Consider the following 57,671-nt stretch of genomic DNA (forward strand, 5'->3'; position numbering starts at 1 on the left):
GAAACAGTGTTATCTCGCTCCATCCGCCTGATGTTCGCTAGTGGACTGGTGCTCGGCAGCATGCAGGTTGCGTCGGCACAGGAAGCAGCGCCAATGCAACGGGTTGAAGTTACCGGTTCCCGTATTCCAACGCTGAATACGGAAGGCGCAAGCCCAGTAACCACCTTGAGCGCCAAGGACATCAAGATTGATGGCGTCCGTAACGTCGAAGACATGCTGAACAACCTGCCACAGGTGTTCGCTGCCCAAGGTTCCTCCATCTCGAACGGCGCGACCGGTACCGCAACGATCAGCCTGCGCGGCCTCGGTTCGGACCGCACGCTGATTCTGGTCAACGGCAAGCGCCTGCCATCCGGTAGCGTCAATAGCACTGCAGCCGACGTCAACCAGGTTCCAGCAGCACTGATCAAGCGCGTTGAAGTACTGACCGGCGGCGCCGGTGCAGTCTACGGCGCGGGCGCGGTGGCTGGCGTGGTCAACTTCATCCTGCGCGACAACTTCGAAGGCGTCGAGCTTCAGTTGAACGGCAGCGGCTACAACCACAGCCAGGGCAACGACGTCAGCGCACTGGTGTCGAAGGCTGGCTACCCAGTACCTGACGACAAGAGCTTCGACGGCAAGTCGCGTGACGCCAGCCTGCTGGTCGGCGGCAATTTCGCGGACAACCGCGGTAACGCCACCCTGTTCGTATCGTACAAAGAAACCGACGCACTGCTGCAGAGCGAGCGCGACTTCTCCGCTTGCGCACTGGGTTCTTCCGTGTCGACCGGCTTCGGCTGCGTCGGTTCGGGCACCAACCCGCGCGGCCGCGTCATCAACAACGACACCGGCGTGAGCTACACCAACGGCGACGCCGGCGTTGTTCGCCGCTACACCTCGGCTGACTCGTACAACTATGGCCCAGTGAACTTCCTGCAGCGTCCATCGAAGGTCGCCGGCGTGAACGCGCGCGCGCACTTCGACATCAACGAAAAAGTTCGCCTGTACCAGGAATTCAACTTCCACAACTACACCACCGACGCGCAAGTCGCTCCAGGCGGTATCTTCCTGGGCGCCCAGGCAACCCTGCGCAACGACAACCCACTGCTGTCGCAGGCATGGAAAGAAGCGCTGGGCATCACCGCACCAGGCAGCTCGGTCGACGTCACCCTCGGCAAGCGTAACGTCGAAGGCGGCCCGCGCGTTGCTGACATCCAGGATACTTCCTACCGTCAGCTGGTCGGCCTCAAAGGCGAAGTCAACAACTGGACCTATGACGTATTCGGCCAGTTCGCCCGCGTGAACCACGCAGAAACCAACTCCGGCTACTTCTCGAGCAAGCGCATTGCGCTGGCAACGGACGTGGTGCCTGATCCAGTCACCGGCGCGGCAGCTTGCCGTTCGGCAGTTGACGGCAGCGACCCTGCTTGCGTGCCGTACAACATGTTTACCCTGGGCGGCGTTACCCAGGCACAGCTGGACTACCTGAACGCATCCGGCCACTCGATGGGCTACACCCAGCAGATCATCGCTGGCTTCAACATCGGTTCGGACCTGGGCACCTACGGCATCAAGTCGCCATGGGCAACCAGCGGCGTGGGCGTGTCGTTCGGCTTCGAGCGCCGTTCGGAAAAGCTGAAATTCGAACCTGATGAGGCATCGCTGAGCGGTGACCTGGCAGGTTCGGGCGGTGCATCGCCACCACTGGTCGACGGTTTCTCGGTCAAGGAAGCGTTCGGCGAGTTCCGCGTGCCGCTGCTCGAAGACAAGGCCTTCGCCAAGAACCTGGACCTGTCGGGCTCGTTCCGCCGCTCGGACTACAGCGCCGGCTACACGGCTGACACCTGGGGCGTAGGTGTTGACTGGGCGCCAGTCGATATGGTTCGCGTTCGCGGTTCGTACCAGAAGGCAGTTCGCGCACCAACCATCCGCGACCTGTTCAATCCTCAGTCGATCGGCAACAACGGCCCAACCAACGATCCATGCGAAGGCGCGATCGGCAGCGAAACCCTGACCGCGACCGCGGAACAGTGCGCACGCACCGGCCTGCCAGCCAACCTGTACGGCAAAGTTCCGTACAACTCGGCTAACCAGCACTCGGACCTGAACGGTGGTAACCCAGGCGTCCTGCCGGAAGAAGGCACGACCAAGACGTTTGGCCTGGTCATCACCCCGACCAAGAACCTGACCGTCACCCTGGACTACTTCGACATCGCGATCGAAGACACCATCAGCTCGGTCGATCCATCGGTCGCACTGGACCAGTGCCTGAGCACCGGCGCAGCAGTCTTCTGCAACCTGATCAAGCGTGATGCACTCGGTTCGCTGTGGCTGTCGCCTAACGGTCCTGCTGGTTTCGTGGTTAACACCACGACCAACATCGGTTCGATCGGCACCAAGGGCCTGGACGTTGGTGCGAGCTATCGCCAGCGCCTCGGCGCGATGGGCGGCCTGGACCTGACGATGAACGGCACCTGGGTCAAAGAGTACACGGTTGAGAACGTTCCTGGCCTTGGCACCTACGATTGCAAGGGCCTGTTCGGTCAGACCTGCGGTACCTCGACCCCAGAATGGCGTCACAAGCTGCGCGCAACCTGGACCACCCCATGGGACCTGGCTGTGTCGGCAACCTGGCGTCACTTTGACTCCGTCGCGCAGGAACGCCTGAGCGGCCAGGAACTGCTGGGCACCTCGGCTGTTGCCGCGGTTGAACAGCAGCTGGGTGCACGTGACTACCTGGACCTGAACGCAGCGTACAACCTGACCAAGAAGATGACCCTGTCGTTCGGCGTCAACAACGTGCTGGATCGTGATCCACCACTGGCTTCCGGCAATGCAATTCCTGCCGCAGGCAGCGCCAACGCGAACACCTTCCCACAGGTGTACGACTCGATGGGCCGCTTCGTCTACATGAACCTGACCGCGCGCTTCTAATCTGATTAGATAGCACGACAAAAACGGCGAGCTGCAGAGCTCGCCGTTTTTTTTCGTCGACGGGAAACTGACGCACAAAAAAAGACCCGGCAGCGCCGGGTCTTGTCATTGGCGGCAGGCGAAGGCGTCAGGCCGCCATCGACAGCGCCACCGCTTCGGCCACCTTGATGCCGTCCACCGCGGCCGACAGGATGCCGCCCGCGTAGCCGGCGCCTTCGCCGGCCGGGAACAGGCCGCGCGTATTCAGGCTCTGCAGGTCGCCGTCGTTGCGCTTGATGCGGATCGGCGACGAGGTGCGGGTTTCGACCCCGGTCAGCACCGCGTCTTCCTTGTAGTAGCCCTTGATCTGCTTGTCGAAGGCGGGGAAAGCTTCGCGCATGGCCTGGATCGCGTACTCAGGCAGGGCGGTGCCCAGGTCGGTCAGGTGCACCGCCGGCTTGAACGACGGCACCACCGAGCCGAATGCGGTCGAGGCCACCCCGCGCACGAAGTCGCCCATCAGCTGGCCCGGCGCGTCATAGGTGCCGCCGCCGAGGGCGAAGGCGCCTTCCTCGAGCTTGCGCTGGAAGGCGATGCCGGCCAGCGGATGGCCCGGATAGTCGTCCGGCGTGATGCCCACCACGATCGCGCTGTTGGCGTTGCGCTCGTTGCGCGAGTACTGGCTCATGCCATTGGTGACAACCCGGCCTTCTTCGGACGAGGCCGCCACCACGGTGCCGCCCGGGCACATGCAGAAGCTGTAGACCGACCGGCCGTTGGTGGCGTGGTGCACAAGCTTGTAGTCGGCGGCGCCGAGGATCTTGTTGCCGGCGTTCGGGCCGAAGCGGCACACGTCGATCAGCGACTGCGGATGCTCGACCCGGAAGCCGATCGAGAACGGCTTGGCTTCGATGTACACGCCGCGCTCGTACAGCATCTCGAAGGTGTCGCGCGCGCTGTGGCCGATCGCCATCACCAGGTGGTCGGTGGCGATATGCTCGCCGCTGGCCAGCACCACGCCGCGCACCTGGCGCACCCCATTCTTTTCCTCGACGTCGATGTCGGTGACCTTGCTCTCGAAGCGGTACTCGCCGCCCAGCGCGATGATGTTCTCGCGCATCTGCTCGACCATCTTGACCAGGCGGAAGGTGCCGATGTGCGGCTTGGACACATACATGATTTCTTCCGGGGCGCCGGCCTTGACGAACTCGGTCAGCACCTTGCGCCCGTAATGCTTGGGATCCTTGATCTGGCTGTACAGCTTGCCGTCGGAGAAGGTGCCGGCGCCGCCTTCGCCGAACTGCACGTTGGACTCGGTATTGAGCTTGCGCTTGCGCCAGAAGCCGAAGGTGTCGACGGTGCGCTCGCGCACCACCTTGCCGCGTTCGAGGATCAGCGGGCGCAGGCCCATCTGGGCCAGCACCAGCGCCACGAACAGGCCGCAGGGCCCGGTGCCGACCACCACCGGGCGCTTGTTGCTGTCATGCCCCTGCAACTGCTCGCCGCCGGCCACGAACTTGTAGCTGGTGTCGGGCGAGGGCAGCACATGAATGTCGTGCTTCAGGCGCGCCAGGATCGCCTCCTGCTCGGGCGTGTCGACGTCCAGCGAATAGATCAGCAGGATGGCGGCGCGCTTGCGCGCGTCGTAACTGCGCTTGAAGACCGAATAATGCCGCAGCGAATCTTTGCCGATTCCCAGGCGCGCCAGCACGGCAGCCTCAAGCTCTTCCTCGGTATGATCAAGCGGCAGTTTTAACTCATTAATTCGCAACATATTACGGCTTCCGTCCGGCTTAAATGATGGGTTTTTCGAACTATAACCCGCTATTTTACCCGCGATAGATGGCCACGAACATGTCTAAGCGCGGCGCACAGGCGCAAGCGCCAAATTGGTGGTTCTGTTGCGGTGCCGCAAATACGGTATATGCACCATTTTCTTGATGCTCTGCGCCAACGTCGGGCAATGCCGGTATATGCATGCACAACACACGCGCAAAGTGCTGAGGCGGGCGGGCCTTTGTGTGGCATCGCACCATGTTCTTCATGTATTTATGCACGATCTGCCGGCAATTCACGATGTGTTGTTTATCTGCATAGGTTCACGCAGATCGTTGACATGTAATGTTTTGCTATGGTTCTATGCTTAACCATGCACATTTGATCAATGGCAAAAGTGTAAAGCGCCCTGATGGGCGGAGAAATAAAAATAGTGGTGAACAAGAAGTAAACGTGATTTGCAGTACGACAACTTACCCGAGCTGATCTGTATAAAAGACAGTTTAAAAACAATTAGGAAATCACAATGTTGAGAAAAACCGTTTTAGTGCATGCCCTGTCCGTCGCGTTCAGCGCCACGGCGCTGAGCCTTGCAGTCACCGCGCCAGCGATGGCCCAGTCGAACGCTACCGGTAGCATCTACGGTACCGTTACGCCAGGCGCAGATGTCAAGGTCGTGATCGAGAACCCGGCAACCGGCCTGCGCCGTACGCTGACCCCGGATGCATCCGGCCGCTTCCAGGCCACGTCGCTGCCGACCGGTACCTACCGCGTCACCCAGATGAAGGGCGACACCGTCACCGGCACCACCGAAGTCACCGCCAGTATCGGCCAAGGAGCCCAGGCTGTCTTCGAACCTGCCGCTACCGGCGTTCAAACGGTCCAGATTACCGGTCAGCGCCGCACCATCGACGTGACCAGCACCAACAATGGCGCCACGTTCAACTCGCGTCAACTGGCCGCACTGCCAATCGCGCGCAACGTTGAAGCAATCATCCAGCTGGCGCCGAACACCACCCGCGCCGACTCGCGTTTCGCCGGCGGTGCTTCCTTCGGCGGCGGCGCTGCTTCGGAAAACTCGTACTACATCAACGGTTTCCCTGTCGTCAACCCACTGACCGGCCTGGGCGCATCCCAGCTGCCATTCGGCGCGATTGCTGAAGCACAGGTCCTGACCGGCGGCTTCGGCGCCGAGTTCGGTCGTTCGATCGGCGGCGTGGTCAACATCATTACCAAAAGCGGTACCAATAACTGGGAAGCTGGCGGCATCGTCACCATCGAGCCAAAATCGTGGCGCGCGAAGTCGAAAGACATCTACTACGCCAACACTGGCGCATCGTACAACTCGCCAACCGACGGCACCCTGCGCCTGGCCCGTGAAGAAAACACCCAGGAACGCAAGGTCTACGGCGTGTACGTCGGCGGTCCGATCATCGAAGACAAGCTGTTCTTCTTCGCTGCTGCTGAAAAGACCGACATTGACCAGGGCCTGGTCAATGGCTTCCGCGTGAGCACCTCGAATGCCCGCAATGGCTGGCGCGATCGCGGCACCGAGATCGAACGCTACATGGCCAAGGTCGACTGGAACATCACCGACGACCACCGCCTCGAGTTCACCGCACTGGGCGATACCCCGACCGTGGAGATCCAGGACAGCGGCTTCGACTACGCGACCCGCCAGCGCGTCGGCACCGTCACCTCGACCCAGACCCTGGTCAACGTGAACGATAACGGCGGCAAGACCAAGATGGCGAAGTACACCGGTAACCTCACCCAGGACCTGACCCTGACCGCGCTGTACGGCCAGACGGATTCGGAGCATACCAACGACTTCCCAGGCTACAACCCGACCCTGTTCCAGGTGTCGTCGGCACCAGCGGACCGCGTGCCTGGCCTGACCTACAACAACCCGCAGGGCATCACCGGCGTGATCCTCGCGCCGGGCTCGAAGGATGTGGTCAAAGCTGCCCGTATCGACCTCGAATACCGTCTCGGCCAGCACACCCTGCGTGGTGGTGTTGACCAGAACAAGATCGCCTCGCTGAAAGCCGGTGACATCCGCGCCGGTGGCGGCGTCTGGACCTACTTCCGTACCGATACCCCGAACGAGCCGCTCGATGGCCCGGCCGGCGTGCTGATTCCTTCGCCGGCAAGCGGCGGCGGCTACGGTACCCAGGGTTACTACGTCACCAAGAACCTGTTCTCGACCGTGACCGATTCCTACGGCGAGCAGAGCGCGGTGTACCTGGAAGACAAGTACCAGGCTACCCCGAACCTGATGCTGACCCTGGGCGTGCGCAGCGAGTCGTTCAAGAACCAGAACGACACCAAGACGACCTTCCTGGAAATGAAGAACCAGATCATGCCGCGTTTCGCAGCAGCATGGGACGTCAACGGCGATTCGAGCCTGAAGGTATTCGGTACCGCTGGCCGTTACTCGGTGCCAATTCCAACCCACATCTCGGTACGTGGCGCAGGCCGCTCGACCTTCACCGCCCAGTACTTCACGTACAGCGGTGTTGATGCAAACGGCGCACCAACCGGCCTGGTCCAGCTGAGCGAGCCACTGTCGAACAACAACGAGTACGGCCAGGACAAAGTCGTGGCAACCCTCGCTGCCCTCGACATGAAGCCAGCCTTCCAGGATGAGCTGACGATCGGTTTCGAGAAGGCATTCTCGCCTAGCCTGAACTTCGGCGCCAAGGCAACCTACCGTACCCTGCAGTCGACCATCGATGACTTCTGCGACGTGCGTCCGTTCGAGCGCTATGCAGAAGCGAACAACATCGACATCACCAATCCGCTGTGGGGCAATACGTGCCAGACCTTCAACCCAGGTCAGGACAACACCTTCATGGTCGACTACACCGGCGACGCATCGAAGCTGACCAAGGTGTTCCTGACTGCTGAAGACCAGGGCTTCGGCAAGCCAAAGCGTACCTACGCTGCAATCGACCTGTTCGCCGAGCACCCACTGCGCAACGGCTGGTACGGCAAGCTGATGTACACCTGGTCGAAGAACAAGGGCAATACCGAAGGCCAGGTCCGTTCGGACAACGGCCAGGCTGACGTTGCCGTGACCTCGACCTGGGACTACCCAGAGCTGATGATCGGCGCCGATGGCTTGCTGCCAAACGACCGCGAACACCAGGTCAAGGCTTACGGTTTCTACCAGGTCATGCCGGAAGTGACCGTTGGCGCCAACGTGCTGCTCGCATCGGGCCGTCCACGCAGCTGCATCGGCTCGGCCGCTGCGCCTGGCGATTCGCCTAACTACAGCAATCAGACCTTCTATTGCGGTGGTGCGACCCGTGCGGAAAACGTCATCACCCCACGCGGTACCCTTGGCCGCCTGCCATGGGACAACCGCCTGGACCTGAACGTCGCCTACAAGCCAGCAATGCTTCCTGGCCTGCAACTGCGTCTTGACGTGTTCAACGTGACCAACCGCCAGGTTGTCCAGAACGTGACCGAAGCGTACAACAACGGTACCCGTATCAGCTCGCTGTACCAGACCCCGTTGTCGCTGACCGCACCACGTTCGGGCCGCTTCTCGGTCTCCTACGACCACAAGTTCTGATGCCTGCCTGGTCGGTTCCTGGGCCCGTCCGGGTCTAGAAACCGCCAGGTTGTCTGCAACAAGCTGCAAAAGCCGTTCAGTTAATCGCTGAACGGCTTTTTTTCGTCCAGCCCCCGAAACGGCGGGTTGCACCGCGACACCACCTCCCAATATCCCACTTGTTGTAAATCCACCATACAGCGTCGGGCGGATTTCCCAATTTCCTGCCGTACCGACATAATGTCGCGCGCGCGGCCTTATTTCAGCTAGGAAAGTCGTTTAGACGACAACGAGATCGTCTTCCTCGCCGAACGGCTCGCGTCTCATCGCAACTATAACTAGGACCTACAATGTTCTTTAAAGAGAAAACTGGCGTGCGTTCGGTACGCATGGCCATCGGCCTGCTGGCAGGCTTGGTTGGCGCGAATGCGCTGGCCCAAGAGCAAGTCATCCAGCGCGTGGAGATCACCGGCTCGGCAATCAAGCGCATCCAGCGCGAAGGCGCCCTGCCAGTGCAAGTCATTTCGAAGGAAACCATCGCCCGCACCGGCGCGACGACGGTATCCGACCTGGTTCAGAAACTGCCTGCCATGCAGGGTTTCACCATTGAAGCCATCGCTGCGGGCACCAACTCGGGCGGCCGCACCACCGCGTCGATCCACGACCTGGGCGGCAGCTACACCCTGGTACTGCTGAACGGCCGCCGCCTGGCGCCCCTGCAGGACAGCGGCAGCTCGGTCAACCTGAACTCGATCCCGCTGTCGGCGGTCGAGCGCGTTGAAGTGCTGACCGACGGCGCTTCGGCACTGTACGGCGCCGACGCCATCGCCGGCGTCATCAACTTCATCCTGAAGAAAAACTACCAGGGCCTGTCGGTCGACGCCGGTTACGTGCATCCGGAACATGAAGGCGGCAAGAGCGCCAACGCCAGCATCACCGGCGGCTTCGGCGACCTCGACAGCGACGGCTACAACGTCCTGATGACCTACCGCCACGACGAGCAGCGCCAGCTGAAGGCGCCGCAGCGCCGCTTCGCCGCGACCGCGTACATCCCGTTCTCGCACGAAGGCGCGAACTACATCTACGACCGCACCTCGACCTCGACCGTTCCGGCGAACGCCACCGTGTCGTTCACCAACCCGGCCGTCAACAAGGCGATCGGCTTCAACCCGTTCCAGAAGGCCACCGGTGCTTGCGCCGATCTGAACGTGCCTTACCTGTCGAACGACGCGCTGACCAACTTCTGCTCGTTTGACTTCGCCGCCACCGTCGAGATCATCCCTGAATCGAAGCGCGACACCTTCTTCTCCAGTGGCCGCATCAAGCTGGGCGAGGACGCAGTTGCGTTCGCCGACCTGTCGCTGGGCCGTTTCGACCTGACCGCGCGTATCGCGGCCAACCCGGTCAACGTCAGCATCCCTAAAGGTACGCCGCTGTACAACCAGTACATCCAGCCATACCTGACCCCGGCCCAGCAAGAGCTGGCGACCGGCGCAGTCGCGCAGTTCCGCGCAGTTGACTGGGGCACCCGCGACAGCCAGACCATCACCGACGTGCGCCACCTGGTGGCCGGCGTGGAAGCCAATGCATTCGGCTGGGACCTGAACAGCGCCGTGACCCTGTCGAAGTACAAGATCGACGAGAAGTACACCGGCGGCTACATGCTCAACACCGAGTTCCGCTCGATGCTGACCAACCGTACCTTCGACCCGTTCGCAGCATCGGGCTCGCAGTCGGCAGCGACCAAGACCCTGATCGAAAACTCGCTGTTCAAGGGTTCGATCCGCGAAGCGTATTCGGACATGAAGGGCTTCGACGTACGTGGCTCGCGTGAAGTGTTCGCACTGCCAGGCGGCGCGGCAAGCGTTGCAGTCGGCGCCGACTACCGTGAACTGCAGCAAGTGCAGACCGCCAGCGCCGCAGCCAAGAACGGCAGCATCTACGCGTTCAGCGCACCGGCCGAAAACGACTACACCCGTGATTCGACCGGCGCCTTCGCCGAACTGGCGCTGCCAGTGCTGAAGAACGTCGAAATGACCGCGGCTGTCCGTTGGGACAAGTACTCGGCAGTCGAAGACGCGCTGATCAACAAGGAAGTGGGCGAATCGCAAGACGCCAGCACCTACAAGGTCACCGCACGCTGGTCGCCAGTACAGCAAGTGCTGGTGCGCGCATCCTACGGCACCGGCTTCCGCGTTGCTGACCAGGACTCGATCGCCGGCAAGGTCGTCTCGGCAGGCTTCACCGCCGGTTCGTACAATTGCCCACCATCGCTGGAAGCGGAAAACGCCGGCTTCTGCCGTCCGGGCCGCGCACAGTATGACGTCAAGCGCGGCGGCAACTCGCAGCTGAGCCCAGAGGAATCGAAGCAGTACACCCTCGGCTTCCGCATCGAGCCGTCGAACAACGTCACCTTCGGCGCCGACCTGTGGGATGTCCGCATGACCAACCAGGTCTCGGCGGTCAGCGAGATCCAGGCATTTGCCGATCCAGTCAAGTTCCGCGAACTGTTCTCGTCGTTCACCAACCCGGCAACCGGCGAACAGAAGTGGTCGTTCCTGCAGGCGCCGATCAACATCGGCAAATCGCACTACCGCGGTATCGACTGGGACTTCACGGTCGGTGAGAAGTACTCGTTCGGCAAGTTCTCGCTGAACGCGAACGGCACCCACATGCTGAAGGCCGACTACACCACGCCAGGTACGGACAATGTCTGGACCAACAGCATGGACCGTTACGGCATCAACAACGCAGTCACCTTCCGCAACATCGCCCGCTTCACCGCAGCGCTGGAAATGGGCAAGATGGTGAACTCGTTCACGCTGAACTACCGCAACGGCTACACCGATGCAGCGGCAACGCCGTACAACGTCGCGACCAAGGCGAACATCACCCAGCCGATCCGCCTGCAAGTCCCGTCGTACTCGACGATCGACTACCAGGGCAAGTACTTCATCAGCAAGCAGTGGGATGTGCGCGTTGGCGTGAAGAACCTGCTGGACAAGGAACCACCTCTGTCGCTGCGTACTTCGTCGGGCCACCAGGTTGGCTACGACCCACGTTACGCAGACACCATGGGCCGTACCCTGTACCTGAACACCAGCTACACCTTCTAAGCTTTAGTGCTTAGCAAAACGCCCCGCAAGGTAACTTGCGGGGCGTTTTTTTTGGCTATGTCACCGTTAGGTATGGAATTGAGCACGTCGTGCCCGCCACTGGCGGACCCGACTTCCCGCGTGCGCGGGAACGACGAGGGTGTAGCGCTTCCACACTTAACGGTGAGTGGCCCGCACGCGGAGGCGGCCTTCGGCCTTGTCCGCCCTACAGTAGCTGGTACGCTGGTTTTTATTGCATGCGAACTAGGTGCGGTAGGGCGGACAAGCCCGGAGGGCGCCTCCGCGTGGATTTGTGACGGCGGTGGCGTACCGCCTTACATCCCGCCCCAGGCGGCATTGATGGCCGCCAGCGCAGCCAGCCCCGCTGTCTCGGTACGCAAGATGCGCGGTCCCATCGACAGCGCAGTGGCGCCCCTGGCAATCGCTGCATCCTCCTCCTGCTGCGTATAGCCGCCCTCCGGCCCGATCATCAGGCTGACTGCCTGGGCCGGCCTGGCGCGCGTCCATTCCGCCAGCGACTGCGTGGCCCGCGGCGTCAGCAAGATGCAGTTTGACATGTCCGCGCTGCCGATCCAGCGGTCGAAGTCGGTCAGCTCCCCCAGCTTCGCCAGCCGGTTGCGCCCGCTTTGCTCGGACGCCGCCACGATCACCGCCTGCCAATGGTCCTGCTTCTTGCCAGCGCGCTCGGCCGACAGCCTGACCACGCAGCGCCTGGCCGCCAGCGGCTGGATTGCCGACACGCCCAGTTCCACCGCCTTTTCGATAATCCAGTCCATCTTCGTGCCTTCCGGCAGCGCCTGCGCCAGGGTCACCTGGTAGGGGAGTTCGACCTCGCGCGGGTCGTGGCTGACGATGGTGGCCGTCGCCCGGCGCTTCTCGACGCTGGCCAGCAGCGCCTGGTACTCGCCGCCGCCCCCGTCGAACAGGCACAGCGCGTCGCCGGGCTGCAGGCGCACTACGTGCACATGGTGGGCGACTGCCTCGGGCAGGGCGATGGTGGCGCCGACGACCAGCGGCTCGGAACAGTAGAAACGCGGCATGAAAATCCTGCAACTTATCGGTGGAAATGAAGGCATTTTAATTCGGGGCCACCCCGCTCTGGTAAAATACTTGGTTAAGCAAGCAGCCGCATTCCCAATCCTAGACCTCACTGATTCTTTCCATGAAACCTACCCTCCCTACGACCCTGATGGCCAACGCGATCCGCGCACTGGCAATGGACGCTGTTCAAAAAGCCAATTCCGGCCACCCCGGCATGCCAATGGGCATGGCTGAAATCGCTGTTGCGCTGTGGGCAGGACATTACAAGCACAACCCGGCCAATCCGAAGTGGGTCAACCGCGACCGCTTCCTGCTGTCGAACGGCCACGGCTCGATGCTGCACTATTCGCTGCTGCACCTGGCCGGCTACGACCTGTCGATGGACGACCTGCGCAACTTCCGCCAGCTGCATTCGAAGACCCCGGGCCACCCGGAAGTCGACATCACCCCGGGCGTGGAAACCACCACCGGCCCGCTCGGCCAGGGTATCGCCAACGCGGTCGGCATGGCGCTGTCGGAGTGGCTGCTCGCTGCCGAGTTCAACAAGCCTGGCTACGACGTGGTCGACCACTACACCTATGCATTCCTCGGCGACGGCTGCCTGATGGAAGGCATCTCGCACGAAGTATGCTCGCTGGCCGGCACCCTGGGCCTGAAAAAACTGATCTTCCTGTACGACGACAACGGCATCTCGATCGACGGCAAGGTCGAAGGCTGGTTCACCGACGACACGCCGAAGCGCTTCGAATCCTACAACTGGAACGTGATCCCGAACGTCGACGGCCATGACGTGGCGGCGGTCGACGCGGCCATCGCGCAGGCAAAGCTGTCGGACAAGCCGACCCTGATCTGCTGCAAGACCATCATCGGCAAGGGCTCGCCAAACCTGCAGGGCGGCGACAAGGTCCACGGCGCGGCGCTGGGCGACGCCGAATGCGCGGCAGTGCGCGAGCACCTGGTATGGGATGCAGTGCCATTCGATATTCCGGCGCCGATCTACGAAGCATGGGACGCAAAAGAGCAGGGCGCCGCGTTCGAAGGCGACTGGAACGCCAAGTTCGAAGGCTACCGCGCGCAATTCCCTGAGCTGGCTGCCGAACTCGAGCGCCGCATGAAGGGCGACCTGCCGGCCAACTTCCAGCAGGTGCTGGACCAGGCGATCGCGGCAACCGTCGACAAGAAAGAAACCATCGCCACCCGCAAGGCGAGCCAGAACGCGATCCAGGCGCTGGCCCCTGCGCTGCCGGAATTCCTGGGCGGCTCGGCCGACCTGACCGGCTCGAACCTGACCAACTGGAAAGAGATCGTCGCCGTCCGTTCCGGCCAGCCAGGCAACCACATCAACTACGGCGTGCGCGAGTTCGGCATGGCCGCGATCATGAACGGCGTGGCCCTGCACGGCGGCTACATCCCGTTCGGCGCGACCTTCCTGACCTTCTCGGACTACAGCCGCAACGCGCTGCGCATGGCTGCCCTGATGAAGCTGCGTTCGGTGTTCGTGTTCACCCACGACTCGATCGGCCTGGGCGAAGACGGCCCGACCCACCAGTCGGTCGAGCACGTTTCGTCGCTGCGCCTGATTCCTAACCTGGACAACTGGCGTCCATGCGACACCACCGAATCGATGGTGGCATGGGGCGCGGCAGTCCAGCGCAAGGACGGCCCGGCAACCCTGATCTTCTCGCGCCAGAACCTGCCGTTCGTCGAACGCAGCGCCGAGCAGGTCGCCAACATCGCGCGCGGCGGCTACGTGCTGCGCGACGCCGCCAACGCCAAAGTGATCCTGATCGCCACCGGTTCGGAAATCGAACTGGCGCTCAAGGCCGCCGCCGTGCTGGAAGCCGAAGGCACCGGCGTGCGCGTGGTGTCGATGCCGTCGACCGACGTGTTCGACCGCCAGGACGCCGCCTACAAGGCCAGCGTTTTGACGCGCGGCATCCCGCGTGTGGCCATTGAAGCCGGCGTCACCGATTTTTGGTATAAATACGTGGGCCTCGAAGGCGCCGTGGTGGGTATCGACACTTTCGGCGAATCGGCTCCGGCGCCGGTGCTGTTCAAGCACTTCGGGTTCACCGTCGACAACGTGGTTGCCAAGGCCAAGCTGGTACTGGCCGCCTAAGTCTGCCTGTAGTGCGCGGGCGCCATGAGGCGCCCGCACCTCGCCCTTCTTTTCTTTTCATCAGGAGTAGAGTATGACGATCAAAGTAGCAATCAACGGTTATGGCCGCATCGGCCGCAATGTGCTGCGCGCGTTCTATGAAGGCGGCAAAAAGCAGGACATCCAGATCGTGGCGATCAACGACCTGGGCGACGCCAAGTCGAACGCCCACCTGACCCGCTACGACACCGCGCACGGCAAGTTCCCAGGCACCGTGACCGTCGAAGGCGACAACATGATCGTCAACGGCGATCCGATCCGCGTATTCGCGCAGCGCAACCCGGCTGAAATCCCATGGGGCGAGCTGGGCGTTGACGTCGTGCTCGAGTGCACCGGCTTTTTCACCACCAAGGAAAAGGCTTCGGCCCACCTGAAGGGCGGCGCCAAGAAAGTCATCATCTCGGCGCCAGGCGGCAAGGATGTCGACGCGACCATCGTGTTCGGCGTCAACCAGGACGTGCTGAAGTCGACCGACACCGTGATCTCGAACGCATCGTGCACCACCAACTGCCTGGCCCCGCTGGTCAAGCCGCTCAACGACGCGATCGGCATCGAAACCGGCCTGATGACCACCGTGCACGCCTACACCAACGACCAGGTGCTGTCGGACGTGATGCATGAAGACCTGCGCCGCGCCCGTTCGGCGACCCAGAGCATGATCCCGACCAAGACCGGCGCCGCCGCCGCGGTTGGCCTGGTGCTGCCTGAGCTGAACGGCAAGCTGGACGGTTTCGCGATCCGCGTACCGACCATCAACGTGTCGCTGGTCGACCTGACCTTCATCGCCAAGCGCGATACGACGGTCGAAGAAGTCAATGAGCTGATGAAGGCCGCCGCTGCCAAGGGCGCGCTGGAAGGCATCCTGACTTACCAGACCGAGCCGCTGGTATCGATCGACTTCAACCACAACCCGGCATCGTCGAACTTCGACTCGACCCTGACCAAGGTGTCGGGCCGCCTGGTCAAGGTATCGTCGTGGTACGACAACGAATGGGGCTTCTCGAACCGCATGCTCGACACCACCGTGGCGCTGATGAACGCGAAGTAATCGCTTCACCGTGCAGCTGTCCAGGAACCGGCGCTTGCGCCGGTTTTTTTTGGCTATGTCACCGTTAAGTGTGGAAGCGCTGCACCCTCGTCGTTCCCGCGCACGCGGGAACCCATACTGAAGACGATCAGTAGTAAAGCGATTCGACCTCTAGCGCATACATAGTATGGGTTCCCGCTTTCGCGGGAAGTCGGGTCCGCCAGTGGCGGGCACGACGTGCTCAATTCCATACCTAACCGTGACAGAGCTTTTTTTTCGCCTTCTCACAGCGGCCTGCGCGCATCCGCCCGACAGCACGAGGGCGTTCAAACGCCGAATACCTGCCGCCACAGCTGCTGCGCCTTGGCCGCATGCGGCGCCACGCGCGCCTGCTCGACCCTGGCGTTGTCGCGGCCCTGCAAGCGCTGCTGGTGCTGCAGCTTGCGCATCAGCCGGTACGCATCGCCGACTTCCCCGGCCAGCACCGGTTCGATCAACCCCAGCTCGCCGCACAGCCGCAGCAGCGCGATGTTGCCGGTGTTGAGCGTCAGTCCCGGATGCGCCGCCGCATACCGCAGCACCAGGTACTGCACCATGAACTCGATATCGATCATGCCGCCCGCATCGTGCTTCAGGTCGAACAGGGTGGTGCGGTTCGGGTGCGCGTCGCGCATTCGCTTGCGCATCTTGAGCACTTCGTCCCTCAGCTCGTCGAGTTTGGCGCTGCGGTCGATCCGCAGCACGCTGTCGCGGATCGCTTCGAAGCGCGCGCCGAGCGCCGCGTCGCCGGCGCAGAAGCGCGCCCGGGTCAGCGCCTGGTGCTCCCAGAGCCAGGCCGAATTGCGCTGGTAGCGCTCGAACGAGGCAACCGATGACACCAGCATGCCGCTTGCCCCGTCGGGACGCAGCGCCGTGTCGATGTCGAACAGGATCCCGGCCGGCGTGGTCGCCGTCATCCAGGTGATGAAGCGCTGCGCCAGCTTGGCGTAGTTGAACGGGGCCTCCTGGTCGTCGTCCTCGAACAGGAAGATCACGTCGAGGTCCGAGACGTAGCCCAGTTCCTTGCCGCCCAGCTTGCCGTAGGCGATGACGGCGAATTTCGGCACCTCGATGTGGCGCGTGGCGATCGTCTCCCACACCGCCGGGATGGTCGCGGCGACGATGGTGTCGGCCAGCGCGGACAGGAAGTCGGCCAGCCGTTCGACGGTGAGCAGCCCGGCCAGGTCCTGCGCCAGCAGGCGGAACATGTAGGCGTGGTGCGCTTCGCGCAGCAGGTCCATCTGGCGCTCGGTGTCGCCGGCGGCCGTGCCGAGCTGCTCGCGCAGTTCCGCTGCGAGCGCCTGGTAGTCGGGCACCGCTTCGCGCGCATGGTCGTCCAGCAGTTCGTCGAGCAGTACCGGGTGGCTGGTCAGGAAGGTCGCCGCCCAGCCGCTGGCGTGCATCATGTCGACCACCCGCTTGAGGGTGTGCGGGTACTCCGTCAGCAGCGACAGGTAGGCCGAGCGGCGCGCGATGGCGTCGAAGAAGTCGAGCAGGCGCCCGAGCGTGGCGCCGGCGCTGCCGCTGCCCGCTTCGATGGCGGCGTTGGCCACCAGCGGCAGGGCCGCCGTCACCAGGGCCAGCATGCGGGTGCGGCTGCTGTCGGCCATCGCCTGCACGCGCGGGCTTTTCCAGGTGTTGACCAGCCGGCGGGCGTCCTGCGCCGGGTCGTCGAAGCCCAGCGTGGCCAGGCGCGCTTCGACCGATTCGAGGCTTTCGAGGTCGATCGGCTCGTGTGCCGGCTCGGCCGCATCGTCGCTCTTGTCGCTGAAGATGGCGTCGAACTGGCTGGCCACGAAGGCGCGGTGTTCGTCGAGCCGCTCGAGCAGGGTGGCGACGTCGGGCAGGCGCATCATGCGCGCCACCGCCGCCCGGTCTTCGTCGCGCGCGGGCAGGGTGTGGGTCTGGGCGTCGTCGAGGTACTGCAGGCGGTGTTCGAGGTTGCGCAGGAAGTTGTAGGAGCCGAGCAGGCGCGCGGCCGTGTCGGCCGCCATCAGCTCCTTATCGGCCAGCATGCGCAAGGTGGCGCGGGTGGAACGGTCGCGCAGGGTGGCGTCGCGCCCGCCGCGGATCAGCTGGAACACCTGCGCCAGGAATTCGATCTCGCGGATGCCGCCGCGCCCCAGCTTGACGTTGTTGCTGCGGTCGGGGTGGAGGCGTTCCTGGCGGTTCACCTCGGCGCGGATCTGGGCGTGCATGTTGCGGATCGCGTCGATCACGCCGAAGTCGAGGTAGCGCCTGTAGACAAACGGGCGCACCACGGCGTCGAGCGCGTCGATGTCTTCCTGCGCGCCGGTCACCGCGCGCGCCTTCACCCAGGCGTAGCGTTCCCATTCGCGGCCCTGCACGATCAGGTATTCCTCGACCATGTTCAGGCTGGCTACCAGCGCCCCCGACGCGCCGTTCGGGCGCAGCGCCATGTCGACCCTGAAGGTGTAGCCGTCCTCGATGATTTCCGAGATCGCCGCGATCAGCTTCTTGCCCAGCCGGTTGAAAAACTCATGGTTCGACAGCTGGCGCTGGTCGGGCAGGGTGAGCGCGGTTTCGCCGTCCTCCGGATAGACGAAGATCAGGTCGATGTCCGACGACACATTCAGCTCGCCCCCGCCTTGCTTGCCCATCGCCAACACCATCATCTGCTGCGGCCGCCCGGATTCATGGCCGACCGGTTGCCCGTGGCTGGCAACCATTTCTTGCATGATGGCGTCCAAGTGGGTGCGAATGGCGAAATCGGCCAGCGCGGTCATGGTCTCGACCACCTCGGCCAGGTCGGCCTGGCCTTCCAGGTCGCGCTGGATCAGGCCGCAGACCAGCAGGTTGCGCAAGCGCCGCATGGCGCGCGGCAGGGGGATGCCGGCGGCCAGTTCGATGGCCAGCTGCTGGTCCAGGTCGAGCCGGCACAGGGGCTGGCCGATGATTTCCCCGATCCTGGCGCTGCGTCCCGGATCGGCGGCGATCCAGCGTTGATAGAAGCGCGATTCGGACACCAGGGAAGGGTTGCTCATAGGAATGTAAGGAAGAGTTAAAGTGCGGCTATGGAGGGGCCTCTATAAGGTAGAATTGGGCCGCGCACCTGTACAGGACAGGTCGATGGTAAGGTAGGCAACGGCATTGATGCAAGCGCTCTCTTATTTCCCAGACAAAACACGGCGAGCCCTTTTATTAGCTTATTGATGCAGAACCGCGAACACGACAACGCTCCAGCGCACGTACCAATCGCGGAACGCTGGCGCCGCCTCCGTGCGGCTTATCGCGTCTGCAACCAGGCCAGCCACCATGTGCTGGGGTTCACCATCAAGCTGGTGTTGCTGGTCTACTTCGCGTTTACCATCGTCTTCCTGTTCCTGCGCTACGCGATCCTGCCGAACATCGATTACTACAAGGACGACATCGAACGGGCCGCCAGCCGCGCGCTGGGCAACCAGGTGTCGATCGCGCGCATCTACGCGTCGTGGCGCGGGCTGCGCCCCAACTTCTTCCTCGGCGACGTCACGCTGCGCGACGCGCAAGGGCGCCAGGTGCTGGCGCTGCCGAGCGTCTCGGCCACGGTATCGTGGTGGAGCGTGCCGGCCGCCGACCTGCGCTTCCAGTCGCTTGAAATCATCCGCCCCGAGCTGGACGTGCGCCGCACCGCCGACGGCAAGCTGTATGTGGCCGGGGTGCTGCTGGCCGAAGGGCCGGGCGACACCGACAGCGGCGACTGGGCCTTCAAGCAGCGCGAGATCGTGATCCGCGAGGGCAAGGTCAACTGGACCGACGAGAAGCGCGGCGCGCCCACGCTGGCGCTGTCTAACGTTAGCATGCTGCTGGCGAACCGCTGGACCGAGCACCGCTTCGGCCTGCGCGCGACGCCGCCGGCCAGCCTGGCGCAGCCGATCGACATCCGCGCCGCGTTCTCGCACCCGCGCTTTGCGCGCCGCATCGCCGACCCGCGACAGTGGACCGGCGAACTGTATGCGGACGTGCGCCAGACCGACCTGGCGGGCTGGAAGCCGTACGTCGATTACCCGTTCGAAGTCAGCGGCGGCAAGGGATCCGTGCGCGCCTGGCTGACCCTGGACCACGCGCGCCTGGCCGGCTTTACCGCCGACGTCGGGCTGGTCGATGTCGATGCGCGCCTGCGCAAGACCTTGCCGCCGCTGGCGCTCAAGCGGGTCAGCGGGCGCATTTCCGCGAGCGAGACCATCCCGCGCGGCGCGGCGACCGGCAAGCCGACCTTCGGCGCGCATGGCCACACCGCCAGCCTGACCGGCTTTTCGGTCGAAACCGCCGACGGCCTGACCCTGCCGGCCACCAGCATCAGCGAAACCTTCGTCCCTGCAAAAAAGGGCAAGCCGGAAACCATCACTGTCAGTGCCCGCACGCTCGACCTGGCCACCCTGGCCGCGGTGGGCACGCAACTGCCGCTGACCGATACCCAGCGCGCGATGCTGTCCGACTTCGGCCCGCGCGGCCGGGTCGAGAACCTGTCGGCGCAGTGGCAGGGCCAGTACCCCGACATCAGCAGCTACCGCATCAAGGCGCGCATGGTCAACCTGGGCCTGAAGCCGCAGGCCGCGCGGCTGGCCCGGCCAAAGACGGCGGCCTCGCCTGGCGTGGCGGCGGCCCCTGCGATCCCGGGCTTTGACAAGCTGACCGGGACCATTGACGCCAGCGACAAGGGCGGCACCATCAACCTCGATTCGCAAGGCACCGTGCTGCACCTGCCGGCATGGTTTGCCAAACCGGAAATGCGCTTCGACCAGCTGGACATGAAAGCGCGCTGGTCGTTCGAAGGCCAGGACCGCCTGCGGGTTGAAGTCGACAAGATGGACTTCGTGCAGGGATCGCTGACAGGCTCGCTGTCGGGCACCCACCTGCGCCCGCTGGCCGGCGTGCCGGGCAAGGCGCTGGGCACGGTCGACTTCAAGGGCAAGCTCGATGGATTCGAACTGAACCGGATTGGCGACTACCTGCCGCTGCAAACACCTCCGCACCTGCGCGACTGGCTGGTCGGCGCGCTCGAAGGCGGCACCGCCCACGATGTCGCGCTGACCTTGCGCGGCGAGCTGTCGCAGTTCCCGTTCCGCGCCCGTAACGCGGCCGAACGCGCGCGCGGCGAGTTCCGCGTGGCCGGCCGCATCGCCGACGGCAAGCTCAATTACTCGCCCAGCCTGCACGCGCCCGATGGCGTGGCGCCCCTGTGGCCGCAGGCCGAACGCATCGACGGCAGCTTCGTGTTCGAGCGCGCGCGCATGGAAATTCGCGCAGAACGCGCCGCCACGCTGGGCGTGGGCCTGGCCAACGTCAAGGCAGTGATCGCCGACCTCGCAGCGCCTGACAAGCTGCTGGAGATCGACGGCAGCGCCGCAGGCCCGATGCAGGAGTTCTTGCGTTACGTGGCGGCGAGCCCTGTGGCCGGATGGATCGGCCACTTTACCGACGACACGCGCGCCACCGGCAATGCGAAACTGGGCCTGAAACTGCTGCTGCCGCTGTCCCACCTGCCTGACGCCAAGGTGCAGGGCAGCCTGCAGCTGATGAACAACGATGTGGTCCTGTTCGACGACATGCCGCCGGTGCGGGCGGCGATCGGCAAGATCGAGTTCTGGGAGCGCGGGGTCAACCTGTCGGGCGTGGGCGGCAGCTTTGTCGGCGGCCCCCTGTCCCTGACCGGGGGCACCCAGCGCGACGGCGCGATCGTGATCAAGCTGGGCGGCGCCTTGTCCGCCGAGGGCGTGCGCAAGACCTTCCCGTCGGCGGCGATGCAGCGCCTGGCCGGCTACCTGTCGGGCAGCACGCGCTACAGCGGCGCGGTCGAGGTGCGCGACCGCAAGGTACAGGTGACGGTTGACTCGACCCTGGCGGGACTGGGACTCGATTTCCCTTCGCCGCTGCGCAAGGCGGAAGCCGATCCGCTGCCGCTGCGTTTTGTGATGAACGGCGCGCCCGGCGCCGACGGCGGCATTTCGCGCGACGACATCCGCCTGTCGCTGGGTACGGCGATTGCCGCGCGCTACGAGCGCCAGCGGCAGGGCAGGGAACCGTGGCGGGTGCTGCGTGGCGGCATCGGCGTCAACACACCCGCCCCCGAACCCGACAGCGGGGTAATGATCAATGTCAGCATGAAGTCGCTGAACGTGGACCAGTGGATCGCCATCAGCAGGAGCATCGGCGGGCCGAAACCGGAACGCGCCGACCCGGCGGCAAGCGGCGGGCTTAACCTGTCGAGCTACATCATTCCTGACGTGATGGCGGCGCGCGCCAATGAACTGATCATTGGCGACCGCAAGCTGGCCGAAGTGGTGGTCGGCGCCTCGCACCAGAACGATACCTGGCAAGCCAGCATCGACTCGCGCCAGGTGTCCGGCCACGTCACCTGGGCCGAGTCGGCGACCGGCCAGGGCCTGGGCAAGGTCACCGCGCGGCTGGCCTCGCTGGTGATTCCGGAATCGGCCGCCGAGGAAGTCAAGAGCCTGCTGGAGGCCGACCGCGGCGCCGCGGCCAGCATTCCGGGCCTGGATATCGTCGCCGAGCGCTTCGAACTGTTCAACAAACAACTGGGCAGGCTGGAACTGCTGGCCAGCAACGCGCAGGCGCTGGCCGGGCGCGAGTGGCGGGTCAATAAACTGACCTTGACCAATCCTGACGGCAGGCTGAGCGGCACGGGCAAGTGGCTGACCAAGGACGGCAAGAGCAGCACCAGCCTGAACTTCGTCATCGACATCGCCGATGCCGGCAAGCTGCTCGACCGGTTCGGCTTCCCCGAAACGCTACGCCGCGGCAAGGGCAAACTGAGCGGCGATATCGCCTGGAACGGGCTGCCTTATGCGCTCGACATCCCGACGCTGTCGGGCCAGGTCAACCTCGATGTCGAGTCGGGCCAGTTTTTGAAGCAGGACCCGGGTGCGGCCAAGCTGCTCGGCGTGCTCAGCCTGCAAGCGCTGCCGCGCCTGCTCAAGCTCGATTTCAAGGATGTGTTTTCGGAAGGCCTCGCATTTGACGGCATCAGCGCCGACGCCATCATCAGCAAGGGCTTGCTGCGGACCGATAACCTGAAAATGTGGGGCGTCGCCGCCACGGTGTTGATGGACGGCACTGCCGATATTGCAAACGAGTCGACCAATCTCCATGTGGTCGTTATCCCTGAGTTTAACCTGGGTACCGGGCCGCTGGTGTATGCGCTGGCGGTCAATCCCGTGGTCGGGATCGGCAGTTTCCTGGCCCAGCTTTTCCTGCGCGCACCCGTGATGAAGGCGCTGACCTACGAGATGCAGATTACCGGTCCGTGGAAATCGCCCGTCATCAAGCGGCTGGGCGCGCCGAAGCCGGCGGTCCCGGCGGCCCCACCGAAGGCGGAGAAAAAATGAGCAAGGTTGCTGCAGTACAGATGGTATCCACGCCCAGCGTTCCAGAGAACATCGCCACCGCGCGCCGGCTCGTTGCCGAGGCGGCCGCCGGCGGCGCCGAGCTGGTGACCTTGCCGGAATACTGGCCGATCATGGGCATGTCGGACGCCGACAAGGTGTCGCACGCCGAACAGCCTGGCAATGGGCCGATCCAGGATTTCATGGCGGAAACGGCCAAGGAACATGGGATCTGGCTGATCGGCGGCACCTTGCCGCTGGTGTCGCCGGACGCCACCAGGGTGATGAATACCACCCTGGTGTACGGTCCGGACGGCAAACCGGTGAGCCGTTACGACAAGATCCACCTATTCGGCTTTACCAAGGGCAAGGAATCCTATGACGAAGCGCGCACCATCGTGCCTGGCGGATCGGTCGGCACCTTCGAAGCGCCGTTTGGCCGGGTCGGCCTGTCGGTCTGCTACGACCTGCGCTTCCCCGAGCTCTACCGCGCGATGGGCGACTGCGTGCTGATCGTGGTCCCGGCCGCGTTCACCCACACCACCGGTATGGCGCACTGGGAAGTCCTGCTGCGCGCCCGCGCCATCGAAAACCAGTGCTACGTGCTGGCCTCGGCCCAGGGCGGCACCCACGCCAATGGCCGCCGCACCTTCGGCCACAGCATGCTGGTCGATCCCTGGGGCGAAGTCAAAGCCGTGCTGAACGAGGGCGAAGGCGTGATCGAAGGCGATATCGACCTGGCTTACCTCGCCAGCGTCCGCGAAAGCTTGCCAGCGCTCAAGCATCGCAAGATGTGAGGCAATGTAAAAAATCTGCTTGTGGCACAATGGCCGCTACTTAAGCGAAAGACCCGCACAATGAAACCATTCGAACCCAATCTCTCCTCCCTGGCAGTCGCGCGCGATGTGCTGCTGACGCCGTTCGGCCTGGACGAAGGCAAGATCCTCACGACCCTGGGCACGATGTTCACGCACAAGGTCGACTACGCCGACTTGTACTTCCAGTTCACCAAGAGCGAAGGCTGGAGCCTGGAAGAAGGCATCGTCAAGACCGGCAGCTTCTCGATCGACCAGGGCGTCGGCGTGCGCGCGATCTCGGGCGACAAGACGGCGTTCTCGTACTCGGATGAAATCTCGGAAAGCGCGTTGCTGGACGCGGCCGCCGCGACGCGCACGATCGCGCGCGCAGGTTCGGGCAAGATCAAGGTGGCAGGCGGCATGACCCAGCAGGGCGGCCGCTCGCTGTACCTGCCCAACGACCCGCTGGCATCGCTGGATGCGACCGCCAAGGTCAAGCTGCTCGAACGGGTTGAAAAAATGGCGCGCGCCAAAGATCCGCGCGTCGTGCAGGTGATGGCGGGCCTGGCCGGCGAATACGACGTGGTGCTCGTTGCGCGCAGCGACGGCGTGCTGGCGGCAGACATTCGTCCGCTGGTGCGTGTGTCGGTGACGGTGATCGTCGAACAGAACGGCCGCCGCGAAACCGGTTCCTCGGGTGGCGGCGGGCGCTACGACTACGGCTACTTTACCGATGCCGTGCTCGACACCTACGCCACCGAAGCGGTCAAGTCGGCGGTCGTCAACCTCGACGCGCGTCCGGCGCCGGCCGGCCCGATGACCATCGTGCTCGGCCCGGGCTGGCCTGGCGTGCTGCTGCACGAAGCGATCGGCCACGGCCTCGAAGGCGACTTCAACCGCAAGGGCTCGTCGACGTTCTCCGGACGTATCGGTGAACGTGTGGCGGCCAAGGGCGTGACGGTGGTGGACGATGGCACGCTGGCGGACCGCCGCGGCTCGCTGAACATGGACGACGAAGGCAATCCGACCCAGTGCACCACCCTGATCGAAGACGGCATTTTGCGCGGCTACATCCAGGACACGATGAACGCGCGCCTGATGAAAATGCCGATCACCGGCAACGCGCGGCGCGAATCGTTCGCGCACCTGCCGATGCCGCGCATGACCAATACCTACATGCTCGGCGGCGACAAGGACCCTGAGGAGATCCTGGCGTCGGTCAAGAATGGCCTGTACGCCGTCAACTTCGGCGGCGGCCAGGTGGATATCACCAACGGCAAGTTCGTGTTCTCGGCCAGCGAAGCGTACATGATCGAGAATGGCAAGGTCACCTATCCGGTCAAGGGCGCGACCCTGATCGGCAATGGCCCGGACGTGCTCAACCGCGTATCGATGATCGGCAACGACATGCGCCTTGATTCAGGCGTTGGCGTGTGCGGCAAAGAAGGGCAGAGCGTGCCGGTGGGCGTGGGCCAGCCGACCTTGCGCATTGAAGAAGTGACGGTAGGCGGCACGGCCTGAATCACCGTCGTTCCCGCGGAGGCGGGAACCCATGCCGACGCGGCTCTGGCATCGCTGTATGGGTTCCCGCTTTCGCGGGAACGACGAGCGTGGCCTGGCGCCGCATCAGAACCTGTACCTCACCCCCACGTTAAAGAACCGGCCGATCGCCCCCTGCGTGTCCAGCGGGTTGAACGCCTGCGCGCCGTACGTCAGCGGGTCGAGCGGCGCGATCTCGTCGAACAGGTTCTGCACCGATCCGAACACCTCCAGCTTCGGCATCGCCATCCAGCGCAAGGTCAGGTCCACAGTGGTAAAGGACGGCAGCTCGCAACCCGTCGGCGCGTCTTCACCGTTGGCAAAATGGCTGGCGCATCCTTCCGGATCATTTTCAAAGAAGGTGTTCTTCAGGTTGCCGCGGAAGTTGAGGTTGGCCGATACCTTCCATACATCACGCTCCCACGACAGCCGGAAGTTGACCCGGTCGTCCGGCGTACCAATGCAGTTGGTGACGTCGCAGTTGCCGTGCGTGCCGGCGAAGTCGCGCGACGTGCCGTCCTGCTCGGTGCGCAGCCACCTGAACAGGTGCGTCCACTTGGTATCGAGCACGAAGCCGCTGACCCTGCCCACGCTGAAGCCCTGGCGGAATTCCACGTCCACGCCACGCACCTCGCTCTGCGCGGAATTGACGTAGCTGGCAAGTACCGCGGTGATCTGGCCCGGGTCGCCCGGAATGCCAGGATCGGCAGTGGTCGGGTCGCGCGCCACCCGGCCGCCGGCAATCGCCGCGTCGATCTGCTCCTGGTTGATCTCGTTCTTGCGCTTGATCTCCCAGACGTCAACGGCGATGTTGGTGCGCGGGTAGGGATCCCATATCACGCCGAGGTTGATGGTGCGCGCCTTCTCCGGGCTCAGTGCCGGGTTGGGCGAGGTGATGATCGCCACGCTGGCCGGGTCGCAGGCCGATTCCACACCCAGGCCACAGCGCAGCGGGTCGGTCGCGGTGGAGAAGGCCGCCAGGCCGCCGACGCCGTTTTCCGCCGTGCTCGGGGCGCGGAAGCCGCGCGCGTAGGTGCCGCGTGCCGCAAAGGACTTGACGGGCGACCACTTGAAACCGAATTTCGGGGTGTACGAGTCGCCGGCGTCGCTGTAATGGTCGCCGCGCAGCGCGGCCGACAGTTCCACCGTCTTGTGGACCGGGGCGAGCACCTCGGCGTACAGCGCGCCCACGTTGCGGGCGCCGTCGTAGGCGGAATAACCGAGGCCGATGATGTTGCCGCGCTCGGTACCGGAAGTCGGTTCGAGCCTGGCTTCCTCGCGCCGGAACTCGCCGCCTACCGCCACGCCGATCGGCCCGCCGGCCAGCTGGCCGAAGTCGCGCGTGCCTTTCAGGTCGATCTGCGCCACGCGCGTCCTGGCGTCGTTGGAGATCGTCGGCGACAGTGCGGCATACATGGCCGGCGAGTTCAGTCCGGCGTTCTCTGCAATGCGCCAGATCGTGCCCTGCGGCAGCCCGAGGTAAGCCGGATTCTGGGCCGCCGCCGCCATGTTGGCCAGGGTCGGGTTGAGCAGGGCGAAGGCGACGTCGCGCTGGAGGAAGCCGGTGCGCTCGTTGGAGACCTCGTTCTGCGAGAACAGCAGGCCGGTGTCGATCTCCCAGCCGGCGACCTGTCCTTTCGCGCCGGCGACGAAACGGATGAAATCGGACTCGATGCTGCTGCCGCGCGGGCCCACATCGGCGGCCAGGTAGCGCAGCCGCGCGGCGCTGCCGAAGTACGGGTTGTCGGGATGCGCGGCGCCGAGGGCGACCGCGGCATTGCTGACCGGTCCGCCGGGGAAGCCGACGTTGGCGTTGACGCCGGAGGGCGTGGTGAACGACTCCGATTCGCTGTTGTAGAGGTTCAGTTCGCCGTAGACCTGCCAGGTCGGGTTGAGCTGCATGGTGCCGCGCGCGAAGAAGTTGAGGCGTTCCTGGCTGGGCTGGATCTGGTTATACACCAGCGTGCTGTCGATCAGGCAGCCGCCCAGCGGGTCGCCTTGCGGATGGCTGGTGAAGTTCGGGCAGGCCGCGGCCGGGAACAGGCGGGTGAAGCCGGTGCCGGGACCGAGGTTGCCGCGGTTGTGGTACTCGAGGGTGGCCGGGTTGCGCACGTTGCCGTTGATGGCGCTGCCGGCCAGGTTGGTGTCGATGATCGCGCCGGTGCCCCCCAGCGCCTGCTGCGCGCTGTAGCCCCAGTTGCGCAGGTCGACCCGGCCGATGTGGCCGCGGTCGGCGCGGTCGCGGTACCAGATCTCGTCGCGCTTGCCGTATTCAAGGCTCATCAGCACGTTGAAGCGGTCGTTGTCGATGTCGCCGAAACCGTGGGCGACAGCGACCACGGTGTCGTTGCCGTCGCCCTCCTCGGACTGGCCGTAGCTGGCGCGCGCGCTGGTGCCGGTAAAGTCGCGCCGCAGAATAACGTTGACCACGCCGGCGATCGCGTCCGAGCCATACAGCGACGAGGCGCCGGTCTTGAGCACCTCGACCCGTTCGATGGCTTCGGATGGAATGATGTTCAGGTCGGCGAACATTTTCTGGCCGTCGTCGGCCAGGCCGTACGGCGCCACGCGGCGGCCGTTGATCAAGACCAGGGTGGAGGCGGCGCCCAGGCCGCGCAGCGAGATGCCCGAGGCGCCCGCCGCGAAGCCGCTGCCGAAGCTCATCGGCACCGATCCCTGGTTGTCGACCGCCAGCGTCTGCAACAGTTCAGCGACGGTGGTCTTGCCCGAGCGCTCGATGTCGGCGCGGTTCAGGGTCAGCACCGACGATGAGGTTTCGGCTTCCGCGCGCCGGATCAGGGTGCCGGTGACCTCGACGCGGGCGATCGGTCCGGTGGGTTGGGCCTGTTGCGCATGCACTGGCAGGACCAGGGCAGCAAGGCCGAGCGCGCTTCCGCCGGCAAACAAGGGGCGGAGTAGACGTGACAGGACTGTTTCTTTCATTTATGAGCTCCAGGGAACGGATGAGTGACGCCTGTGCCGATTGTTGTGCTTGCCTTGTTGAGTTTGGTCAACAAATCCGAGGAGAAACATGCAAGCGATTTGATCAACAGCAGGGCCGGGCAGGGGGCCAGGTGATCCGAGTTTTGCACCCGTCCCGGCGGCACGGCTGATGCGGATCAAGGTTAGCGGCCTTAGCGGCCCAAGTGTGGGGAGGCCGCAACCGAGTGGCCGGAAAAGGCGGCGGCATCAGGCGCGCTGCAAGCAGGCGCGCCGCAAAAAGGCTTGCCAATTCGCACGCAATCGGTTTATAGTCGTCCAAACCCTTTGGGATCCGACATGCGCTACATTGCTTTCTTTACCGGCCACTTTTACTTTAGCCATTCCAGCCTTCAGGCGGTGGAGTAGCGGCCGGTTCACGTAGCAACAACGAGATCCCCAGCAAATTCTGAAAACCGCCAGCGATGGCGGTTTTTTTTATTCCATCATCCAATCGAACTGACTACGGAGAACACCATGCCACGTACCGACGACTTGCGCATCCGCGAAATGAAGGAACTAGTACCGCCTGCGCACCTGATCCGCGAGTTTCCGTGCGCTGGCATTGCCGAGCAGACCGCCGCCAGCGCGCGCATCGCCTTGCATCGCATCCTGCACGGCCAGGACGACCGCCTGATGGTCGTGATCGGCCCATGTTCGATCCACGACACCAAGGCGGCGATGGAGTACGCGCGCCGCCTCGCGGGCGAGCGCGACCGTTTCAAGGGCGAGCTGGAAATCGTGATGCGCGTGTACTTCGAAAAGCCGCGCACGACGGTGGGCTGGAAGGGCCTGATCAACGACCCGTACATGGACAACAGTTTCCGCATCAACGACGGCCTGCGCATGGCCCGCGAACTGCTGCGCGACATCAATGAGCTGGGCCTGCCTGCGGGCACCGAATTCCTCGACGTGATCAGCCCGCAGTACATCGCCGACCTGATCAGCTGGGGCGCGATCGGCGCGCGCACCACCGAGTCGCAGGTCCACCGTGAGCTGGCGTCGGGCCTGTCGTGCCCGGTGGGATTCAAGAACGGTACCGATGGCAATATCAAGATTGCTGTCGAGGCGATCAAGGCGGCGTCGCAGCCGCACCACTTCTTGTCGGTGACCAAGGGCGGCCACTCGGCGATCGTGTCAACCAACGGCAATGAGGACTGCCACATCATCCTGCGTGGCGGCAAGGCGCCGAACTACGATGCGGCCAGCGTGGAGCAGGCCTGCCAGCAGATTGCGGCGCAGGGCCTGGCATCGCGCCTGATGATCGACGCGTCGCATGCGAACAGCTCGAAAAAGCCGGAGAACCAGGTGCCGGTGTGCGAGTCGATTGCGCAGCAGGTCGCTGGCGGCGATGACCGCATTGTGGGCGTCATGGTGGAGTCGCACCTGGTCGCGGGACGCCAGGACCTGATTCCGGGCAAGGAGCTGGTGTATGGGCAGTCGGTGACCGACGGCTGCATCGACTGGGAGAGCAGCGTCAAGGTGCTGGAAGGGCTGGCGCAGGCGGTGCGCCAGCGCCGTGTGCGGCAGGATCAGTAAGTCAAATCGGCGGAGGCGTGCTTCGCACTTGTCCGCCCTACGGATCCGGTGGTTTCGTGGGGCGGATAGGGCAACGCCCGTATCCGCCGTTTTTTGCAATTAAAAGCTGTAGCTGGCCCGCAGATACAGTGCGCGCCCAACCGGATCGGTGTAGCGCGGGTCATACCCCTTCTGGAACATCGTGCCCTGGTTGGTGAATGGCGGATCTTCATCGAGCAGGTTCTTCACGCCAGCCGTCAAGGTCAATCCTTTGAAGCCCGTATAGCTGCCCGACACATTCCACAAGCTGTACGAGTCCACCTTGTTGAAGAACTCCGGTTCGACGAAGTTCTGGTCGTCGTACGAGGACTTGTAGGTGTTGGCCAGCATCGCGTTCCAGTTGCCCATCGTCCAGCCCAGTGTCAGCGTGTGCTGCCAGCGGAACACGGCGCCCATGTCGGCGTAACGCCCGACGTTCTGGATGAACTCGCCATCGCGCTCGTTCTGGTACTCGTAGTTGTGCACCCACGTGCCTTCCATGCCGAGCGTGAAAGCGCCCAAGCCGCTGCGCGGCAGCCTTGCGTTCACGCTGAGGTCCACGCCGTCCGTCTTCACTTCGCCCAGGTTGTTGAGGAAGTCCTCGATCGCGTAGGGCGAGCCGTCCGGGTTGCGCAGGAACAGGTGGCGGTACTTCTCGAAGTTGCCGAAGATGGTCTGCTCAGGCAGTGCCGCGATCTTGTCCTCCAGCCTGATGTGCCAGTAGTCGGCGGCAATCGTCAGCTCGCGGATCGGCTCGATGACCAGGCCGGCGGCGTAGGTGCGCGACTTTTCCGGCTTCAGGTTCGGGTTGCCGCCCTGGAGCTTGAACTGTTGCAGGTCGCAGTCGCGCAGCGGGTTCGCGCCCGGCTGCGGCACGCCGCCGGGGCACAGGATCGGATCGTCATACGAGTCGTTGGTGTCGTTGCGCGACGGCGGCGCATTTTTCTCGAACAGGGTCGGCGCGCGGAATCCCGTGCTGGCCGAGCCGCGCAGCAGCAGTTGGCGCATCGGCTGGTAGCGCACGCCGATTTTCGGATTGGTGGTGTTGCCGACATCGTTGTAGCGGTCGAAGCGGGCCGCCAGTTGCACGTCGAGGTTCTTGATGAACGGGATCGACAGCTCGCCGAACACGGCCTGGATATTGCGCGAACCGCTCTTGGGCAGCGAGCCTGACAAACCGGAACTCGACGCCTGCGACGCGATCGCCTGGTTGACGTCGAAGCCGGCTTCCTCGCGGCGCACTTCGGCGCCCACGGCGACGGCCAGCTGGCCGCCCGCCATCGCCATGACCTCGCGGCTGGCGGTGACGTCGAAGGCGGTGTTTTTGACTTTCGCACTTTGCACCTGTCCGCGCAGCGCCGTGCTTTCCAGATAGGCGCGGCCGGCGGCGTCCTGCAGGCCGAAGGGATTCAGGATGCCGTTGGCAACGCCTGCCGCAAACGAGGCGTCCTGCACATAGCCGCCGACGAAATCTTCGCTCGACTTGCTGACCGAGTGCGCGAGGCCGGTCTTGTAATCCCAACCCGACATCACGCCTTCGAGCGCGAGCACGGCGCGGTCGGCCTTGCCTTCCGAATCGATCTCGCGCTGGCCCGCTTCGATCGGCCGCCAGTTCACCTGCAGCGGCGCGCCCGACAGGCCCGGCATGGCCGGCACCCCGCCCGCGTTACCAGGGTAGTAGGGACTGCTGGCCGGCAGGATCAGGCCGGTTTGCGGGGGAGGGGCGGTGCGCGAGGTAACGTCGTTTTCCGAGTGCAGGTATTCGAGGCTGGCGATGTGGCCGCCCGCCACTTTCATCGACGCCTTGGCATACAAGGCACGTTGTTCCTGTGCCGGCAGGTTGTCGATCAGCTGGGTGTAGTCCTGGCGGCAAATGGCGCCCCGTGCAACGGAGTTGGGCGGCAGGCAGCCGGTGGCGGCGCCGGGGTTGCCCGCAACGCCAGACACCGGGTCGAAGAAGTTTCCGGGGAAGGTAGTGCCACTGGTAACGGACAGGCCGCGCGAGGGCACGATGCCGGTGCGCGAGAAGTCGCGCTGTTGCGAGGTCAGCACCTCCTGCTTGTGCCAGTCGATGACGCCGAACACATTGAAACCGTCGGCATCGAGGTCGCCGAAGCCGGTCGACAGGTTGACCCTTTCTTCATCGGCGCCGTCCTTGCGCGGCCTGACTGCCTCGGCGGTGATGGTGGTGGCGGTGACCGAGCGCCTGGTGATGAAGTTGATCACCCCACCGATCGCATCGGTGCCGTAGATGGCGGAAGCGCCGTCGCGCAACACCTCGACCCGTTCGAGGGCGGAGATCGGGATCATGTTCAGGTCGACGCTGGCGCTGTCGTAGGGGTGGTTGGCGAGGCGCCGGCCGTTCAACAGCACCAGGGTCTTGTCGCCGCCGAGGCCGCGCAGGTCGGCGCTGGCCTGGCCGCCCGTCGGCAAGCCGCTGGTATTGCCGCCCACGGCGTTGCCGCTGCCCATGCTGGTCTGGTTCGAGGCGATGCGCGACAGCGCTTCCTGGGCCGAGGTCAGGCCTTGCTTGACGAAGTCCTCGGCCTTGACGATGGTGAGCGGGGTGGCGGTTTCGGCCTGGATGCGTTTGATCGATGAGCCGGTGATCTCGACGCGCTGAATCGGCTGTTGCTGCATGTCTTGCGCGAGGGCCGGCGCGGCGGCAACGAAGCCGGCGGCGAACATGGTCTTCAGCGAGGTCGACAGTACTGTTTGTTTCATCATTGCTTTTGCTCCCAGGGATAAAAAACATGAATCGAATAAACGCAACCGGCATCTAATCAGTGCGCTGGAAATATTGTCAATAATGAAAAAGGATGGGTGGTGCAAAGGTGACATAAGCGCCGGCTGCGGCGTGCGTATCCGACCAAAAATATGCATGCGCGGCAAATGCCGGGCGAAAAAAAAGCGCCCCGAAGGGCGCTTTTCGTGCAGCGAAGGCTGGCGTATTACATCTTCACGCGCAGGCCGACGTAGTAGCGGCGGCCGATCGGGTCGTAGGTACCCGCGTCGGTTTCAGCACCAGTGGTGTTGCCCGGCAGGCCAGTGATGATCGGTGGCGCCTTGGTGTTGAAGGCGTTGTCCACGCCCGCGTACAGGTCCACTTCCTTGCGCAGGTTGTAGGTCAGCTGGAAGTCGTTGTAGACCTTCTCTTTTACCTTGACCGAACCTGGCGCCGCGTCGAAGCCGGCCAGGAACACGTTATCGAGCGCCGATTCGCCGATGTAGGTCGTGTTCGAGGTCAGGTTGAACTTGCCCCACTTGTAGCCCAGCGACAGCGAGCCCTTGTTCTTGGCTGCGCCGATCTCGCCTTCCCATGGATCGCGCTCTGCGCCAGGCAGCGGGATGTCATAACCGTCCAGCAGGTGAGTCCATGCGAGGCGCGCGTTCAGACGGCCTGGGCCGACGTTGTCTGCCCATGCAACGGTCACGTCCACGCCTTCGGTACCCAGGCCACCGCTGTTCGATACCGCGGTGTCGACGAACTCGAGCGAACCGGCGCTGTTGGCGCCGATTGCCGTTGGACGGCGGGTGATGAAGTTGCAGAACGAAGTGTTGCCGCCGCCGTAGCAGCTCTCCAGCGCGTACTGGCGCGGGGTGCTGACGATTGCGTCTTCGATGTCGATCTTGAAGTAGTCAGCCGTGAAGGTGAACTTGTTCAGCATCGGGATCGAACGCGGGGTCACGACTACACCAACGGTAGTCGAGCGGCCTTCTTCTTCGGCCAGGTTAGGGTTGCCGCGGTTGAAGCCGCTGACGCCCTGGATGTCCGACTGGTTCAGCGTGAACGCGCCGTTGGCGTTGATGTTGGCCATCACGCCTGGTGCTGCGCGGCATGCGTCTGCACGTGCGCCAGGGGTGGTTGCCGTCACGCCTTCGCATGGGTCTTCCACTTGCGGGAAGTCCTGGCTAGGTGGCGAGTACAGTTCGTTGATGTTCGGAGCACGGGTCGACAGTGCGCGGGTAGCGCGGAACTTGACGTCCGCAACCGGCGACCATTCGAAACCGCCGTTCCAGCTGGTGGTGTTGCCGACGGTCGAGTAGTCACCGACGCGCACGGCGCCCAGGAAGCTCAGGCTCTTGGCGAATGCCTGGTCCTTCAGCAGTGGTACGCGCGCTTCGACGTAGGCTTCCTTGACCGAGAACTCGCCTTCGGTTGGCGGGGTGGCGTTGCCGGCGTTCAGGCCGGCCTGGGTCAGTGCGTCAGGCGTGCTGCTCGAGTATTCCTTGCGCCACTCGTAGCCGGCCGCCACGCCGAGGCCGCCAGCTGGCAGCTGGAACGGTTCACCGGAGATGTTGGCGCCGATGATCTTCTGGGTGGTCTTGGTTTCCAGTGAGCCCGGAGCGCTGACATACTTCAGTGCCGCTGGCGAGATGGTGTTAAAGCCAAAGACGTTGATCGGTACGCAGCCCTGCGAACGCGCGGTTGCATCGGCGCACATCGGGGTACCGTCGGCGCCCGGGATGGCTTCGAGTGCGTGACGGAAGTTCAGTACGTTGACCTGGCCGGCCGAGCTCTGGGCTTCCTTGGTCGAACCGTACACGCCGAACACCTCGTAGTTCCAGTCCTTGATCGTGCCTTTCAGGCCAGACGCCAGGCGGAAGGTGTCGCGTTCCGCGGTGCTGCCGCGGGTGCCCACTTCGCTGATGCGGCGCGAGAAGTAGTAGTCGCGCAGGCCGTCGCCGTTGGTGTCGCTGATGCGGTCGTACAGGTATTGCGGGACGATCGGGTTGCGTACCAGTGCGCCGTTGATCAGCAGTTCTGCCGGTACCTGGCCGTCGACGTAAATGTTCTCGGCGCCCAGCGGGAACGGCTCGAGCTTGGTGGTTACGCTGGTCGAAGCGTAGTTACCTTCGAAGAAGGCGCTGTGGTTCTCGCCCAGTGCCAGGTTGCCGCTGGTGGCGAAGTTATAGCGCTCGGTCGGAACCGCGATGGTGCGGAACTCCGAACGGTTGAAGCCGCTCGCAGGCAGGGTCGCGCTGCCATTGGTCGAGAACGGGACCGGGTTGCCCGCTGCATCGTAGGTGTAGCTTCCGGTGTCATGGAAGAAACGGCCCTGTGGTGCAAAGCTGGAGTAGAACGGGCGGGTGACCTGGAACAGCTCGTCCACGTTGCCGCTCAGCGCGCCAGTCGAATACTGGTCGACTGCCGAGATGTCGCGGTCTTTCGAGTACACCGCGCCCTGGCGCGAGTAGCCGAAGTGACCCATGATGTTGCTGGCGCCGTCGGCGCTGCTGGTGCCGAAGGTGACCGACAGCTTGCGCTTGGCGTCGTCGCCCTGCTCGCTGCCGCCGATCTGTGCGTCGGCCAGCACGCCGTTGAAGTTCTTCTTCAGGATGATGTTGACCACGCCTGCAACCGCGTCGGAACCGTAGGTTGCCGATGCGCCGCCGGTCAGCAGCTCAACGCGCTCGATGAAGTCGGTAGGGATGGTGTTCAGGTCGACTGCTGCCGAGCCTGGCAGGCCGGAAACCACGCGGCGGCCATTGATCAGCACCAGGGTGCGGTCGATGCCGAGGTTACGCAGGTCAACGGTAGCGACGCCCGCGCTGGCGGTCGAGAAGTTCGAGTTGGTACGGCTGATCGCAGGGGTACCCATGGTTGGGTTCTCGAGCAGCAGTTCCTGCAGGTTGGTCGCGCCGGACTGGGCGATGTCGGCGGCGTTCAGTACCTGCAGCGGGGATGGCGATTCCGCGTTTGGCGAGGAAATGCGCGAACCAGTCACAGTGACCTTCTGGATCTCTGGCGTGGCCGTCTGTGCGAACGCGGCCGACATGCCGAGGGTGACGCCACCCAGGCAGATCAGACGGATCGAGCGGGATAAGGCTTTTTCCAACATAGTAGTGTTACTCCCTTTTGTTAATTCATTGGTCGAGCGGTTTTCTCTTGGCTGCCCTGCGTGTTTACACATTGCCCCGATGAAAAAATGGTTCAGTTTACGAACCGCCTAATGAAATCACTGCCGATAGTCAGTGTCAATGTAGAAAGTTTGTCGTTTCTTAAGAAAATACAACGCTTTCACGGTTTGTCCGATTGGCAAAAGCGAGTTCTGCTGCATTGCAGCATCACGACCTGAAGCAATTCACGCCATCTTGCTTTTAAAATTACGGCTACTTGCATGCAAAAGAGTGTCAAGACTGTTACTTTTGTTGCGGTGCAATATGCGTGGGGAAACTTGGCTATACATACCCAATTTGGAGGGCGAAAGTGTGGCTTTTTTGAGATAAATACGAGATCGGGCCGTATGCATGTTGCATGACAGCGCGCTATTGAAGAGTAACAAGCACCCGCATGGGCGTGTCAATATGGATGAGTGCGGTGCAGCAATTGCTGAGCCGGCGGGTTCGCCGCCTCGAGCGGGCCCGGCCGCATGCGGCGGTCGGATATTTTGGCAACGCACCGTGCTTTTTGCGTTATCGTTACGGCTTTTTCTGCGGTGCAAGCTGCGTGCACCGTCGTTTCCGCTAAACCGGCAGACCAATCATGTTAGCTTTCATCCTGCGCCGCCTCTGGCAAATGCTGCCCACCATGGCCGGCGTCGTCCTGCTGGTCTTCCTGCTCTTTAACTGGGTTGGCGGCGATCCGGCCTATATTTTGGCGGGCAAGATGTCGGACGCCGAGGCGATCGCCAACATCCGCCGCCAGCTTGGCGTCGACCAGCCTTACCATGTGCAGCTGTGGATCTTTGTCAAGCAGATCCTGACCTTCGACTTCGGTAATTCATGGGCGACCGGGGAGAGCGTGTCGCACATCATGGCGACGCGGCTGGGGCCCTCGCTGACTGTGCTGATTCCGTTGACGATCCTTGAGACCGTGTTCGGCATCGCGCTGGCGCTGGCCATCGCTTTCGTGCGCGGCTCGCTGACCGACCGCGCGGTGATGGTCGCCTGCACTGTCGGCATGTCGATCAGCATCCTGGTGTACATCATCGTGTTCCAGTACGGGCTGGCCTACAAGCTTGGGCTGTTCCCGGTGCAGGGCTGGGGCGCCAGCCTTGGCGAGAACCTGCTGCGCTACGCCACCTTGCCGATTTTGATCGGCCTTGCGGTATCGATCGCGCCCACCTTGCGCCTGTACCGCAGCTTTGTCCTGGACGAGGCAGGGCAGGACTATGTGCGCACCGCGCGCGCCAAGGGCCTGCCGGAGCGGCGCATCATGTGGGTGCACGTGCTGCGCAACGCCGCGATCCCGATCATCACCCATGTGATGGCCAACCTGCCGGCCCTGCTGATCGGCGCCTTCCTGCTCGAACGCTTCTTCGGCATTCCCGGCATCGGGCGCGAAGTCATCCTCGCGGTCGAACGCAGCGACTTCCCGGTAATTAAGGCGATCACCGTGTACGTCGCCGCCGCCACCATGATCTTCAACCTGCTGACCGACCTGCTGTACCAGGCTGTCGATCCGCGCGTGCAACTCAAGTAAGGACGAGCCGAATGAGGAATCACCCAAGCTCGCCCGGCCTGTGGGCGCTCGCATGGAAACGACTGCGCGGCGACCGCGTGGCGATGGTGGCGCTGGCCGTTGTGGCGCTGTTCCTGGCGATGCTGGCGTTGTCGTCGGCCGGCCTGGTTGCCGCCGACTGGGAGAAGGAAGCCGGCGTCAATTATGCGCCGCCGTCGTTCATCGGCGCCCAGGAATCCTTCCTCGCCGGCTCGGCAGGTCCTGACGCCGGGCCGCCGCCGAACGAGTTCGACCCGCTGGCCGAAGACATCGCCCAGTTGCGCGGCCAGGGCGGCGCGGCGCTGGTGCCGGAGCCGCGCCGCGAGACGCTGCCGTTTGGCGCCGACAAGTGGGGCCATGACGTCATCAAGAAAACCATCAAGGGCGGCGAGACGTCCATCGTCGTCGGGCTGGTGGCGGCGTTGCTGGCGGTGTCGCTTGGTACCGTGTTCGGCGCGCTGTCGGGTTACTTCGGCGGGGTGGTCGATGACGTGTTCAACTGGTTCTACAGTATCTTCACCTCGATCCCGTCGATCCTGATGATCCTGACGGTAGCCGCCGTGCTGCAGCAGCGCGGCGTGATGACCATCGTGCTGATCCTCGGCCTGACCGGCTGGACCGGCCCATACCGCCTGATGCGCGCGGAGTACATGAAGCACAAGGCGCGCGAGTACGTGATGGCGGCCGACGCCATCGGCGCTTCGCACCTGCGCAAGATGTTCTCGCATATCTTCCCCAATGTCAGCCACGTGGCGCTGGTGCAGATGTCGATCCTGGTGGTCGGCTTCATCAAGGCGGAAGTGATTTTGTCCTTCCTCGGTTTCGGCGTGCCGGTGGGCGTGGTCTCGTGGGGCAGCATGCTTAACGAAGCGCAGAACGAGCTCATACTCGGCAAGTGGTGGCAGCTGACCGCCGCCGCCACGGCCATGGCGCTGCTGGTGACGGCGTTCTCGCTGTTTACCGATGCGCTGCGCGATGCGCTCGACCCGAAACTGAAATAGGCCGCCACATGACAGACAACCACGACATGCTGCTATCCGTGCGCGACCTGCGGGTGCGCTTTCGCATCGATAAAAAGAACACTTTCGAGGCAGTCAAGGGCATCTCGTTCGACGTGCCGCGCAACTGCACGGTGGCGCTGGTGGGCGAGTCGGGCAGCGGCAAGTCGGTCAGCTCGCTGGCCGTCATGGGATTGCTTCCCGCCGGGACAACGCTGGTCGATCCACAATCGCGCTTGCTGTTCGATGGCCGCGACCTGCTGGCCATGCCCTATGCCGAGCGCCGCGCGCTGTGCGGCAAGGACATCTCGATGATCTTCCAGGAGCCGATGTCGTCGCTGAATCCCGTGTTCACGGTGGGCTTCCAGATTGGTGAAGTGCTGCGCCGGCATATGGGCATGACCGCGCGCCAGGCGCGCGAGCGTACGCTGGCGCTGCTCGATGAAGTGGGCATTCCCGACCCCGCCAGGAAGATCGACGCGTATCCGAGCCAGATGTCGGGCGGCCAGCAGCAGCGCGTGATGATCGCGATGGCGATTGCCTGCGAGCCCAAGCTGCTGATCGCGGACGAGCCGACCACGGCGCTGGATGTCACGATCCAGAAGCAGATCATGGAGCTGATCGCGAGCCTGCAGCGCAAGCACGCGATGTCGGTGCTGTTCATCACCCACGACCTCGGGCTGGTCGGCGAGATTGCCGACCGCGTGATCGTGATGCGCCATGGCGAAGTGCGCGAGGAGGGCGACGCGCGCCAGGTGCTGGAAGCGCCACGCGACGCGTACACGCGCGCGCTGCTGCATTGCCGGCCCAAGCTCGACGAGCGGCCGATACGGCTGCCGGTGATCGACGATTACATCAGTGGGCAGGCGGCGCCCGGCGCGCAGGTCGCGCAACGCGCGCGCGGCTACGTGGCGGGCGAAGACAGCGTGCTGGTGGTGAAGAACCTGTCCAAGAGCTTCTACCTGCGTGAGGGCCTGTTCGGCAGGCGCGAGTTCAAGGCTGTCAAGGACGTGTCGTTCACTCTCCCGCGCGGCAAGACGCTGGGCGTGGTGGGCGAGTCCGGCTCGGGCAAGACCACGGTCGGGCTGACGCTGCTTCGCCTGCACAAGGCCACTGGGGGCACCGCGATGTTCGAGGGCAGGGACCTGATCTCGATGAGTGCGCGCGATTACATGGCCTATAAGCGGCGTATCCAGATCATCTTCCAGAATCCCTACGCGTCGCTCAATCCGCGCTTTACAGTGGGGCAGATTTTGCTGGAGCCGATGCGCATCCATGGCATCGGCGCGAACGACAGCGAGCGCACCGCGCACGCGATGCAGCTGCTTGACAGGGTGGGGCTGCCGGCGCAGGCCTTCCACCGCTATCCGCATGAGTTTTCCGGCGGCCAGCGGCAGCGGATTGCGATCGCGCGCTGCCTGACCATGAAGCCGGAGATTCTTGTGTGCGACGAGTCGGTGTCCGCGCTCGATGTGTCGGTGCAGGCGCAGGTGCTGAACCTGCTGCAGGATTTGCAGGATGAGTTTGGGATGAGCTATATCTTCATTTCGCATGACCTGTCGGTGGTGAAGTACATGTCGGACCAGGTGATGGTGATGCACCAGGGGAGTGTGGTGGAGCTGGCCGATTCGGATGAGCTGTATCGGAATCCGCAGCATGAATATACCAAGACCTTGCTGAGCGCGATTCCTAAAGGTGTGTAGGGTGGCAAAGCCATCGTGTGGCGAATAAGCACTACAAGAAAGACCCAGCCAAGCTCAAGCCGCACCGGTGGTTTCAGTTTTTGTTTGAGCCAGGTCGTCAAAGCGCCTTCTGCAATCGGTTGCGCGGCTCCAGTAATCGTCACCCGGAAAGCGGAGCCACACAAAGCGCCATGCGTTGCGTCCCTTCGTGTGACGGTTGGCGAACAGCGATGGAGTCAAGCGCGCACCCTCGTCTGACACGATGTGGTCACCTACGACCTTGGCAAATTCGGCTGCGTGGCGGTAGCTGGTTCGCAGCCTGGTGCCTTCGGGGAGGAAGACATTCTTCCATTGGAAGCCCCGCATCGGTGGGCCATTCTTGCGCAGCGCGAGCCGTTGCGTGTCGATCGCAATCCAGCGCCGCACGAGGTCTGCGACGAAGGCTTCAGGTTTCGCGTCGGGACGGGATTCCATCAGGTGTAATTCCAATTTGAGGAAGTCCTCAATCGGCAAGTGAAAAGCCTGCTTCGGTTCATATGCCATGGCTTCAGCCCTTTCGAAAAGAGTCTAACCATTGGACCGCCGAGCTGGAAATTAGTTTACTTTCGACTTCTGCTTCGTGAATGTCGACCGTTTCAGACGTCGCCCACGGCTTTATCGACTGTTTTAGACAATCGCCTGCATGTTTTAGACTAGAGCAGACTCGTTTCGACCGGATTAGACCGAATTAGACTGTGGATGATTTCGAGGTATCCCTGCGCCATAAGACCCTTCCTGCGACGCCGGGAGAAAAAGGCCGACGGGCTACCGAGGGAGATGGAAATGCTGCGTGCGCTTTCGTTGGAAATTAATCACGCCGCCTGTTACCGGCGCTTTTTTCCGCTACCATGGAGAGATGCCCGACCTTATCGCTCTCCTGCAGACTTACGGTGTCCTCATCGTCTTTGCCATCGTACTGGTCGAGCAGGCCGGCATGCCCATTCCGGCCTTTCCGATCCTGGTGGTAGCGGGCGCGTTGTCGGTTGAGGGCGGCGTCAGCTGGCCGGCGGCCATTGCCGTGGCCGTGGGCGCCTGCCTGATCAGCGACCTGTTCTGGTTTCGCGCCGGGCGCTTCTACGGCAAGCGCATCCTCAACCTGCTGTGCAGGATTTCGCTGTCGCCGGACTACTGCGTCAGCCAGACCGAGGACAAGTTCCGCCGTTTCGGCCCGAAATCGCTGATCGTCTCCAAATTCATCCCCGGTTTCAACATCATCGCTTCGCCGATGTCCGGCGCGCTCGGCGTGCCGACGGCGCGTTTTTTGGCGTTCAGCATGACCGGCAGCCTGTTATGGAGCGGCACCGGCGTGGCCGTCGGGGCCGCCTTCCACAAGAGTGTCGACAAGGTACTCCAGGCGCTCGGCGAAATGGGCACCACCTCGCTGCTGGTGCTGCTTACCCTGCTGGGGCTGTTTATTGCCTACAAATACGTCGAGCGCCGCCGCTTTTTGCATGGCGTCCGGATCGAGCGCATTGGTGTAGGCGAACTGGTCAGCCTGATGGATGGCGGGCATGAGCCGGTCATCATCGACGCGCGCAGCGCCACCGCACAGCAGCTTCAAAAAGCCATCCCCGGCGCGATCATCTTCAACGACTGCGAACCCGGAACGCTGATGACCTCGTTGGACAAGGACCGCCACGTGGTCGTCTATTGCAGCTGTCCTAACGACGTGACCGCTGCCCAGGTCGCAAAGCAGTTCCTGGCCAACGGGTTCCACCGTGCCCGACCGCTGCAGGGCGGCCTTGATGCCTGGAACAGCCACCACGGACAACTGACCGAGGACATTGCCGACGCTTCCGAGGCCAAGCTGTGCTGAGGTAGGAAGACTACGCGTACCCGGATCGGGGCGGGTGATGGCGGGCGCCAACCTGCAGCACCACAGTCTGTACTAAAACTACAAAGAATGCTTGCGTATCGAGCGGGTCATCCATTAAGCTTTGGAAGTCCGTATTCGATTCCAAGCCATGACAGTTCTGCAACATTCCTCGCCGCTGATTCCTGCCCAGCCAGTTCCCCACGCTGACGGGCCGCGCCTGCTCGCCGATGTCGGCGGCACCAATGCGCGTTTCGCGCTGGAAGTGGCGCCCGGCCAGGTTGAACTGATCGATGTACTTGCGTGCAAATCGTATCCGACCCTTGCCGATGCGCTGCGCGCCTACCTGGCGTCGCCGAAGGTGCAGGCTGCCGGCTACGGCAAGATCCGCCATGCGGCGATCGCCATCGCCAACCCGATCACCGGCGACTTCGTGCGCATGACCAATCACCATTGGGAATTCTCGATCGAGGCGATGCGCCTTGAGTGCATGTTCGACACCTTGCTGGTCATTAACGACTTTACCGCGCTGGCGCGCGCCGTTCCCCACTTGTCGGCGGCCCAGAAGCGCCAGGTCGGCAGCGGGGCCGTGCGCGAAGGCAGCCCGATCGGCCTGTTGGGCGCCGGGACTGGCCTGGGCGTGTCGGGCCTGATCCCGACTGGCGACAGCTGGACCGCCTTGCTGAGCGAAGGCGGGCACGTGACCTTCTCGCCGGCCAATGAGACTGAAGTGGCGATCCTGCAGTTCGCGTGGCGCGAGTACGAGCACGTATCGGCCGAGCGTCTGATGTCGGGCGACGGACTGGAGCTGGTATACCGCGCGCTGGCCCATCACACCGGCCAGCCGGACGAAAAACTGGCGGCCGCCGACATCTCGCGGCGCGCCCTCGCCGGCAGCGACCCGCTGTGCGGCCAGGTGATCGATACCTTCTGCGGCATGCTTGGCACCGTTGCAGGCAACCTGGCGGTGACGCTGGGCGCGCAGGGCGGCATCTATATTGGTGGCGGCATCGTTCCTCGCCTTGGCGAGCGCTTCGATCAATCGCCGTTCCGCAAGCGCTTCGAGCAAAAAGGACGCTTTGTAAACTACCTGTCACAGGTGCCGACCTTCGTGATCACTGCCGAGTATCCAGCCTTCCTGGGCGTGTCCACTATCTTGGCTGAAAAACTGGACGGCTGATTGCCGGGGCTAAGCAAGCTGAAGAGCTCGTTGTTTTTCCTGCGATGTAGTGCCGTTGTCCAGGTGTACGATTCGCCCAGCAGATGCAATGGTTTCTGGCCGATGCGCTACCCATATCCGTGTAACGGACAGAGCATTGACGGATTGATTCACCATGCATTCGCGCTCGACGTCGAGATGGCTCGTCGCTTCGTCAAGTATGAGGACTCGTGGCGATTTGTAGAGCGCCCGAGCAAGCAGAACACGTTGTTTCTGCCCACCCGAGAGAGACGTTCCCATATCGCCTGTTAATGTTTGATAGCGCATCGGCATAGCGATAATGTCCTCATGGATAGCAGCGAGCCGCGCACATTCTTCCACCCGCTCGTAGTCGCATTGAGGGGCGAAAAAACTGATATTTTCTGCAAGTGAACCGGCGAATAGTTGATCGTCCTGCATAACCGCTGCCAAGGCCTGGCGGTAATTGGAATGGCCAAGATGAGCGATTGGGACGCCCCCGTATCTGACTTCACCTTCCGTTGGCGATAAGATACCAAGGATAAGCTTTACAAGCGTTGTCTTGCCGCACCCGGAAGGTCCCACAAGTGCGATCGATTCGCCCGCGTCAATCGTGAGCGTCAAATTACGAAAAATCCATGGCTCGTTATCAGCATGTCGGAAGCTAATGTTGGTCAGTTCAATGCGGGGCTCTAAATTCTCGATTTCGACATTGCAAGGCACGTCGTACTCTTTTTCCGAAAGGACAATGTCGGCGAGGCGTTCCGCATGTAGTGACAACATTCGGAACTCAAAGTACGTGTCGATGAGGGATGACATTCGGCCGCCGAACTGACCACCGTATGCGGCGAATGCGAAAAGCATACCTACAGTAAATTCGCCATGCATTACCATGCCGGCACCGAGCCAAAATATCAAAAGCTTTTCCAGGGCAAACACGCTAGTGTTTGCTATCCCGAAGAAAAGCATAAACTTCTCCGTGCGTACGTCCCGATTAATCGCATCAACCACGAGGTTCGTCCAACGGCTGCGACGCTCAAGTTCGCGCCCAAATAATTTGATTGCTTGGGCGCCACGAATGGTCTCTAAGAAGCAGCTTTGCTCCTTTGCACTAAGCGCTAACGCCTCTTCGCTCGCTTCGCGTAATGGTCGATAAGCCAACCCACGTAGAGACGCATACGCTACGCACGCCAGCACGACGACGGCCGAAAGTTGGGGACTATAAAACATCATCATCACCAACGTTGCTGCCGCAAGCAGGCCGTCAAGTACTGCTTCAATAAAACCGGTCGTTAACGTCTGCTGGATAGAACCGATGGACCCAAAACGGGATACGATGTCGCCGAGATGTCGTTTCTCGAACCACGCGACTGGCAGTCGCAATAGATGTGTGAAAACGTTTGCGACCCACTGAAGATTCAAGTGCGTTGAAAAGTACAATACCGTCCACCCTCGCGCGAGCGAAATACCTGTCTGAACGGTCAGCATCAGAACGAATCCCCCCACAAGGACGTTCAGCAAATCCTGATCCCCCGAGGTTAGCGCTTCATCAACAACCCATTGATTGAACATCGGGGAAGTCAATGCAAAGACCTCAAGCGCGAGCGCCATTAAAAACAGGGTGCCCATTGCGGACCAAAGACCCTCAATTCGGCCAACTAGTGCGCCAATTGCTATCCTTCGTTTATGGTTGGCAGGCTTGAACTCAGCAGTCGGCGTTAGTTCGAGAGCTATTCCTGTGAAGTATTTATCGACAATGTCAAAGGGCAGGCGGCGGACGCCGAGCGATGGATCGTTTATCACTAAGCGATTTTTCTCGATCTTTATGAGAACCACGAAATGATTCATGCCCCAGTGTAGAATGCATGGCATCTTGAGATTTTGTAGCTCAGCCATCTCGAGGCGGATGGGCCTGCCGCTCAAATGCAACTTGTCCGCGTAATGGATCAGCTGCGCAAGATTGGCTCCTTTCATGGACAATGGGAAACGGCCTCGCAGCGTTGCGAGGTCGATTTGATATCCATACCAACTCGAGACCATTGCCAGTGACGCAAGCCCGCACTCAGCTCCCTCCGTTTGCAGGATCATCGGAACTTTTCGCTTGCCAAATTCTAGATTGAAGAAATTGTCCATACAGGATTTGACTATGCTGGGTTAGCTAGCTTGAGCAGATCGGCGCGACCTGAGAAGGAATTTCCTCACGACTTCAGCTATGTCTGATGCGAACGCTGGCTCAAACCAATCCGTGTCACTCTCAGCTGAAAGCATATGGAAACGAGCCGCAAAGCGCACCACCTCAACTGTCGCGCCCTTTTGCTTTGCGGCAACGGCGAGGCTTGCCTGTAGGGTGACCGGAACCTGCCTGTCTTTATCGCCCCAAATGAAGAGTCCAGGCACTCCGAGTTGGACCATGCTTTTTAATGATGAGACCTCGCTTTGGAACTGCATACGCCAGAAAGATTCAGTCACGTCCGGAATTCGAACTCCGCTTTTATGGCGAACGTATGTTAGGGAATCCTTTTGTCCGACATCGCGAAATCGCCCTGTCAACTCGGAAAATTGTTTCTTCAGGTCACTTCGAAAAGCTTCGATATCGTCTTTTCTCCACTCGCCATGTGGGCTTAGCCACGCACTTGAGTCCGACGCAATTCCTCCAATTCCCCGTTTGTAGCCGTCTTCAATTTCGGCATTGGTAACAACTCCATCTATATTAGAATCAAACTCCGGGAGGGTCTCGATCACTCGATCGATTGCCTGCCAGTGGGATACATCGCGTAGGCATTGAGCAGGTGATCCGATTGAAACCAATGCGCTGGGAGTGATGCTTCTACGATTAAGGATCGTAGTAGCGTGTTGCAAGCCTTCCGAGAAACCGAATAATACGACCTGTCGCGTTGCATTGGGCATTAATCCGACTACGTGATTTATTGCGGCCTCGACGCTGCTTACATAGGTAGATACGCCGACCCGTGAGAGTACCTCGACATTTAAGCAGTGAGTTCTGATTCTACTTTCGCTGAATGTGCCATTTTCCAAGGCGTCTCTGCAATTGAATTTTGGGGCACGAACTGCTGGGTGGTCAAACCGAATCACAGCCATCCCTTTTGCCACCAAGGCATCCGATAAATCCTTAAATGGGGACCGTCTATTCCATACCGTTCCGCGCGCGAGAACAGCCCAGCCGTTACGATCAGAGGGTATGCCGCCCGAAATAAAGACGATGACCGGGCCGTTCCAGTCAATTAGCTCACCTTGCGGCCAGTCAATTTGACCGTGTACCGTCTCTGCATTTGCTGTCTTCACGGTAGTGAACACTTGGGTTCTATGTCCTTTAGCCGCCGCCCCAAGCGAGTATGCGACCGTTGTAAGGAGGATGAATGCGCGGGCAATAGTGCGGAGCTTTTTCATGGGAGCCAATCGTATGTTGTTGGGCGGTGCTCTTGTGTGCGCCGCCCCGGGGGTTGACCCAATCTGTTAGTTACTGGTTCTTCGGACCTTTGTGTGTGTGGTTGTGCAAGAGCCAGTTGTGCCTTCCACGTCGATGCCGGCGGTTCGTGTCATTGGATTCAGCGTAAAGTTAAATTTTGTTACCGTGGGCTCGGTGCAAGTGATAACAGTTGTTTTGGTCTCCTCCACTTTAGGTTGCGCCTCGGCTTTTTTTCCCGGAGCCGGTTTAGTGGAGCCCCCTCCTTTCTGCGTGCTCGACCTGCCTGGATTTGAAACCCCCATGGACTTGTGTACTACGGCGCCGGCGTAAGCGCCGTCTTTCTGGTGCGATACCACTACTTGCTGCATGTCGCCACCAACAATGGATGCCAATTCTTCGTGCGTGATCGTGCGCATATAAGTCACTCCTCTGGTGAGATGATGAACGCCGTCCGGTGAGGACAGCTTGCTTTGCCGTAATACTGAACTTCACACGGCGAGACCTAAAAGCTGCAGTAAAATCGGGGCTAGAACGAGTCAACAGGTCGATCTTGCACAATGTTCAAAAGTGGATCGATAACCCATCGGGCCAAGCGCCGGCGTTCTTGCCTAATATCGGCCTCGAGTGTCATTCCCACCTTGAATTTTTGCGATTTGCCATAGCCCAACAAAGACTCTCGTTCGAGTTTGACTGCGACGCGATATAGCGGGTCGCCACTTTCTTCTCTACTTACCGAGTTACTGATCGGGGCGACGTCGAGGACCGGACTTTGATCGACGGCGATAACCGTCCCGCGGACTTGACCAAATTTTTGATATGGGAAAGCGTTTATACGCAGCAAAACGGTCTGGCCGGTCTCCACGAACCCGATCGCTTTTGAAGGCGCGAGGAGGTGTGCCTCTAGTCCGGCTTCTTGGGGAATAATCGTCGCTAACGATGCAGACGCTGCAACGCTCTGTCCTGGTTGTCCCGTGATGGCGGTGGCCACGCCTGTCACAGGTGCCACGACTTGAAAACGGCTGCGTGCGCGATGCTCGATTGCCTCTTGATCTAGCGCCGCAAGGGCACGCGCTGCTTGCGCTTCGCTGAGTTCTATTTGACCGATAATTTGTTTTGATTCGTATTCCGATTGCGCTAAATCGCGCGTAGCGACGATCTTCGAGCGTGCGAGAACTTGATTCCTGGCCAGTTGGTCCGCATACTCATTTTCGTATTGTGCAAGGTGAAATTCGGATACATATCCGCTAGTATTCAAAATCCGATATCTTCTTAACATCCTCTCTGCGTTGGCCACTCGCGTTTGTTGGAAGCCGATTTCTTGATCCAACCGTGCAATTTCTGCGATCATGAGCTGATTTCGCTGCTCCAATGCCCGTCTGCGCCCACTTAATTGATCTGCTTGAACCCGCTCTTCGCGCACTAAAAGCTCGCGTCGAGCACGTAGCGATGCATCGATCGTAGAGTCCACATCTGTGTTTTCGCTCTTTCGGTCAGAGGCCATTTCGAACATGACTTGGCCGGCGCTTATCACTTGGCCTTCCTCAATGTGGCGACTGACGATTCTGGCGAATTGGGGCGAGACGGTTTTTACGACACCGCGAGCGGCAACGATTTGCCCGGTTACCCTAATTTTCCGGGTGTACTCGGCCGTATACATATACGCACACACGGCGACGACAAGAAATGCCGAGATAGCACCGGCCAATTTGATTGGAACGGGTTGCAACAATACGATCGCGCCAGCCCACCTTGTGTTTCGGGCGTTAATCGCTTCAATGCGGAAAAGTTGCGAAGTCATATTTTGGCCTCTCGCAGGGGCGATGGGGAGGGGGGGGGGCAGGTGGAAGTCCCAGCGCGCCAGTCCATAATATTTCACTTGCGGCATGAAAAGATTGCTGCGCGTCAACTGATTTTGCTATTGGCGCCTTCGGCAGAGAGCTCGTTAATCTTTATCTTCATCGCCTCTGGCCGGGATATGGGTTACAATTGGGCCCAGTTGAAGGAAACGATGTCAATCGTTCATGTAGTGCGCACCCCGGAGCCAGCCTCCCTGCCGCTGCGGCGAACCAGCGTTTCACTTGTAGAATCAACGGCTTGCGCCCAGCCCTGGCGCCGCGCAGCCGGGTGAGCGAGTCCAGCTCTCGCCACGGCAACATTCCGCCCGCGCACATCAGCCCGGGCGACGGAATCCAGTTTTAACGTATCTCCTCCTGCCGGCGCCTCGTTGCGACGGCCGCTGTCATTCGTTGACTGGTGTGGTCTTACACTGCCTGCCATAGAATTTTTAGCCAGATCCGCTTACGACATCGTTATGAATACTGATGAGGCCAAGATAGTCCTCGAAACCGCCTTGCTGTGCGCGCGCGAGCCGATGTCGATCCATTCGATGAAAAAGCTGTTCGTCGATGTGGACGATAACGGAAAACCGCTCGGCGCCGGCGTTGGCGCCGATACGATCAAGCTGCTGCTGGAAGAACTGCGCCACGACTGGCGCGACCGCGGCATCGAAGTGGTGGGCCTGGCCAGCGGCTGGCGGTTCCAGAGCCGGCCCGATATGAAGCAGTACCTTGACCGGCTGAACCCGGAAAAGCCACAGAAGTATTCGCGCGCCACGCTGGAAACGCTGGCGATCATCGCCTACCGCCAGCCGGTGACCCGCGGCGACATCGAAGAGATCCGCGGCGTGGCCGTCAATTCGCAGACGATCAAGATGCTGGAAGACCGCGGCTGGGTCGATGTGATCGGCTACCGCGAAGTGATCGGCCGCCCGGCTTTGCTGGGCACGACGAAACAGTTTTTGGATGACCTGGGCCTTAATTCGCTGTCCCAGCTGCCAGCTTTGCAGCAAATCAGCGACATGCCGGGCAACTCCGCGATCGAAGAACTCGAAGCGGCCCTGCAGGAGAATTTTGAAAAAGCTGCGGCCGAAACGACGGCCGCCAACGACGATGGTGCAGGCAGCAGCGACGCGCAGGAGGTTCCTGAAGCGGTCCTTGAGGAAGCCGGCGCCGACACTTCACCTGTTGAAGTCCTCATTCCCGACCCTGCGCCAGAATCAACGGTGGACGCTGCGCCAGGTCAGCACGACCTTAGAAACGACTAATGAACCCAACTGATACTCCAGAGATTCCTGCCGGCGCCACGCCAGCCAACGCTGACGCACCGGCCAAGCCAAAGCGCCGCACCAAGGCCCAGATCGAGGCCGATGCGGCTGCGGGCATTGAAGCGCCGAAAAAGCGCGCGGCCAAGAAAGTAGCTGCCGCCGCTGAAGGCGAAGCGCCTGCCGCGGAAGCGGCGCCAAAAGCGCCGCGCAAGCCGCGCGCGCCGAAGGCCGAGGCAGTGCAAGCCGCTGCGCAAGCAGCCGCGCCGGAAGCGCAGCCAGCGGCGCGCACCCAGGATGCCGAAGCGGCGCCGCGCGAAGAACGCGGAGCACGCCCGCCACGCGGCCCGCGCCAGATGCGCGAGCAGCGCGGCCAGCGCGAAGCGCGCAAGCCGCGCGTCGAAGGCGAACAGGCGCCAGTGGCAGCAGAAGGCGGCGCAGCGCCGGCCGAGCAGGCAGCCCGCCCTGAACGCGCAGAGCGCGGCGAGCGCCCGGACCGCGGCCCGCGCCCGAAGAAGAACAAGAAGGGTAATCCAGGCCTCCAGCACCACAAGAAGCCGCGCCAGAACGACGCCGACGCGGCATTCTCGTTCGTCACCTCGGACGCCTACGACGCCACCGAAGGCGGCCGTTCGCAGCCTGCCAAGCAGGTGCGCCGCGACCTGACCTCGGATGACGATGCGCCGAAACTGCACAAGGTGCTGGCGGAGGCGGGCCTCGGCTCGCGCCGCGACATGGAAGACCTGATCGTCGCCGGCCGCGTGTCGGTCAACGGCGAGCCAGCCCACATCGGCCAGCGCATCCTGCCGACCGATGCGGTCCGCATCAACGGCAAGCTGATTCAGCGCAAGGTGAGCAACAAGCCGCCGCGCGTGCTGGTGTACCACAAGCCGGCTGGCGAAATCGTCAGCCACGACGATCCGGAAGGCCGTCCATCGGTGTTCGACCGCCTGCCGACCATGAAGGCCGGCAAGTGGCTGGCCGTGGGCCGCCTCGACTTCAATACCGAAGGCCTGCTGCTGTTTACGACCTCGGGCGACCTGGCCAACCGGCTGATGCACCCGCGTTACAACATCGACCGCGAGTACGCGGTGCGCACACTGGGCGAGCTGGAAGAAGGCATGCGCCAGAAGCTGCTGGCCGGCGTCGAGCTGGAAGACGGCATGGCGTCGTTCACCAAGATCGCCGATGGCGGCGGCGAGGGCATCAACAAGTGGTACCGCGTGGTGATCGGCGAAGGCCGCAACCGCGAAGTGCGCCGCATGTTCGAGGCGGTCGGCCTGACCGTGTCGCGCCTGATCCGTACCCGCTACGGCATCATGACGCTGCCAAGCGGCTTGAAGCGCGGCCGTTGGGAAGAACTGGAAGAAAACACCGTGCGCGACCTGCTGGCGGCGTTCGGCGTCGAGAAGAAGGGTGGCGCGGTCGAGCAGCGCGGTCCGCGCGCGCAGAGCCGCGGCGGCGAGCCGAAGGGGCGCGATCGTGACGAGGATGCCCGCAACAACGGCAACCGCATCGACCGCGTCGACGCGAACCGCAATGCCGATCCGTTCCCGAAGCAGCCGCGCAGCGGCCGTCCGGGTGGCGCTCCGCGCGGCCAGGGGCAGGGTTTTGCCAAGGGTTCGGGCTTCGGCCAGGGGCAGGGGCAGGGCGGCGGGCAGGGCGCCGGCGGCCAGGGTGGACGCGGCAAGCCGGCTGGCGCCGGCGGCGGTTCGGGGCGCCCGCGCCAGCCGGACCCGCTGCAAACCACCTTCGGGTTTGGTAACGCGAGCGGCGCTTCGCGCGCGCAGGGGCCGCGCGGGGCCGGCCACAGCATGCCGCGCCGCGGGCGCCGGGGCTAGCCGCCGTCGTCCCCGCGAATGCGGGGACCTATGCAGAGCTAGCAGCAACAAAGCTGTCCGCAGGCCGCTTGCTGAGAATGGGTTCCCGCTTTCGCGGGAACGACGTCGATCTTTCGCGGGAACGACGTCGATCTTTCGCGGGAACGACGGGGATGCTAAGTGGCTGATTTATTGCCTTAAAGCAGTGTTGTTTGCTTGCTCATTTGTCGTGCTACGGATTGCAGCCGTAGCGTGAACGCGCTATAATCCGCAGACTAATAAAAGTTCTTCACACCGTTTTTCGTGCAAGTGCTTTCATCTGGTCGGGAATATAAGAAGATGGGCATGTGCCCATTTTTTTTTTGGTAAATGGTTTTTAACGGTCCCCAATTGGACCTGTGATCTGGAGAAATTTGTTTGCAGCAATTTGATTTAATCGCCAGGACAGTTAACGGCCTGGGCTATGACCTGGTCGACGTCGAGTGGGGCGAGCGCGGGATCTTGCGCGTGTATATCGATTTCACTGCAGAAGATTCGGCCGAAAAAGGCCCCATCACGGTCGAGGACTGCGCCAAGGTCAGCCACCAGCTGTCGCATGTGCTGACGGTGGAAAACGTCAACTACGAACGCCTCGAAATTTCGTCGCCCGGCCTGGATCGTCCAGTGCGCACGCTGGCCGATTTCGCGCGTTTCGAAGGCCACGAGTGCACCGTCAAGCTGCGCGTGGCGATGCCTGGCACTGCAAATCGTAAAACCTATACGGGTATTTTGCAGGCGCCGCAGGGCGACACAATTGGTTTGGAATTTGAAAGTAAGGATGGTCCGGCGCTGTTGGAGTTTACGCTCGCCGACTTGGATAAGGCACGTTTGGTGCCGCAGGTGGATTTTAGGAGCCGCAAAGCATGAGTCGCGAAGTTTTATTATTGGTTGATGCGCTGGCGCGCGAAAAGAATGTCGATAAAGAAGTCGTCTTCGGGGCGCTCGAATTCGCACTGGCGCAAGCCACGAAGAAGCGTTATGAAGGCGAGGTCGACATCCGCGTCTCGATCGACCGCGAGTCGGGCGAGTTCGAGTCCTTCCGCCGCTGGCACGTGGTTCCTGATGACGCGGGCCTGCAGCTGCCTGACCAGGAAATCCTGCACTTCGAAGCCGTCGAGCAGATTCCTGATATCGAAGTCGACGAATACATCGAAGAACCGATTGAGTCGGTTGAATTCGGCCGCCGTTTCGCGCAAGACACCAAGCAGGTCGTACTGCAGCGCGTCCGCGACGCCGAGCGCGAACAGATCCTGGTCGACTTCCTCGAACGCGGCGACTCGCTCGTGACCGGCACCATCAAGCGCATGGAACGCGGCGATGCCATCGTCGAGTCGGGCAAGATCGAAGCGCGCCTGCCGCGCGACCAGATGATCCCGAAAGAGAACCTGCGTATCGGTGACCGCGTCCGCGCCTACATCCTGCGCATCGACCGCAATATGCGCGGCCCGCAGGTGATCCTGTCGCGCACCGCGCCGGAATTCATCATGAAGCTGTTCGAACTGGAAGTTCCAGAGATCGAGCAAGGCCTGCTGGAGATCAAATCGGCAGCGCGTGACGCTGGCGTGCGCGCCAAGATCGCGGTATATACCGCCGACAAGCGCATCGATCCGATCGGTACCTGCGTCGGCATGCGCGGTTCGCGCGTGCAGGCTGTTACCGGCGAACTGGGCGGCGAGCGCGTCGACATCGTGCTGTGGTCGGACGACCCTGCGCAATTCGTGATCGGCGCGCTGGCGCCGGCCAACGTATCGTCGATCATGGTTGACGAAGAGAAGCACGCGATGGACGTCGTGGTCGACGAAGAAAACCTGGCCATCGCGATCGGCCGTTCGGGCCAGAACGTGCGCCTGGCGTCCGAGCTGACCGGCTGGAAGATCAACATCATGACGGCCGAGGAGTCGGAGAACAAATCGGCGGCCGAAACCGCTGCGGTTCGCGCGCTGTTCATGGAAAAACTGGACGTCGACCAGGAAGTGGCCGACATCCTGGTGGAAGAAGGCTTTGCCAGCCTCGAGGAAATCGCTTACGTGCCGATCTCCGAGATGCTCGACATCGAATCGTTCGACGAAGACACCGTCAACGAGCTGCGTACCCGCGCTCGCGATGCACTGGTGACCGAGGCGATCGCATCGGAAGAGGGCCTGGAAGGCATGGAAGAGCAGCTGGTAAACCTGGAAGGCATGGACCGGAACACGGCCGGCAAGCTGGGCCTGGCTGGCATCAAAACGGTTGAAGCGTTCGCCGCCCTGGCGTACGACGAGTTCGGCGCGATTCTGGCGCTGTCTTCCGACCGAGCACGTGCACTGATTGAAAATGAATTTAATGATGTGACCGACGACGAGATGAAGCTGGTCGATTCAAAGTACGACGATCGTGCCAAGGCGCTCCAGGCAAAAGCCTGGGCCCTGGCGGAAACGGCCAAGGCGTAATTTGCATATCTTTATCATCTCCGCGACACATAGAAAAGAGGACTGAATGGCGAGTAACAACGTAGCCCAATTTGCCACCGAACTGAAGATGCCTGCAGATTTGCTGCTGACGCAGCTGCGTTCTGCTGGCGTCGAGAAAAGTTCGACGTCAGATCCATTGTCGAAAGATGATAAGGATAAGCTGTTGAACCACCTGCGCCGTACCCACGGCGCAGCGGGCGAGACCGAGAAGAAGAAAATCACCCTGACCCGCAAGGAAACGACCGAGATCAAGCAGGCTGACGCCTCCGGCAAGTCGCGCACGATCCAGGTAGCGGTGAAAAAAGTGCGCACCTTCGTGCAGCGCGACGACGTCCCTGCGCCGGCTCCAGCCGCGCCGGCGGCGCCGGTGGTCGACGAAGCAGAAGTGGCGCGCCGCGCAGACGAAGCCCGCAAGCAGGCCGAGCTGATCGCACGCCAGGAAGCTGAACTGCGTGAAAAGCAGGAACGCCTCGCCAAGCTCGACGCCGAGAAGGAAGCCCAGGCCAAGCAGGCCGAGCTTGATGCCAAGCGCGAAGCGGAAGAGCAGGCCAAGCGCGCCGCAGCAGCGACCGCTGCCGCAGGCGCCGCCGTCAGCGCGGAAAGCCGCAAGGCAGTCGACGAGGAAGCCAAGGCCAAGGCAGACGCCGCCGCCAAGGAAGCCGCCGAGCGCGCTGCCGCCAACGAGAAGGCACGCAAAGCCGTCGCCGACGAAGTCGCCCAGATCAAGGCCATGATGAACGCGCCGCGCCGCGTGATCAAGGCGCCTGAGCCTGCGCCTGCGCCGGTGGCCGCCATCAAGCCGAAGGTTGCTGAAGGCACCTTGCACAAGCCGGCGGCCGGCACCGTCAAGCCGGGTGAAAAAGCTGCAGACAAGAAGCCTGGCGACAAGAAATCGATCAAGTCGGCCAATGTGTCGTCGACCTGGTCGGATGACGCCAAGAAGCGCGGCGCACCAGGCGGCGTCAAGCCACGTGGCAATGTCCCGACCGGCCGTGACGGCTGGCGTGGCGGCGCGCGCGGTGGCCGCCGCAACTCGCATTCGGATGATCGCGAGACCAACTTCCAGGCGCCGACCGAAGCGATCGTCAAGGACGTCCACGTTCCTGAGACCATCACGGTGGCTGAGCTGGCGCACAAGATGTCCGTCAAGGCATCCGAGGTCATCAAGCAGCTGATGAAGCTGGGCCAGATGTGCACGATTAACCAGGTGCTGGACCAGGAAACCGCGATGATTCTCGTGGAAGAAATGGGCCACAAGGCATTTGCCGCGGCGGAAGACGATCCGGAAGCACTGCTGGCCGACCAGGGTGAGCACGCTCACTTTGAGGCGACCGCGCGCGCACCGGTGGTGACCGTCATGGGTCACGTCGACCACGGCAAGACCTCGCTGCTGGACTACATCCGCCGCGCCAAGGTGGCATCGGGCGAAGCGGGTGGCATTACGCAGCACATCGGCGCTTACCACGTCGACACGCCGCGCGGCATGATCACCTTCCTGGATACCCCGGGCCACGAAGCCTTTACGGCAATGCGTGCCCGTGGCGCGAAGGCCACCGACATCGTCATCCTGGTGGTTGCGGCCGACGACGGCGTGATGCCGCAAACGAAGGAAGCTATTGCCCACGCAAAAGCTGCCGGCGTACCGCTGGTTGTCGCGATCAACAAGATCGACAAACCAGGTGGCAACCTGGAGCGCGTGACGCAGGAACTGGTCGCTGAACAAGTTGTTCCTGAAGAATATGGTGGCGAGTCGCCGTTCGTCCCGGTGTCGGCAAAAACCGGCCAGGGCATCGACGACCTGCTCGAGCAAGTGTTGCTGCAAGCGGAAGTGCTGGAACTGAAAGCCCCGGTCGAAGCGCCTGCGCGCGGCCTGGTGGTTGAAGGCCGCCTCGACAAGGGCAAGGGCCCGGTCGCGACGATCCTGGTCCAGTCCGGTACGCTGAAGCGCGGCGACGTGATCCTGGCTGGTTCCTCGTATGGCCGCGTCCGCGCGATGCTGGACGAGAACGGCAAGCCGATCACCGAAGCCGGCCCATCGATCCCGGTCGAAATCCAGGGCCTGACCGAAGTGCCGGTTGCCGGTGAAGAAGTCATGGTCATGGCGGACGAGCGCAAGGCGCGCGAAATCGGCCTGTTCCGTCAAGGTAAGTTCCGCGACGTGAAGCTGGCCAAGCAGCAAGCCGCGAAGCTGGAAAACATGTTCGACCAGATGGCCGAAGGCGAAGTCAAGAACCTGCCGCTGATCGTCAAGACCGACGTGCAAGGCTCGATGGAAGCGCTGGTTGGCTCGCTGCAGAAGCTGTCGACCTCGGAAGTGCGCGTGCAGATCGTGCACTCGGCAGTTGGTGGCATCACCGAATCGGACGTCAACCTCGCGGTGGCCTCGAAGGCGGTCATCATCGGCTTTAACGCCCGTGCCGATGCACAGGCGCGCAAGCTGGCCGAGTCGAACGGCGTGGACATCCGCTACTACAACATCATTTACGATGCGATCGACGAAGTAAAAGCTGCACTGTCGGGCATGCTGGCGCCAGAAAAGCGCGAAACCGTTACCGGCCAGGTCGAAGTTCGCCAGGTTATCCAGGTATCGAAAGTTGGCGCGGTTGCTGGTTGCCTGGTCACCGATGGCGTCGTCAAGCGCTCGTCGTCGGTACGCCTGCTGCGCAACAACATCGTCGTGTGGACTGGCGAGATCGACTCGCTCAAGCGCTTCAAGGACGACGCAAAAGAAGTACGCGCCGGCCTCGAGTGCGGCCTGTCGCTCAAGAACTACAACGACATCCAGGTTGGCGACACCCTGGAAGTGTTCGAAGTTCAAGAGGTTGCACGTACCCTGTAACAGCTTGCAGTAACCGTGGGGCGGATACGCGGGGGCGCATGCCTTCGCGCATCCGCCCCACGTTTTTTTAAGAGTAAGATACGAACATGGCAAAACACAGCAAATCCATCCCGGTCCGCGGCGTCCGCGTGGCCGACCAGATCCAGCGCGACCTCGCGGAAATCATCGCCTACGAGTTGAAAGACCCGCGCGTGGGCATGGTCACGATCTCCGAAGTCCAGCTGACCCCTGACTACGCCCATGCCAAGGTGTTCTTCACCATGCTCAAGGACGACAAGGAATCGGTCAAGAACACGCTCGACGGCCTGTCCAAGGGCGCCGGCTACATGCGCAACCTGCTGGGCAAGCGCCTGCACATCCACACCTTGCCGCAGCTGCACTTCATCCACGACACCTCGACCGCGCGCGGCATGGAAATGTCGCTGCTGATCGACCAGGCCAACGCCACCCGCGCCGCTGATGCCGAGCCGGATGAACCAAAGCAAGACGCAGAATAAGTTGAACAAGCCAATCAAGAAGGTCCGTGACCTCGTCGACGGCGTGCTGCTGCTCGACAAGCCGGTCGGCCTGTCGTCGAACGACGCGCTGATCAAGGCCAAGCGCGTGCTCAACGCCAAGAAGGCGGGCCACACCGGCACGCTCGACCCGTTTGCCACCGGCCTGTTGCCGCTATGCTTCGGCGAAGCGACTAAGTTCTCGCAGGACTTGCTGGAAGCGGACAAGACCTACGAAACCACCGTGCACCTCGGCATCACGACGAATACCGGCGATACCGAAGGCGAGGCCATCGATACGCGGCCGGTCGATGTCACGGTCGAGCAGATCGAAGCTGTGCTGGAGAAGTTCCGCGGGCCGATTTTGCAGGTGCCGCCGATGTACTCCGCGCTCAAGCGGGACGGCAAGGCTTACTACGAATACGCGCGCGAAGGGATTACCCTGGAGCGCGAAGCGCGCCCGGTGACGATTCTCGACCTGAAATTTTTGGAATATTCTGCGCCGTTTTTGAAATTATCTGTC

General features: G+C 62.4%; 32 protein-coding genes (2 of these 32 only partly in view). 21 read left to right on the forward strand and 11 right to left on the reverse strand.

Annotated elements, in window-relative coordinates; translation table 11 throughout:
• Window positions 1–2,913, forward strand: the 3' portion of a protein-coding gene (locus tag LMJ30_RS02695; RefSeq protein ID WP_229430795.1) for a TonB-dependent receptor domain-containing protein. The gene continues 9 nt to the left of window position 1, outside the view; the window shows 2,913 of its 2,922 coding nt (coding positions 10–2,922); its start codon lies off the left edge, out of view; it ends in the stop codon at window positions 2,911–2,913.
• A gap of 127 nt (window positions 2,914–3,040) precedes the next feature.
• On the opposite strand, the gene LMJ30_RS02700 is transcribed toward LMJ30_RS02695, so the two are convergent.
• The gene (locus LMJ30_RS02700; RefSeq protein ID WP_229430796.1) at window positions 3,041–4,666 is read right to left on the reverse strand and encodes an NAD(P)/FAD-dependent oxidoreductase; all 1,626 of its coding nucleotides are present in this window, start codon (window positions 4,664–4,666) and stop codon (window positions 3,041–3,043) included.
• Between the two features lie 528 nt (window positions 4,667–5,194).
• Between LMJ30_RS02700 and LMJ30_RS02705 the strand changes: the two genes are divergently transcribed.
• Together LMJ30_RS02705 and LMJ30_RS02710 are read left to right on the forward strand one after the other, a co-directional pair.
• Window positions 5,195–8,248: a TonB-dependent receptor gene (locus tag LMJ30_RS02705; RefSeq protein ID WP_229430797.1), complete on the forward strand. Its 3,054-nt coding sequence runs from the start codon at window positions 5,195–5,197 to the stop codon at window positions 8,246–8,248.
• A 329-nt stretch (window positions 8,249–8,577) separates the two neighbouring features.
• Window positions 8,578–11,343 (forward strand): TonB-dependent receptor domain-containing protein, encoded by a 2,766-nt coding sequence (locus LMJ30_RS02710; RefSeq protein WP_229430798.1) that lies wholly within the window; start codon window positions 8,578–8,580, stop codon window positions 11,341–11,343.
• 314 nt (window positions 11,344–11,657) lie between these two features.
• On the opposite strand, the gene LMJ30_RS02715 is transcribed toward LMJ30_RS02710, so the two are convergent.
• Entirely contained in the window at window positions 11,658–12,383 is a 726-nt protein-coding gene (locus LMJ30_RS02715; RefSeq protein WP_229430799.1) for a 16S rRNA (uracil(1498)-N(3))-methyltransferase, read from the reverse strand.
• Between the two features lie 122 nt (window positions 12,384–12,505).
• Between LMJ30_RS02715 and tkt the strand changes: the two genes are divergently transcribed.
• Complete coding sequence (tkt, locus tag LMJ30_RS02720; protein WP_229430800.1) at window positions 12,506–14,503, forward strand: transketolase; 1,998 nt, start codon at window positions 12,506–12,508, stop codon at window positions 14,501–14,503.
• 73 nt (window positions 14,504–14,576) lie between these two features.
• On the forward strand, window positions 14,577–15,590 hold the full coding sequence (gap, locus tag LMJ30_RS02725; protein WP_229430801.1) for a type I glyceraldehyde-3-phosphate dehydrogenase: 1,014 nt from the start codon (window positions 14,577–14,579) through the stop codon (window positions 15,588–15,590).
• A 305-nt stretch (window positions 15,591–15,895) separates the two neighbouring features.
• Here gap and glnE read toward each other — a convergent pair whose 3' ends face one another.
• A complete protein-coding gene (glnE, locus tag LMJ30_RS02730) occupies window positions 15,896–18,613 on the reverse strand; it encodes a bifunctional [glutamate--ammonia ligase]-adenylyl-L-tyrosine phosphorylase/[glutamate--ammonia-ligase] adenylyltransferase (protein ID WP_229430802.1) in 2,718 nt (905 codons plus the stop codon).
• 168 nt (window positions 18,614–18,781) lie between these two features.
• On the opposite strand from glnE, the gene LMJ30_RS02735 reads away from it, so the two are divergent.
• From LMJ30_RS02735 to tldD, 3 genes are read left to right on the forward strand one after another with little or no spacing between them, the layout of a single operon-like run.
• Window positions 18,782–22,957 (forward strand): YhdP family protein, encoded by a 4,176-nt coding sequence (locus LMJ30_RS02735; protein WP_229430803.1) that lies wholly within the window; start codon window positions 18,782–18,784, stop codon window positions 22,955–22,957.
• Window positions 22,954–23,751, forward strand: a complete 798-nt coding sequence (locus tag LMJ30_RS02740) for a carbon-nitrogen hydrolase family protein (protein WP_229430804.1) — start codon at window positions 22,954–22,956, stop codon at window positions 23,749–23,751. Before LMJ30_RS02735 ends, LMJ30_RS02740 begins: the two co-directional genes overlap by 4 nt.
• A gap of 60 nt (window positions 23,752–23,811) precedes the next feature.
• Entirely contained in the window at window positions 23,812–25,272 is a 1,461-nt protein-coding gene (gene tldD / locus LMJ30_RS02745) for a metalloprotease TldD (RefSeq protein WP_229430805.1), read from the forward strand.
• A 105-nt stretch (window positions 25,273–25,377) separates the two neighbouring features.
• Here tldD and LMJ30_RS02750 read toward each other — a convergent pair whose 3' ends face one another.
• Entirely contained in the window at window positions 25,378–28,233 is a 2,856-nt protein-coding gene (locus tag LMJ30_RS02750; RefSeq protein WP_229430806.1) for a TonB-dependent receptor, read from the reverse strand.
• A gap of 513 nt (window positions 28,234–28,746) precedes the next feature.
• On the opposite strand from LMJ30_RS02750, the gene aroG reads away from it, so the two are divergent.
• Complete coding sequence (gene aroG / locus LMJ30_RS02755) at window positions 28,747–29,808, forward strand: 3-deoxy-7-phosphoheptulonate synthase AroG (protein ID WP_229430807.1); 1,062 nt, start codon at window positions 28,747–28,749, stop codon at window positions 29,806–29,808.
• A gap of 99 nt (window positions 29,809–29,907) precedes the next feature.
• Here aroG and LMJ30_RS02760 read toward each other — a convergent pair whose 3' ends face one another.
• Both LMJ30_RS02760 and LMJ30_RS02765 read right to left on the reverse strand, forming a co-directional pair.
• Window positions 29,908–32,553: a TonB-dependent receptor gene (locus LMJ30_RS02760; protein ID WP_229430808.1), complete on the reverse strand. Its 2,646-nt coding sequence runs from the start codon at window positions 32,551–32,553 to the stop codon at window positions 29,908–29,910.
• A gap of 224 nt (window positions 32,554–32,777) precedes the next feature.
• Window positions 32,778–35,669 (reverse strand): TonB-dependent receptor domain-containing protein, encoded by a 2,892-nt coding sequence (locus LMJ30_RS02765; protein ID WP_229430809.1) that lies wholly within the window; start codon window positions 35,667–35,669, stop codon window positions 32,778–32,780.
• A 644-nt stretch (window positions 35,670–36,313) separates the two neighbouring features.
• Here LMJ30_RS02765 and LMJ30_RS02770 point away from each other — a divergent pair.
• The 3 genes from LMJ30_RS02770 to LMJ30_RS02780 are packed head-to-tail and all read left to right on the forward strand — an operon-like array spanning window position 36,314 to window position 39,971.
• On the forward strand, window positions 36,314–37,252 hold the full coding sequence (locus LMJ30_RS02770; protein ID WP_229430810.1) for an ABC transporter permease: 939 nt from the start codon (window positions 36,314–36,316) through the stop codon (window positions 37,250–37,252).
• Between the two features lie 11 nt (window positions 37,253–37,263).
• Window positions 37,264–38,271 (forward strand): ABC transporter permease, encoded by a 1,008-nt coding sequence (locus LMJ30_RS02775; RefSeq protein WP_229430811.1) that lies wholly within the window; start codon window positions 37,264–37,266, stop codon window positions 38,269–38,271.
• A gap of 8 nt (window positions 38,272–38,279) precedes the next feature.
• A complete protein-coding gene (locus LMJ30_RS02780) occupies window positions 38,280–39,971 on the forward strand; it encodes an ABC transporter ATP-binding protein (protein WP_229430812.1) in 1,692 nt (563 codons plus the stop codon).
• Window positions 39,972–40,025: 54 nt separating this feature from the next.
• Here the strand turns inward: LMJ30_RS02780 and LMJ30_RS02785 are convergent, their stop codons facing one another.
• Window positions 40,026–40,493, reverse strand: a complete 468-nt coding sequence (locus tag LMJ30_RS02785) for a hypothetical protein (RefSeq protein WP_229430813.1) — start codon at window positions 40,491–40,493, stop codon at window positions 40,026–40,028.
• A 352-nt stretch (window positions 40,494–40,845) separates the two neighbouring features.
• Here LMJ30_RS02785 and LMJ30_RS02790 point away from each other — a divergent pair, with 352 nt between their 5' ends.
• Window positions 40,846–41,805, forward strand: a complete 960-nt coding sequence (locus LMJ30_RS02790; protein ID WP_229430814.1) for a DedA family protein/thiosulfate sulfurtransferase GlpE — start codon at window positions 40,846–40,848, stop codon at window positions 41,803–41,805.
• Window positions 41,806–41,953: 148 nt separating this feature from the next.
• The gene (locus LMJ30_RS02795) at window positions 41,954–42,982 is read left to right on the forward strand and encodes a glucokinase (protein WP_229430815.1); all 1,029 of its coding nucleotides are present in this window, start codon (window positions 41,954–41,956) and stop codon (window positions 42,980–42,982) included.
• A gap of 9 nt (window positions 42,983–42,991) precedes the next feature.
• On the opposite strand, the gene LMJ30_RS02800 is transcribed toward LMJ30_RS02795, so the two are convergent.
• The 4 genes from LMJ30_RS02800 to LMJ30_RS02815 form a co-directional block, all read right to left on the reverse strand.
• The gene (locus LMJ30_RS02800) at window positions 42,992–45,112 is read right to left on the reverse strand and encodes a peptidase domain-containing ABC transporter (RefSeq protein WP_229430816.1); all 2,121 of its coding nucleotides are present in this window, start codon (window positions 45,110–45,112) and stop codon (window positions 42,992–42,994) included.
• Between the two features lie 21 nt (window positions 45,113–45,133).
• Entirely contained in the window at window positions 45,134–46,387 is a 1,254-nt protein-coding gene (locus LMJ30_RS02805) for an alpha/beta hydrolase (RefSeq protein WP_229430817.1), read from the reverse strand.
• A gap of 66 nt (window positions 46,388–46,453) precedes the next feature.
• The gene (locus LMJ30_RS02810) at window positions 46,454–46,822 is read right to left on the reverse strand and encodes a hypothetical protein (protein WP_229430818.1); all 369 of its coding nucleotides are present in this window, start codon (window positions 46,820–46,822) and stop codon (window positions 46,454–46,456) included.
• 110 nt (window positions 46,823–46,932) lie between these two features.
• Window positions 46,933–48,291 carry a beta-barrel domain-containing protein gene (locus LMJ30_RS02815; protein ID WP_229430819.1) on the reverse strand — a complete coding sequence of 453 codons (1,359 nt, stop codon included), beginning with the start codon at window positions 48,289–48,291 and terminating at the stop codon, window positions 46,933–46,935.
• 426 nt (window positions 48,292–48,717) lie between these two features.
• Between LMJ30_RS02815 and scpB the strand changes: the two genes are divergently transcribed.
• The 7 genes from scpB to truB form a co-directional block, all read left to right on the forward strand.
• On the forward strand, window positions 48,718–49,509 hold the full coding sequence (scpB, locus tag LMJ30_RS02820) for an SMC-Scp complex subunit ScpB (protein ID WP_229430820.1): 792 nt from the start codon (window positions 48,718–48,720) through the stop codon (window positions 49,507–49,509).
• Window positions 49,509–51,347: a 23S rRNA pseudouridine(2605) synthase RluB gene (gene rluB / locus LMJ30_RS02825; protein ID WP_229430821.1), complete on the forward strand. Its 1,839-nt coding sequence runs from the start codon at window positions 49,509–49,511 to the stop codon at window positions 51,345–51,347. The genes scpB and rluB overlap by 1 nt, the downstream gene beginning before the upstream one ends.
• Window positions 51,348–51,743: 396 nt before the next feature.
• Window positions 51,744–52,232, forward strand: a complete 489-nt coding sequence (gene rimP / locus LMJ30_RS02830; RefSeq protein ID WP_229430822.1) for a ribosome maturation factor RimP — start codon at window positions 51,744–51,746, stop codon at window positions 52,230–52,232.
• Window positions 52,229–53,794, forward strand: coding sequence for a transcription termination factor NusA (nusA, locus tag LMJ30_RS02835; protein ID WP_229430823.1), 1,566 nt, complete (start codon window positions 52,229–52,231; stop codon window positions 53,792–53,794). Before rimP ends, nusA begins: the two co-directional genes overlap by 4 nt.
• A 46-nt stretch (window positions 53,795–53,840) precedes the next feature.
• Complete coding sequence (gene infB / locus LMJ30_RS02840) at window positions 53,841–56,654, forward strand: translation initiation factor IF-2 (RefSeq protein ID WP_229430824.1); 2,814 nt, start codon at window positions 53,841–53,843, stop codon at window positions 56,652–56,654.
• A gap of 86 nt (window positions 56,655–56,740) precedes the next feature.
• Entirely contained in the window at window positions 56,741–57,151 is a 411-nt protein-coding gene (rbfA, locus tag LMJ30_RS02845; RefSeq protein WP_229430825.1) for a 30S ribosome-binding factor RbfA, read from the forward strand.
• A protein-coding gene (truB, locus tag LMJ30_RS02850) for a tRNA pseudouridine(55) synthase TruB (RefSeq protein WP_371872963.1) crosses the window boundary here: on the forward strand, window positions 57,126–57,671 show its 5' portion. It continues 399 nt past the right edge of the window; 546 of the gene's 945 nt are visible here — the first part of the coding sequence; its start codon is at window positions 57,126–57,128; its stop codon lies off the right edge, out of view. Before rbfA ends, truB begins: the two co-directional genes overlap by 26 nt.

Origin of the sequence: Massilia agrisoli, from assembly GCF_020831365.1 — a bacterium.
In the GTDB taxonomy this organism is placed as follows: Bacteria; Pseudomonadota; Gammaproteobacteria; order Burkholderiales; family Burkholderiaceae_D; genus Telluria_A; species Telluria_A agrisoli.

Bases quoted from the DNA above. Each gene is read 5' to 3' on its own strand.
- LMJ30_RS02780 (WP_229430812.1), top strand. From the start codon at position 38,280: ATGACAGACAACCACGACATGCTGCTATCCGTGCGCGACCTGCGGGTG.
- LMJ30_RS02715 (WP_229430799.1), bottom strand. From the start codon at position 12,383: ATGCCGCGTTTCTACTGTTCCGAGCCGCTGGTCGTCGGCGCCACCATC.
- LMJ30_RS02760 (WP_229430808.1), bottom strand. From the start codon at position 32,553: ATGATGAAACAAACAGTACTGTCGACCTCGCTGAAGACCATGTTCGCC.
- LMJ30_RS02775 (WP_229430811.1), top strand. From the start codon at position 37,264: ATGAGGAATCACCCAAGCTCGCCCGGCCTGTGGGCGCTCGCATGGAAA.
- nusA (WP_229430823.1), top strand. From the start codon at position 52,229: ATGAGTCGCGAAGTTTTATTATTGGTTGATGCGCTGGCGCGCGAAAAG.
- LMJ30_RS02790 (WP_229430814.1), top strand. From the start codon at position 40,846: ATGCCCGACCTTATCGCTCTCCTGCAGACTTACGGTGTCCTCATCGTC.
- LMJ30_RS02815 (WP_229430819.1), bottom strand. From the start codon at position 48,291: ATGCCGCAAGTGAAATATTATGGACTGGCGCGCTGGGACTTCCACCTG.
- rbfA (WP_229430825.1), top strand. From the start codon at position 56,741: ATGGCAAAACACAGCAAATCCATCCCGGTCCGCGGCGTCCGCGTGGCC.
- LMJ30_RS02805 (WP_229430817.1), bottom strand. From the start codon at position 46,387: ATGAAAAAGCTCCGCACTATTGCCCGCGCATTCATCCTCCTTACAACG.
- glnE (WP_229430802.1), bottom strand. From the start codon at position 18,613: ATGAGCAACCCTTCCCTGGTGTCCGAATCGCGCTTCTATCAACGCTGG.
- LMJ30_RS02800 (WP_229430816.1), bottom strand. From the start codon at position 45,112: ATGGACAATTTCTTCAATCTAGAATTTGGCAAGCGAAAAGTTCCGATG.
- LMJ30_RS02700 (WP_229430796.1), bottom strand. From the start codon at position 4,666: ATGTTGCGAATTAATGAGTTAAAACTGCCGCTTGATCATACCGAGGAA.
- aroG (WP_229430807.1), top strand. From the start codon at position 28,747: ATGCCACGTACCGACGACTTGCGCATCCGCGAAATGAAGGAACTAGTA.
- LMJ30_RS02795 (WP_229430815.1), top strand. From the start codon at position 41,954: ATGACAGTTCTGCAACATTCCTCGCCGCTGATTCCTGCCCAGCCAGTT.
- LMJ30_RS02810 (WP_229430818.1), bottom strand. From the start codon at position 46,822: ATGCGCACGATCACGCACGAAGAATTGGCATCCATTGTTGGTGGCGAC.
- LMJ30_RS02765 (WP_229430809.1), bottom strand. From the start codon at position 35,669: ATGTTGGAAAAAGCCTTATCCCGCTCGATCCGTCTGATCTGCCTGGGT.
- tldD (WP_229430805.1), top strand. From the start codon at position 23,812: ATGAAACCATTCGAACCCAATCTCTCCTCCCTGGCAGTCGCGCGCGAT.
- LMJ30_RS02710 (WP_229430798.1), top strand. From the start codon at position 8,578: ATGTTCTTTAAAGAGAAAACTGGCGTGCGTTCGGTACGCATGGCCATC.
- LMJ30_RS02705 (WP_229430797.1), top strand. From the start codon at position 5,195: ATGTTGAGAAAAACCGTTTTAGTGCATGCCCTGTCCGTCGCGTTCAGC.
- rluB (WP_229430821.1), top strand. From the start codon at position 49,509: ATGAACCCAACTGATACTCCAGAGATTCCTGCCGGCGCCACGCCAGCC.
- tkt (WP_229430800.1), top strand. From the start codon at position 12,506: ATGAAACCTACCCTCCCTACGACCCTGATGGCCAACGCGATCCGCGCA.
- LMJ30_RS02770 (WP_229430810.1), top strand. From the start codon at position 36,314: ATGTTAGCTTTCATCCTGCGCCGCCTCTGGCAAATGCTGCCCACCATG.
- scpB (WP_229430820.1), top strand. From the start codon at position 48,718: ATGAATACTGATGAGGCCAAGATAGTCCTCGAAACCGCCTTGCTGTGC.
- LMJ30_RS02740 (WP_229430804.1), top strand. From the start codon at position 22,954: ATGAGCAAGGTTGCTGCAGTACAGATGGTATCCACGCCCAGCGTTCCA.
- LMJ30_RS02735 (WP_229430803.1), top strand. From the start codon at position 18,782: ATGCAGAACCGCGAACACGACAACGCTCCAGCGCACGTACCAATCGCG.
- LMJ30_RS02785 (WP_229430813.1), bottom strand. From the start codon at position 40,493: ATGGCATATGAACCGAAGCAGGCTTTTCACTTGCCGATTGAGGACTTC.
- gap (WP_229430801.1), top strand. From the start codon at position 14,577: ATGACGATCAAAGTAGCAATCAACGGTTATGGCCGCATCGGCCGCAAT.
- LMJ30_RS02750 (WP_229430806.1), bottom strand. From the start codon at position 28,233: ATGAAAGAAACAGTCCTGTCACGTCTACTCCGCCCCTTGTTTGCCGGC.
- infB (WP_229430824.1), top strand. From the start codon at position 53,841: ATGGCGAGTAACAACGTAGCCCAATTTGCCACCGAACTGAAGATGCCT.